Raw genomic sequence first — 56,987 nt, forward strand, 5'->3', positions numbered from 1 at the left:
GAATCCATTAAATGGAATTGAAAGTAGAAACAATAGCAAAAACAATACAAAATATGCAAAATATTTGTTATATCGTTCTGGGAATCCATTAAATGGAATTGAAAGGATAGCTTCAGCAACTGTTTTCAAAATCCTCTCCTCGTCTGTGCATGGAATCCATCAAATGGAATTGAAAGGAACGGTTTCATGAACAAGAAATATGCATCGTGGAGCTGGTAGAATCCATTAAATGGAATTGAAAGTATCTTGTCTCAATGATCAGAGCCTTTGTTTAGGTTGTAAGTGTTTATATTTGCTGTTTTTGTTTTTTGTTTTGTGGTGGTTTTGTTTGGCTGGTGTTTGCTACATATCTCCTGTTGGCACTTCGCTTTTGAGCAACTTTAGCAGGTTGTTTGGGTCTAGGTATTTGTCTAGGTATAGCGATTTTGGGGAGTGGCACAGGTTATCGCCATCTGATGAGAGGAATGTGTTTCCTCATGGCTCTGTCTGTAGCGCTTTGAGTGATGGGGAGTTGGTTAATGATTTGATTGGTTTTGTTGTTGGTCAGAGGGAGAGGAGCTGTGCTGAGGTCAATGGTGTTTTGGGTATTCAGAGGGTTTTTGGCCACAGGTTTGATGATGTTGAAATAGTTTTGCTTTACACAAAAACATGTACAGCTGCTCTTGTTTCAAACGTTCTTGTGAAGGCTTTTCAGGAGCTTGGTTTTCCAAAGCCTGTTGCAATTGAGTTGAGTAGGATTGGCAGTGTTGAGGAGTTTGACAATGGTCTTGTCGAGCTATTGGATAAGATTTCTAGTATTATTCAAGAGAGAAGGTTGAGGGGCATGAGAATATACATAAACGCTACACCTGGATTCAAAGCAGAATCAGCATTTGTTGTTCTAGCATCTATGCTTATGGGCGTTGACGCAGCTATATACATTCATGAGAGCTTTGACTACCCAGTTGTGATACCCTCTCTACCAATAGCTATTAGGAGAGATGAGATAGAGCCGTTGCTAAAGGTTTTTGGAGAGGAAAGCTCTATACACATAAACGCATTTGTTAGTGCACTGGGTTATTCAAAGCTTAGAGAATACATTGACAAAGGCGTTGTTGTTATCAGGGGTGAGGAGGTGGTTCTAAGACCGTGGATAAAACACCTTGTTAAGAAGAGCTAGGTTTGCAAACCAAGAAACATTCTAACAAACATGTTTCTCTCATACTCATGACCAAGCGTTGTGAATGGGCCGTGACCAGGGTAAACAACTGTTTCAGGTGGAAAAAATGTGAATATTCTTTTTATGCTTTGCCTAAGCATCTCCTCGGATCCTCCAAGCAGATCAGTTCTACCAACAGCTTCTCTAAACAGTGTATCACCTGTGAAAAGTGTTTTGATGGATTCTACATACAGAGATGTTGATCCTGGGCTATGACCAGGTGTGTGAACAACACCAATTTTTATAGAGCCAAGCTCAAGAACATCACCACCACAAAGCGTCTTGTCTGGCTTTGGAATACTCCCCACCTCAATGCCCCACCTCCTAGCAAGCTCAGCACTCCAATAAGCAACCCAAACATCATCACTATGCATATAAAACTCAGCACCAAGAGCACTCCTCAGAAAATCAACACCTAGAACATGGTCGAAGTGGCCATGAGTAGCCACAACAGCTCTAACCCTCAAACCCTTGCTAGTCACAAAACTCACAACATCAAATGACTTGTCACCAGGATCAACAATAAAAGCATCTTTGGATAAATCATCGTAAACAACATAGGTACTCGTTTTAAGCACACCCAAAACAAATGCTTTTACAACAATCATTTGAAGCAACCAAAAACAAAGAATGTTGAAAAACTATTAAAGCTTTGGTTAGATGAGTAGATGCGTACCAACAAGCTTAACCCCCTCTCTTGGATCCAACACAATTCCGTATTTGCCCATGGTTCCAGAGCCTATTATAACATCGGGCAACACTATCTTCCTACCCTCAACCTCAATCTCCTCAACAAATTTTTGACACCAAACAAATTCTATTCCAAAACAGGCACATAAAACCTATTCAACAAATCAACATTGCAAAACCAAAATAGCTTAACAAATTCTAAAAGGCTTTTTTACAAACATCATTTTCTAAACCAAGAATCCAATAAATGGAATTGAAAGTTATGTGTGCACATCTTTCAATTGTTTGATGGGCGATGGGTTTTTGAATCCAATAAATGGAATTGAAAGTTGAGATTGCAAAGAAAACTGGTTTCAGCATTTGAGGTGGCAAAATGATTGAAATTGTTATAAGAGCTGAGGACATCATTAGAAGAGCCATTGTCATAGACCTAGACAACAACTTGTTTGTTGATGAGGTTTTTGGAGTTGTCAAGCCATTTAGATGCGTAGAAGAGCTTGCAAACATTTTAATGAGCTATGCATGCAGAGGAGAGTGTGAAAAGCCACATGCAGATCCAGTTATACACGCTGGCAAAGTTGTTTTGGTTTGGAGAGGAAGAGAAGTAACAATTGACGGAGACTTCTTCGTAGGTATAAAGATAAGCAGCATTTTGAGCAATGTAAACATGCTTGTGAGAAACTAGTTCATGTGAAAAACATTTTTCATCTATTGCTCTTTGTCATTGTTTTGATTCGGAAGAATCCAATAAATGGAATTGAAAGTCTACAATCCCAAGAACCCATTTCCTACATGTCTCAGCATTGTGAATCCAATAGATGAAATTGAAAGTGATGGCCGCCAGGTTTATAAACTGGTTGTGCAAGTTTCGTAACTGGAACCCAAAAATGGAATTGAAAGAGGAGCAAACAAACATAAGCAGATTAATGTTTATAGCTAGAAGTTATCTTAACGAGGCCTTTGAGTTGCTTGAAAAGGGTTATGTTCACGACGCGGCTGAGAAGGTTTGGGCTTCTGTTAAGAGTGCTACTGAGGCTCTTGCGCTGAAGTACCACGGTACTACTAGGCCTTCCCACGGCGTTAGCTGGAGGAGGTTTGTTGGAGAGGTGTTTACAAGGGTGGGGCTCAGCGAGAGGGAGGCTGAGGAGCTTGCAGACTACTTCATAGATGTTAGGGATAGGCTCCATGGCGGTGTTTTCTACGGGTTCTTCTATGAGGAGGAGGAGCACAGGCCTCTAATAGAGAAAGCGAGAAGGTATTTAGAGCTGGTAAGCAAGCTTCTGAACACAAACACCTAACACACCTTCTCTAAGCTTCTAAAAGCTTATAGCAGTAGAAACTCACTTCTTTCAATTCTTCGTATTGCACTTCCCATGCTTGATCAAGTTCATTGAGTAAGTGAAGCTTATGCTTCTTTTAGCTAAAGTTCATAAGGGGGTAAGACGGTTCTTGAGAATGTGCCATATTGGGTATGCAGCTTCTCCACACTAACAGTCTCACACTTGGCAATGGCATCGCTTTGGCGGAAATAACAAAGGTTTGGCGAAGCTAGATCCTCTAAGCGTAGCCCAAATAGCTGTAGTGAGAGGTTGTGACAGGACTTAGCACAAGAGCAGTTAATATCATTGGCAGAGAAATTGTGGCGACACTGCTTTGTAATGGTATTGGCATTGGGGATGGGGTGAAGGTTTTAGTGAGTGGTTATAGCCATTCACAATTGCTACACGTTGCTGTATACTTTTCTTCGTATGGAAGCTTCACTCTTCTTATCAAAAGCTTTTCGTCTAGCTCCTTCAAATACTCCAATATGATATCCTTCATTTTTCTAGACATTATGTACACAGGTATTGTTACACCTAGTTGCATCAAAGCTTTTTCAGCTAAAGCCTTTCTAATCATCTCATTTGCACTTGTACAAACATAGTCTGCTTTCTCCATGTGGGTTATGCACTCTTGCTTTGCTAGTGTGTTGCATGTTGAAAACACTGTTACATCTATTCCCAGCTTTTTCTCAGCTTCTCTCACCTCTGAAATCTCCCAGCATCTAGCACCAATAACACTAACAGCAACTTTTCTACATCCAATTTCAGCAGCTTTCGAAACACCTTTCACTTGATCAATTAAAGCATTTTCCTTATCCAAAACAACTCCACCCATATCCTCAACAGTTTTAATCACTTCTGAAATTGGATATGTTTTGAGAAGACCATTCATAACAGCTCCAATACCTTGAACAAGCTCTGATTTCTTGGCAACAACAGTTCCAGCACCATCACAAACAACAACTGCGCAATCGAAAAAACCTTTTTCCATACCCCACGAAACAATTTCTGATGTGCCAAAAGAAACAACTTTGCTTGTAACAAACCCTCTTCTAGATGTGAACAAACCAAACACAACCATTTTAAGCTTCACAACATGTTCAACAACATCTTCACAGCTTTTCCTAACCCCATAAACTCTCAGCATATATGGGCAAAAAAGATTCCTCGGCTTCTCAACAACCTCAACAAAACCATTTTCATAGATTCTAACCACAGAGCCCATGACAAGGGCTTCGTGAAATCTCAACAGCTTTGCACCAAAATCACAAAGAGTTTTGCATCTCAATATATTTCTTAACAGCTTTCACAGCTTCTCTCACTATAGCAGGTATATTGGATTTGTAGAATCTTAGACTTCTCTTAATCTCTATAGCCAAAGCCTCTACCTGTGGTGGTTTACCAAAATATGCTATGAATGCTCCTCCAAAAAATGGATAGTCAAAAGCTGTTTTGAGTTTGTAGCTTCTAAAAACATTTGCAATGATTTCTGCAAGTTGTTTAGAAGCTGATGAGAAGCCTCTTGTCGATATGCATATATCTGGCCACTTAGAAACATTCTTCATTCCATGAATATCCACAACCACTCTAACCCCATATCTTCTCACAACATCTTCTACAAAAAGCCAAAAAGGAGATTTTTCAGCATACCACTTATTGAGATTATAATCAGGCATTGCAAGACCATCAACAAAATCAACCTTACTCAAAGTTGGTAAAACAGCCCATGCATTTTCAGAAACAGCAACCTTGTACGCAATTTCCCATGTAAACAAATCAACTGCAGACCCATATCTAAGAAAATGGCCAAGCTCATTATAAAAACCAAACAGTTTGTCATAGCCCAAACGCCTTAAGCATTTCCTCAAAACCTTTACAACATGTTTATACATATCTGTTCCAAAACCATGCAAAGCTGTGATTAGAAGTGGGTAACTACCCTCAACAACTATGAAACCATCCAAAGAATCGAAACTCAATTTGCTACACCATGAAAACAAAAGTTAAAAGCAAAATTTTAAATCATTTTAATAGCTTTGTCTTCAACTTTCTTTGGAAACACGATGGTTGTGGAAAAGACTGTGGCTATGTGCTTGTAGAGAATCAGTTATCGCTCCCCCAATCACCTTTCATCAAAGACCAATCCACATCATCTAATCTAAAAACATTTTTCTTAAGGGTTAAAAACACTATTTATTCTTGTTTTGATGTTCATATGTTTTTATCATTGGTATTGAGGCTATTGCCATGGATGATATGTAGAATACTGGTTCTGGATTTTTCAAGATATCTGCTAGTGCTCCTCCAATGCTTGTTGCTATTGCTGGGGCAATATTTTGTATTAGATATATTGTGGAGCTGTGCCCTATTCTCTTATCTGAATCCACTTCGGATATTATGTGGCTTAGTAGTGACATCCACACTCCTATTCCCCCAGCACCAGATGCAAAAGCTCTTGCAACTTGAAGCTCAACTGTTTTTAGCTGTGGGAAAATTGCTGTTGATGTAGCTGATAAGGCTATTGATATTCTTGCAAGTGTCAATGGCTTTACCTTTTTAAGTATTTCACTAAATGCAATAGGTGTTGCAATACTTGCAACAAAAGTTGATATGTTCATGGCTGTTATCCAAAGCTCGTCTCCTCCAAGTTTGTAGATTATGTATGGTGCTGTGAGAGATGTTGGTAGGTTGAGTGATAGGAATAGAATTGCTATAGCTATGTAGAATAGTGTTGCTGGTTTAGCATTTGAATACACATTTACAGTATTTGCTTTAACTGCATAGTCTTTCAGCATAATAATTAGTGGTGTGTCAAGTAAAAAGATTGTTGATACCACTAGAAACAGTTTTCCATAGGAGAGCAAGCTCTTTTCAAAAGCAAATATGTATCCAGCTATTGAAGATCCGGCCAAAGCACCTATAGTACCAAGCAAACTATCTAAAGCAACATATCTATGCTTCAAATTATCTGGAATGTTATCAGCTACATAATCAGTCCAAGCAACTCCAGCAATACTTCCAAAACCACTAGCCAATGAGAATATAGCTGATGATACATACAAAAGCTTTAGAGCATCAAAAACATTTATTGTTACCAGAATTGATGAAACAAGGAATAGCATTCTTGAGAAGAGAATTGATAGTTTAAACAAGGCAAGTCTGTAAAGCCTAAAAAACAGCTGTTTCCTCATCGCAACAAGAAAAACAATTGATGATGAGAATAGTGGAAGTGCATAGGAAATAGAAATGTGTATGTAGTCACTAGACAATCTAGATGCAAAAGCAAGTCTATAACTCCACAAACCACCAAACCAAACACCCCAGAGAAAAGAGTCTATAAGTAGAACTATAAGCAAAAACAGTTTTGATTTCTCCAAAGCAAACCACCGCAAAAATCACTACAAACTTCTCACAATGAATTTTGGAGGTTCGATCCACTCACTTTTGCACCTTGGGCATTTAGAAGGCTTCTTAGGTTTTTCAAGATCCTTGAAAACATAGCCACATTTTCTACACCTTGGTGGTGTCATTAAAAGAGCTTTTCTATTACCACTCTCCCTCCTAATGCTTTTAGCAATATGCTCCAAATGAATATAAACATCTTTTACATCTAAATCAAAAACATTTGCTATTTTCTCAGCTGAAACAGGCTCCTCAGAACTCTCTAAAAACTTCGCAATTCTCTCTCTAATACTCTCATAAAGCTCTTCAAACATTTTGAAAACACCAATTCAAGATTTTGTTAAATTGTGTTATTAGCACAGGTTGTGAAACAACACTAATTCGCTGTGTTATAGTGTTAAAAGAAGTTGTTTTTTATACACATATGTTGTTTTGCATATGGTTTCTACCCATGTTTAATTCAATGTTTTTAGCCTTTTTAGTGTGAAAGTAGTTGTGGTGAGCCATGGCCAACAGAGTTTATGTTGTTGAGAAATTTGTTTATAGGGTTTTGCATGAGGGTTTTGAGCCATCTGAGGAGGAGGTGAGGAGTGTTGGTGAGCTACTTGGTCAGCCAACTAAAAAGCTTAGTGTTGTTTTGGATAGGTATAAGCAGGTTTTTGGTAGATATGTTGAGAAGAGATGTGCTGGTTTTGACCATGAAAAGCTTTGTTTGTATACATGGAGTCAGAAAGTTCCTTTCAAAGCTTTTCCACTTTCAATGCATTTAACTGGAACAATAATTCTTTTCAAAGACGATAAACCTGTAGAGGTTGTTGCATACCCAATTCCAAAGGCTCTTAGCTATGCAAAGTCATCTGATGTTAGCGAGGAGAAGTTTGGTTTTGTAACACCTAGAGAGGTTTCTAAAAGAGTTGATGGTTGGCAAATAACAGCATATTACAATCCATTGCTTGGGAAATGGGTTTTTGCAACAAGATATGTTTTACACAACATGTATTTTGATAGAGGAAAGCTTGTTTCTGAACCATTTGAAAGCATAGCTAATCCATATGTTTATGTTGCTCATAGAATAGCTGAGGAAGAGAATCTCTACAGTGTTTTAGACAAGTTCAGGGGTTGGACAATAACATTTGTTTTAGAAGGACCAGAACCAGCTGTGACAAAACCTCCATACCCGCTTGGAGATGACTATAGGAGATACAAGCTATATGCTCTAATGGCTAGAGACCCAAGTGGAAAGCTGTACACGTGGAGAGAAACAGGAGAGCTTCTAAACTATAGAGTTCCAGAATCTGTTGAACCAAAGAAACTATCAGATCTATACAGAGATGTTTCTAGAAAGCTTGATGTAAGATCATATTTCGCATATGTTGACACAGGTGATTTGGAAAACCCATTGATAATAGAGCTAGAGTCTGATGCATATCCAGAAGCAATGAATGTGAAGTATCTCAACAACGCAAAGTCTGCAGCTATACTTGTTGTTGATGGGCTTGGCCATGAGCTTAAAAAGATTGTTGATCAAAGAATTGCTAGTGCAATAGATGGTGTGGAAGCTGCTGTAGAATCTACGAGGAAATTGTTGCAGAATCTACGTGAAGACATGTACTCTTCTGCTGCATGGGAAATAGCGAAAACAGTAACAGAGTTTAGAGAAGATGCAGATATAAAGACTGGTGAACTTGAAAAGGCATTGAAGGAGGGAAATGTGGATAGAGTTGTGAAAAAGGTTTTGGCAATTCTACTAGAAAACAAGTCTCTTACAACCATAGACACACTGGAAATGCTATCACAATTTGTAGATGCTTTGAGGAAAAGAATTGAGAGCTTGACACGAGAAAACATTGAGCAAATCAGGTAATGGCTAAGCGCTTTCCCTAACAATATTTGGAGAATCTAATGAGTGTCTCCACAGCCCCTTCTTAAAGCTTATCACAACAATACCTAGTTCATCTATTGTTGCATCAGTAATAAGCGGTTCTATTAAATGTGGATCAACAGCTATATATGCATAAACTGATGATAGAACTCTTCCCCTTTCATCAAGTAGCTCAACAAGATACTTCTTTCTAGAGATATAATTATGTGTAACCGTAGATGCTAACTCAACCTCAACTATATCCATATCCTCTAAAGACAGTCCAAGCTCCTCAGCAACACTTTTATCAACAACAACCACAGGCTCATCACTTTCAGCACCACCATTAACCAATACCCTCAAAACCTTATTTCTACCTGTATCTCTATCAACAATCCTTATCCACACTCTAACAACCACTAGACACACCCTTAGGCACTAAAACTCTGACAATTCTATACCTTCCATACTTTAACCTCTTATTTCTCAAAATCTTTACCTTGCCACTAACAATAGCATCAAACAACTCCTTATCTATAACAACTTTTAAACCCACCTAAACAACACCTTTGAATTCCGTTTTAAACCCACGTCACTAAGCTAATAAATTTATCCTACTCAATTCTATATTGCTGAATCAAGTACCTACCAAACCTATGTTTTTTGCAATTACCTGCAAAACATTTTTATCCAATGAGTTGAAAAATTGTAGAGTTTCTTTGAATTATTGCTAGATTTTCTTAACCTTTAGAATGTAGTGATATGCTGAATTTGCTGCTATAGCCCCTTCAGCCACTGCAACAACTATTTGTTCAAATCTCACTTTGTGTGGTCTGCCAGCAACATCACCTGCTGCAAAAACTCCTGGCAGGTTTGTGCTCACATCTGGTTTCACAGCTATGTACCCATTTTCATCAAGTTCTAAACCAATTTTCTTTAACAATTCTACAGGTGGTTGAGATTCAATTTCTATGAAAATCCCGTCAACGTTGATAATTCTCTCCTCCCCTGTGTTAACATTTTTAATTTTTATTGCCTCTACCTTGCTGCTTCCAATGATCTTGGTAACAACTGTGTTTAGAATTGGTTCAATTTTTGGATTATTCAAAACCTTCTCTACGTAAATTAGAAATGCTTTAAAACATTTCTTCTGTGAATAACATAGACTTTTCTAGCAAAGGAGGTTAGGTGAAGAGCACTACCCAAAGCTGAGTCTCCTCCACCAACAACTCTATCTCTAAAGAAAGGAGCATCGCAAACAGCACAATAGGAAACACCTCTTCCAATCAACCTATCCTCGCCAGGAACACCAAGCTTCCTCTTCTCACATCCAATAGCAATTACAACAGCATAACCACAAAAAACATCGCCATTAACAGTCTCAACACATCAAAGATCATTGCTTCTCCTTAGATTCTCCATAGGATTGCCAACAACTATTTCAACACCATATTTTCTAACATGTTTTTCAAAGAGATTGACAAGTTCATTACCAGGAACATCAGGAATGCCAGGATGGTCATCAACAAGAGGAGCAACAGCCATTTTACCTCCAAGATCCTTTGTAACAATAATGGTCTTTAAATCAAATCTAGCCAAGTAAATAGCTGCTGTTAAACCAGCGAGGAAAACGCTCTATTTCCTATGCTAGAAGAGAAGGGGGTTCCAAGAGAAGGTGGCCCTATAGGGGTTATGCTTGAAGAACACAACATTGGCAGAGAATATATTAGAGGATTGGAGGAAGGGGTTAAAAGCTTTATATGGGTATTGAAACTGGGCTAAGAGATATTATTGAAAACGGAACTGGCTATATTCAGCTTCTAAGAAATCACATTTGGATAGAAGACAACATTTTATTCCAAATAGCACTGCAGTTTCTAAATGAAGATGATGATGCAAAGCTTGTTGAAGAATTTGAGGAAATAGAGGAAAAGAGAATAGGTCATGGAAAACACGAAGAGCTTGTAAAAAGTATTGAGGATTTGTCTAAAGAGTTCAACTAGTTTTGCCAAAACAAAACACAGTTATGTCAAGAAATTATTTCAAAGCTTTAACCAAAGACCTTGTGCTTAGATATTGAGAAGTAATTGATAAAAAATAAAATTGTTTTTACCTTAACCCAACCCTATTTACTTTTCTTCTTCCCAATCCAGTAAACAAATCCTGCTATTATCCAGCAAATCAATGTGCTTATTGGTGTGAATGTGCAGTGTGAGTAGTATCCAATGAGATTTGGCTTCTTTGCTAGTGCTGGTACTAGAGTTGAAATGCCTAGGGCAATGAATATTGCCGTGACAAGCCAGTAATACCACTTCATGTTTCTCCACCCTAATGAAAATGATATGCCAAGAAAACTTAAAGGTTTATGTTGTTTAAACATTTGTGTTTGTTGAGGTGTTAGTAGTTGGATTCTCGAAGCAATGTTTTAAATAAGATGTATAGTGGTATTGTGAATCTTGAGTCTGTTAAACAATATTGTGAAGAAGCCATTGGGTTTGGTGTAAATATTCAGGATGTTATTGGTGTTGTGACAAAAGCTCTTGAAGTTGTTGGTAAGAAGTATGAGGAGGGTGAGTACTTCTTGTCTGAACTTATAATGGCTGGTGAAATTGTTAAGGAGTGTTTTGAAGTGTTTGAATTGCATATACCTAGTAGCCAACGCCAGTTTATTGGTAGAATTGTTGTTGGAACTGTTGAGGGGGATCTTCATGATATTGGCAAAAATCTTTTCATAATGTTTTCAAAGTCTATGGGTTTTGAGGTTATTGATCTTGGTGTTGATGTACCTCCACAAAAATTTGTTGATGCAATAAAGCAGTACAACCCAGACATAGTTGCAATGTCAGCACTTATAACAACTGCGCTATCATCAATTGAGAAAACTATGAAGGCTCTTAAAGAGCATGGTCTTAGAGACAAGGTTAAGGTGATTATTGGTGGTGCTGCTGTATCGAAAGAGTTTGTAGAAAGTGTTGGTGCTGATGCTGGTGGTGTAGACGCATTTGAAGGTGCTCTCATATGTAGAAAGTGGGTTGAGGAAAAAGCAAAACAGAATAGATGATTAGGTGATGGGCTATGCACAAACCTCTTACACATAGAGAGCGTCTTCTAAGGGTTTTCAGTTTTCAAAGTGTTGATAGAGTACCTAACTACGAGTTTGGGTATTGGAAAGAAACAATAGATAGATGGCATAACGAGGGTCTTCCACAGCACATCAAATCTGATAAGGATGTTGAGAAATACCTTGGTCTAGAAGGTATTGAGAGTTTAGAGAGCATACCTGTAGTAGTTGGCTTGTGGCCTCCGCCAATAGAATTTGTTTTGAGGGAGGAAGACGATAAGGAGGTTGTTGCTGATGGGCTTGGAGGAATCTATGTTAGAAAGAAGTATGTTTCTGCAGTACCACACTACATCAGATTCCCAATTAGAAGTAAAGATGATTGGAAGAAGATTAAAAGGTTTCTCGATTTCGAAACACCTGGTAGAATTTCTCTAAATTGGAGCGATATTGTTGAAAAGTATAGGAATAGGGACTACCCATTGAGAATATTTGTTGGTAGCTTAGTTGGGTGGCTAAGAGATTGGATGGGGATAGAGGGCTTGTCAAAAGCTTTTTACAGAGACCCTGACTGGGTTGAGGAAATGGTTGATACAATAGCTGATCTAGTTGTTAAAATACTAGATGTTGTGTTAAGAGATGTTGTACCTGATATGGCGTGGTTTTGGGAGGATATAGCCTATAACAAAGGCCCTCTAATCTCCCCCAAGCTCTTCGAAAAATATATTGTGCCAAGATACAAGAGAATAACAAAACTTTTAAACGCCTATGGGGTTAAGATAGTTGTTGTTGATTGCGATGGGAATATAGAGCTTCTTGTACCTGGCTGGCTCGATGGCGGGGTAAACTGCATGTTCCCACTTGAGGCAAGGTATGTAGATCCATATAAACTCAGAAGAGAATATGGCGAAAAGATTCTTCTCATGGGTGGTGTAGACAAAATGGCTTTGATAGCAGGTGAAAAAGCTATTGATAAAGAACTTGAGAGACTAACTCCACTGCTTGAGGAAGGTGGATACATACCAACAGTAGATCATAGAGTACCTCCAGAGGTTTCATACAAAAACTACCTGTACTACATAGAGAGAAAAAGAGAGTGGCTGGAAAAGCACCATCCATAAAACCATGACAATGCTACTCAAATTCAAAAACCTGTAGCTGTACTAGTAAATTACTACAACCCCCAAACCCTCCAATTTTTGCAAACAGTGTTCATAGCTTATTAATGCTGCTAATAAGGCTGTTTTCGATTAGCGATAAATTTAAATGCTTTTGATTGCTTCTATTTACTTGATAAGAAATCCTCTGTGATCCGCTATGCGGTGAGAGGGGGTGAGAGAGTAAGAGTTGCAGATGGGAGCCTTGTGGCGTTGGGCTCGACAGGGTCCCATGAGGCTTGGGTGAAGCTGGTGAACCCAAGCCTAGGGCCAACCCCACCCACGGAGTTAAAAGTGATTGAAACCAATTAAAAGTACCGTGAGTGGGGAAACGCTAGTATTAGAATAGCTGGGAATAGCTGGTAGAAGTGTTAAAGCAGAAAAAGCTTTGACTTGAGTGATGCTTTTAATGAGTTTTGATAGGTATAGGGATTGGTTTGAAGAAGCTATTGATGATTTTGAAGCTGCTCAGATACTGCTTGAAATGGGTAAGTGGAGCAAAGCTTGTTTCTTTTCTCATCAAGCTGTTGAAAAAGCTTTGAAGGCCCTTTTAATCAAAAAACTTGGTGTTTATAGACATACCCACAGCGTTGCTGCTCTCATAAACGAAATCTCATCTAGAATAGCTCTGCCCAGCGATCTTGCGAAGTTGGCTAGCAAACTTGATAGATACTACATACCCACGAGATATCCAAGTGCATGGCCATCTCTACCTCCACACAAGCACTATTCAAGAAGTGATGCTGAGGAAGCTGTTAGAATTGCTTATGAGGTGATAAACTTTGTTAAGAGAACCATTGAGACAGATTCTTAGCAAAGAAAATGTTAGAGATTTGACTGAGGAGCTAACCCAGCTACTTGAAAACATTGCAAAAACATATAAACCACTAAAGATAGTAATAACAGGATCTCTAGCTGAGGACAAGTTTGTGAGAGGGTTAAGCGATATAGATGTTCTTGTAGTAGTCAAGGAAATGAGAGAGAATATGGAGAGATTTCTCATGCACTCAATAAAAGATGTTGATGTGGAAATAACAATAGTTTCGGAAAAAGAACTTGAAGAAGCTATTAAGAGAGGCAATGAATTCTATATACAAGCAATTGAAAAAGGCATAGTTGTTTACACCTCCTAATTCCATTTACCGAGATCATATTTTAATCCCTTAACCAAGATTTGTATATACTTCAAACTTCTATTCTTATTCAACTCACTTTCAAAATATTAGAGATATGGCTTTTTGGATTAAGGAGACAACTTTGCAAAACGTTAAATTTTTATCTTTATGAAAAACATAAAGATAATTTAGGTGCTATAGTTGATTCCACGTGAAAGAGTTGTTTTAGCTTTGAAGCATGAGGAGCCTGATAGAGTGCCAATAGACTTTGGTGCTACGCTCACTACCGGTGTTCATGTATGTGTATATAACGAGTTGAGAAAGACTTTGAATTTATTTGTTAAACCTATTAAAGTAATTGATTTTGGTCAACAATTAGCTGAAGTTGAAGCAGAAATTTTGAGGCTTTTCCAAGTTGATGTAATTAATATTAATAGAGTTCTTGATCCTTGTGCCCCTATAGAAATACCTTTTTTCAAGTAGAAGAAGTGGGTTCATAGATGTGGTTTTGAAGTTGAAATACCGGATAAAATAAACATTGTTGAGGAGGAGAATAGGTATGTTGCATACTGGAATGGAAATGTCATAGGGTTTATGCCTAAGAAGGGATATTATTTTGAGGGTTTTAACAGAGTTAAACCCCCGCTTGGCGATATAAATAGTGTTAGCGATGTTAAAAACTATGATTGGAGCAGTGCCAAAATCTCTACAGAGCATCTGGAGTTTCTTAAAAAGCGTGCTGAGTGGCTATACAAAAACACGGATTACGCTCTACTATTCTTCTCAGGATATGCATATTTGGGAGGATGCGCAATGGGTTTTCATGAGTGGGGTCAGGGGCTTAGGGGCTGGGCAAAGTGGTTAGCAGATCTAAGAGTCAGAAAGCCATTAGCCGAGGCAATACTGGATCAAATGATGGAGATTCTCAAATACAATGTAGAGAACATTGTTTCTACACTAAAAGACTATGTTCAAGTTATTGCTTTTGGTGATGATTTTGGTACTGAGGAGGGTCCTCAAATTAGTGTTGAAATTTTTAGAGAGTTTTATAAGCATAGATTTGAAGAGTTGTTTAGTATTGTTAAGAGAAGAAGTAAAATGTTTATATATTTCCATAGCTGCGGCTCTATATACCCAATAATTAAAGAGCTTATTGATGCTGGTATAGATGCTATTAACCCTGTTCAAATATCTGCTAAGGGTATGGACCCTGAGAAGCTTAAGAGGGATTATGGTGAGCAAGTAACATTCTGGGGTGGTGGCGCGGATACCCAACATGTTTTACCATTTGCAAAACCTGATGAGGTTGTTGAGCATGTTAAGAAGTTGATCAAGATATTTGCTCCTGGCGGTGGATTCGTTTTTGCATCAGTACACAATATTCAGCCACCAACACCACCAGAAAACATTGTTGCAATGTTTGAAACAGCTTATAAATATGGTAAATACCCAATAAGAGCTAGCTAAAGGTAATTGAAGATGAGCAACGTTTTGAATTCTATTGTTGATTCCCTAGCCAATTTAGATATGGATAACATTATAAAATTTGTTAAAGAAGCTATTGAAAAATTTGATGTTAGAAGTGTTATAGATGCTCTTGCAGAGGGTATGAGAGTTGTTGGTGAAAAGTATGAAAGGGGTGAGTACTTTGTTTCGGATTTGATAGTATCTGCAGAAATATTTAATGAGGCTATGAATATTGTTAAGCCAAAGATTTTAGAGCTTAGAAAAGAGGTTAAGCCTATTGGAAGAGTTGTTATAGGTACTGTCTATGGAGATATTCACGACATTGGAAAGAATCTTGTGAAAACATTTTTAGAGGCAAACGGTTTTGAGGTTATTGATCTTGAAGTAGATGTTCCAGTTGAGAAATTTGTTGAAGCTGTTAAGCAGTACAACCCAGATATTGTTGGTATGAGTGCTTTACTAACATCAACAATGATTCACATGAAAGATGTTATAGATGCTCTCAAGAAAGAGGGTTTGAGAGACAAGGTGAAGATTATTGTTGGTGGAGCACCAATAACAGAGGAATTTGCAAAATCAATTGGAGCAGATGCATATGGTGAAAACGCATATAAAGCAGTGGAAATATGCAAGAAACTAGTGGAGGAGCTTAGGAAAACATGTAATACCTCGTTATACCCATGCCCTCTTTCAATCCAATAAAAATAAAGCTATAGATCTTGCTAATATAGCGCAATGCTTGTGTTATTTCAATGATTTAACATCATCACTAATGTTTTATGATCATTGCTATTGCCTTGGCCTAACAAGCTAAAAAGTTTCTATACTACTTCAACACAAAAATATATTAAACATTAAAGGAATCCACAAATGGAATTGAAAGATGTTCATTGGGATGAGCGCTGCAAAACCCAAAACCTCTGGAAACACGTAGATAACTCTACCACTGGACATGGCCATGTTCAAAGCCTTGTTAAAAACATCGATATTATTAGCCACAACATCTACTAGCACCATCCCAGAATTCACAGCTGAAGCAACTACAGGTAGTGGTGAAAGCAGTAGTAATATGCATAGAGCTAAACCATAAACTCTCTAAACACCCATTGAAACTACGCCTATACAAAACTTAGAACCACAGCTAATTAAAGCTTTTGAACTATTTACCGCAATGCTGCAACACCTTATTTAAAGACTTTTCTGCATTAACAAATTGTTAATACAGCATGAGGATTGCAAAGAAGTTAATGATACATTTTTAACATTGTGTTGTTGGTGTTTAGGCATTTTGTTTTAATTTTTGGTTAGGTTTATATCTTTCGCTGTGGAAGTGGCTTTCGGTGTGGAAGCATGCTTTTTGATCCAAAGCCTAAGAGGTGTAGAAAAGATTTGTATGATTTTAATGAGGAGTTCAACATGTTGAGTAGGTTTTTGGGTGAGCCTCTTGTTGTTGTTACTGGTTTGAGGAGAACTGGTAAAACATCTCTTATTCTAACTGTTTTAGAGGAGAGTGGAAAGCCATACATATTTGTTGATGCAAGATCTGTTTCAAGGTCTTGGAGAGATTTGTATACTGCGATTTCTACAGGTTTTTCAGATTTCATGGCTAAAGCATCTAGGTTTAGTGGTTTTCGTGATTCTTTGCTAAGGTTTTTGAAGATAATCAAAGGTGTTTCTGTGATGGGTGTTAGCATAGAGTTTAGCTGGGGTAGAGACAGGCCATTGCTAACACAAATATTTACAGCTTTGAATGAAGCTGCTGAGGAGCACAACCTCAAAATAATCATAGTGTTTGACGAGGCCCAGCTGTTTACAGGGGTTTTTGCAAGGGCTTTGCAAAACGCTATTGCTTATTCCTATGACCATTTAAAGAATCTATCTTTTATTGTTAGCGGATCTGAAATGAATGTTCTATACAAGTGGTTTAGAGATCCTGAGGCACCACTATATGGCAGAGCATTTCTAGAGGTGAAGACAAGGAGGCTTAGCAGAGAAGAGTCAATGAATTTTCTTGAGAAAGGCTTTAGCGAACTCGGGTATAGAGTGCCAATGGATGAAATTGAGATGGTTGTAAACAAACTTGATGGTGTGATAGGTTGGCTAACATACTACGGCTATCTAAGGGTATTCCAAAACAGATTAGTTGATGATATATGGAGAGAAGCTGTTGAGTTAGCTAGGAAGGAGCTTGAGAACTTCCTCATGTATAGAGTAAGTAGAGAAAGGTATAGAAAGGTTCTGAGACTTCTAGCCCAGGGAGTTAGGGAGTGGGGAAAACTAAAACAAATGCTAGAAAATGCTGAGGGGAAAACAATTAGCGATAGAGTTTTGCATGAAATACTACACACACTAAGAAACCACACAATAATAGATGATGAAAACAACTTTCTAGATCCAATAACAAGAGAAGCAGCTAAAACACTGTAAAACATATTTTATATTGAGAAAATGTGAAAACCTCCACTAAATGAAATTGAAAGTAGTGAGGTAGTAATGCATTGAAAGAATCTAGTTACACTATTCATATTGAGGAGCTTGATAGGGTTGTGAGTTTTGTTGACGGGGAGAAGGAGTTTTCACAGCTTAGAGAAGTTGTGTTTAGGGGTACTGTATTTCCTTTTGTTATCTACGGTCCAGAGGGATGTGGCAAAACATCTCTTCTTAGGTTTGTGGCTAGGGAGTTGAGAAGCTATGGAGACACAGTTGTTGTTTATGTAGATGCTTTGGAGGGTTTTGATGTTGAAAAAGCCTTGTTTTCATCGCATAGAGAAATAATTGATTTTGTGCAGAATCTAATCTCAGTTCCTTTAGGTGCTTCAATAGCCAGAGCTGTTATGAGGGTTGTTAGCAGGTTTGCTCAGGGTGTTGGTATTGAGAATAGAAATGTTGTTGTTATTCTTGATGATGTTTATAGATATACAAAGTCTTTGTATGAATGGATTGGCTATCTACATGAGAAGTACAGAGTTTCTAACACAGCCATAGTTCTAACAACATCTGAGGGAATTTCAAAGAGGATTCTATCTAAACACACATACGTGTCTATACACATGATGTGGAATCTTCCTAGAAGAGGTTTTGAGGAATTTGTTGAGCAGCTAAACCCGCATATAGATGTTGAAGAAATTTGGATGTGAACAGGGGGAAACCCGCGTGCAGTCATAGATTTAGCAAGACTTGGATGGAGCATCGATAAATGGATTGCGAAAATATATGAGGATAGAATTCGCAGAGCTTTGCATACAATTGGAAAAGACAAGGTTTTGCAGCTTGCAGAAGATCCTGACTCGGATTGGTTATCAGCTGAGAAGCTAGAGGAGATGAATCTTATGATAGAGCTTAGAAGAGGCTCTGCAATTGGCTTGCAGCCAGAGAAAAGCATTGGGCTTGGCATTGGAGAGGAGTGGGCTTGGCAAATACCAGCATACAAACAAGCAGTTAAGCTATTCGCAAAATAGTTTCGAGAGTTGTGTTTAGCTATAGCTACTTCAAACTTTAAAATGTTTGTGCTATAGATAATTGGCTAGGTTATGCACAAAGGTTTTTGCAATGACTGAACATGGCGAGAGGTACAGGGTTAAGTGTCTTAGTTGTGGATATGAAAAACTTGTATCTGATTTGCTTAGCATCTCTCTTTGCCCCAGGTGTGGAAGTGTTTTGGGTGTTAATCACAGTAATAATGTTTTTAGAGTTGATCTGATGGGTAGAGGGGTTTGGAGATACTCATCGCTTTTACCAAGCATACCAGAAAGGATTTCTCTTGGCGAGGGTTTAACACCTATTAGCAAATTTGGTTCTGTGTGGATTAAGAATGAGCGCTTCAACCCAACTGGTTCCTATGCTGATAGAGCATCAGCTGTTATAATATCCTATATCAAGAGCTGTGGATGGAGCTTATTCACAAGCTTGTATGAAAGAGATTTTACAAAGTCTCTTGTTCGCTATGCCCAAAGCCAGAACATGCAATGCAGAGTTGTTGCCTTGGGAATGAATTTTATGGATATTGACGATATTCTCTTTCTAGCTTCTAAAAACATTGAAGTGTCTTTCAATATTGATAATGAGGAAAAGCCTTTTGTGCGCTACGCAAATCCTTTGACTATAGAGGGTTTAAAAACAATTGCATTTGAAATATACGAATCCGGGGTATCTGCTGAGAGAATTGTTGTTCCAAGTGAAACTGGTTTGCTTGCTTTATCAATTTTGAAGGGGTTGAATGAGCTTAGGGAAAGCGGCATAGACATTAACTACGAGATTGTGGCTGTGTCTCTAAAGAACTCTAGCCCCAGTTACCTTGCTGGTGTTAGAGATGTTAAGGTTGTTGAAATTGGGGATGGAGAAGCATATGAAGCTTTGAAGAATGTGATTAGCAAAGGATTTAACACAAAGCCCTTATCTGCTCTAAGCATTTATGTTGCTGAGAATTTTGGGAAGGCTGTAGCTGTTCTAACAATGGGATTCAAAACACTTTCAACTAGAAGTAGCAATGTTAAGAGAATGATCATAGAGGTTCTGCTTCAGGAAAAAAGACCTTTGACAGCCTATGAGATATGGAAAACAAAACCTGTTTACACATTGAGAGCTGTGTACAAAGCTCTTAAAAGCATGGAGCTAGCAAACGAAATATGCTTTGACGTGGTGTCAAAGGGTATGAGAAAAACAAAAGTGTATAAACTTTGCTAGACATGTTCATAGCTATAGCTATGTACCGACCTCCACCCCCTCTTCGCACAGCTTCTTAAGAAGCGTTGCAGCGGATAGTGCTGCTAAGTAGCTTGTTCTTGGGTTTTGTGTATGAGGAACATTCTCAACTCTTATGAAAATCTTTGATGCCTTACCCTCAACAATTATCTCATGAATGTTATGCATAGCCATTGGATCAGCATATATCTCAACATTTGGCTCTACCCCAGATGCTAAAGCAAGTGCTGCAACAACGTTTATGTTTGCTGGAAACAGCTTAACTGCTTCCGATGCCTTGCCAGAGTATATCAGTGTTTTTGTTTTCACATTCTCCACATCTACACCTAGTTTCCTAAGCGTGTTTCTGTCAAATGATCTTATATTCTTTGTTGTTTTCAGAACAACTCTATCGATTCCAGTTAGAGACAAAGCCTTTACAGCATCTAAGCCAGCTATAGCACCAGATGGTATATAGACTCTGGCTTTTGACAAACCCATAACCTTTCTTATTTCACTAATCAGCTTCTCATCAAGCAACGCACCAACACTAAGAACAACAACATCTATCCCCATCTCAAGAACTCTAGGAACATACATTTTCACAGCCTCTTGAGAAGCAGCTTCAACAACTAGAGTTGGTGAGGCTTTTAACAAGCAATCCAAATCACTGCATATAGCAACACCCTCTAGACTATGCATAGATGAGATGCTGCTACACTTCTCAGAAGCAATATCCATTAGAGCAACAAGCTTGCATTTCACAACACCTCTAGCAATAGCTTCGATAAGCACAGATCCTATGGCTCCACAACCAATTATTGCCACTTTCCTCAATTCTTAATCACCTCAACAATATCTAAACTCATGTCAATAGCTTTACTGGATAGCGTTACCCAGCCACAGCTTATCACATCAACATCCAGCTTGGCATACTCATCAATATTTTCATAGGTTATTCCACCAGAAACCTCAATCAAAACCCTGTCTCTCAAACCACGTTTCCTAAGTTCTTCAATAGCTTTCTCAACATCATTGGGACTCATATTATCAAACATTATTATGTCTGCACCTGCTTCAGCAGCCTCAACAGCCTCCTCAACACTTCTCACCTCAACCTCAATCTTGTGAACAAAACTAGCACTGCTTTTAGCAATTTTAACAGCTTTTGCAACACCTTCAACAATCTTAATGTGGTTATCCTTAATCAAAATGGCATCGCTTAGAGAAAACCTGTGGGTATCTCCACCACCTATCTCAACAGCTTTCTTCTCAAAGTATCTAAGCCCAGGCAGAGTCTTTCTCGTTGCAGCTACTCTAACCCTGCTATTAACTTTCCTAACCTTTTCAACAAGGCTTCTAACAGCTGTTGCCACGCCGCTGCAATGCATTAATATGTTTAGTATAATCCTTTCAAGGTAGAGAATTGTTCTAGCCTCACCAACAACCTCGAGAACCACAGAGCCTCTTTCAATGAAACAGCCATCACAAGTAAAAGATTTAACAGTAAGACCAAACCTTTTAAGCACAGCTACAACATCATCTAAACAAGCAACAACACCACTCTCCTTGGCAACAACTTGAGCTTTTACAACAACATTTTTCAGTATCAAAACCTCTGTTGTTATATCCCAAAAAGGTGCATCCTCCTCGAGAAACTGAAGAAACTTTTTAAAAACTATTTCCTCCACGGCCTTGAAACCCCCAGAACATCGAATGTGTTTTCAATAGCTTTTCTAACCTTTTCAGCTACAGCCCTATCAATTTTCATAACATAGGATTTGCTAACAAGGCTTGAGAGAATCTTCTCCAAAGTTATTTTCTTCATATCATCGCATATGGCTTTTGTTGAAGCAGGTATAAACACCTTCTCCCTAGCCTCCTTAGCCATTCTATATATTATCCCAACTTCAGTACCCACAAGAAATGTTCTAGCACTGCTTCTCTTCACAAATTCAATCATTTGACTAGTGCTTCCAACAAAATCAGCCTGGCTTCTAACAGCTCTTGGACACTCTGGATGAGCTATAAACACACAGTTTCTGTAAATGGACTTTAAGCATGTGATTTCCTCTAAGCTAAACTTTACATGAACTGGGCAGTGCCCATGCTCAGGAACAGCAACAACATTCTTACCTGTTTTCTCAGCAACATACTCTGCAAGATGCTTATCAGGCCCAAATATAATTGTCTCAGAGTCAAGTGCCTTCACAAGGTTAACAGCATTAGCACTTGTAACAACGTAGTTGGCCAAGGCCTTGACAGCTGCTGGACTGTTAACATACATAACCACGGGGGCTCCTGGATATTTCCTCACAGCCTTCTCAACATCCTCAACACTAATCATTGAAGCCATGGGGCATTTAGCATCAGGTTCTGGGTGAAGAACAGTAGAGTTCTCATTCAAAACAGCTGCTTGTTCAGCCATGAAATCGACTCCAGCAAAAACAATAACCTTTGCATTGCTTTGCATAGCCTTTATCGAAAGCTCTAAGCTATCACCAACAAAATCAGCAATATCCTGAACTTGTGGAGGTTGATAGTTATGAGCAAGGATAATAGCATTTAATTCTTTTTTGAGTTTCTCAATTCTTGAAACAATTTCCACGTCCACAAATTTTCACCTGTGTTTTACACAAAAGTTCAGAAAATGCCTAACCATATAAGTTTTAAACAACCGTTTAATTACAATTTAACAAAATCGCTAAAGCAAAAGCTAGTGAACGTTCCACAAAGCCTATGTCTCTAAAGCCCTTGTATAGTCTTTGGTGATTCAATGAAACTTGTTGACTCGTATGAATATCTTGAAAAGCTTTACAACTTGATTTACGCGCTTTTGGAGTTGAGGGATCGTGCTAAGGAATCTGGTATGTGGATTGAAACAGCTACTCCACTTGTTAGATATGGCTTTATATCAATGTTTAAAGGTGGTGTTATTATGGATGTTACAAATGCTGAGCAAGCTGAGATTGCTGAGGATGCTGGTGCTGTTGGTGTAATGGTTTTGGATAAGCTTCCCTACGATGTGAGAATGTCTGGTGGTGTTGCAAGAACAGCTGATTTAAAGGTTATTGAAAGTGTTATGAATGCTGTGACAATTCCTGTTTCCGCCAAGTGTAGAATTGGCCATGTTGAGGAAGCGAAGCTTCTTGAGGAAATTGGCGTTGATTTGATAGATGAAAGCGAGGTTCTTACACCAGTTGATGAAAAAGCTCACATAGATAAGTGGTTGTTTAGAACACCATTTGTTAATGGTGCTAGAAACCTTCCAGAGGCTTTGAGAAGAATATATGAGGGTGCATCAATGATTAGAACAAAGGGCGAGGCTGGCACAGGTAATGTTGCTGAAGCTGTTAAGCATATAAAGCTTGTGAATCGCGATATCTCAATGCTTAGAGGATACTATCTTAACGGTGATTACGAAGCTATATGGGTTTACTGCAAAGAGAATAAAGTGCCATATGAACTAGCATTGTTAACAGCTAAGCTTGGTAGACTACCTGTAGTGAACTTTGCTGCTGGAGGTATTGCAACACCTGCTGATGCAGCTCTTATGAGATGGCTTGGAGCAGATGGAGTGTTTGTGGGATCTGGTATTTTCAAAAGCGGTGATCCAGCTGCTAGAGCCAAGGCAATAGTGCTTGCAACAGCATTTTACGATGACCCGGAAACAGTTGTTGAGGCTCAGAAAATGGTTTCTGAAAAGCAAAGCATGATGGGAATAGACATTAGAACACTCAAACCCGAGCAGCTTCTTCAGGTAAGGGGTGAGTAAAGTGGTTTCGGTTGGGATACTTGCTTTGCAAGGGGATTTTCTAGAACATGCAGAGATATTGAAAGAGTTGAACGCAACCCCCGTGTACATTAAAAAACATAGCGACTTAGAAAAAGTTGATGCTCTTATAATACCAGGTGGAGAGTCAACAACAATTGGAAAGCTCATAGAATACAAAAACCTTGGGCCACACATACAAAGATTTGTTGATGAGGGCAAGCCCGTGATGGGTACATGTGCAGGTGCAATAATACTGGCGAAGGAGGTTAGAGATAGGGTTGTTGGCATAACAAATCAGTTCACACTAAAGCTTATGGACATTAGCATACTGAGAAATGCATTTGGAAGACAAAGAGAATCCTTTGAAACAACTCTGTGGATAGATAGCTTAGGAGAGGTTAGAGCAGCATTCATAAGAGCACCAGCAATTTTAAACGCATGGAACAACGCAAAAATCATAGGATATGTAGAGCATCCAGCAATAGGTAAAGCAGGTGCAGCAGCAATTCAAAACAACATGCTTGCACTAACATTCCACCCAGAAATAACTCAAGAGAAAAAGGTTTATAGCTACTTCCTCAACCTAATCAAGAAATAGTTTTTTCTATCCCCCAATTCCCTGCCAAATTCTAAAACATTCACAACACTTTTGCATTAACTAAGGTATTAAAAACCTTGCTTATTAATATCATGCAAAAGGTTAAGATCATTATCCATTAATGAACTATAGCAAATTTAATGTGTGGTTTCCAGGCTTTTTGCAAAACTTGAAAATATTTATAACTTGGCTAGGAAAAGAATTTGAATGTTGTTATTTTGAAAGTGATGTGTCTGAGATAATGCAAAAGCGAATTGTTGAAATATGTATAGTTGTAGCTATTGTCGCTATTTTCATAGCTATTGCATTTCACAACAAAATCCACGACCTGGTTGCTTCCCCACAACCACAGCTAATTCGTGGAGCACCAAATACTTCAATAACAGTTGGTGATTGGGTCATAAACCTGAGAAGCATTACCATAGTTACATATGAAATTTGCAAAGCATGTGTAGTGGAATCTGTTGAAGACATGAACATTGTTATAGCAAAACTTGAAATACACAACAATGATACAATCACGAAGAGCATGTCAGAGATATGGGGATTTGAACTTGTTACTAACACAGAAAAGAAGTATCGATGCACATCAACATCAGCACCACCCACCATAAAACCAAAAGATGTTGCAGAATATTACATAACATTCTCCATACCAGCAAGCGAAAAACCAAGCAAATTAATACTCAAAATAAGCAACAAATTCATAGTTGAAATTATGCTATAAAAACATCTAACCATATCTCATATTCTACATTAATTACGTTATAATGTAGTAAAGACAAGTTTAAAAATTTAAAAATGTTTTTGTTTTATTTTCTTTTTATTGTCCATGCTTATAAACCTATAATATTGAATTACATTAGATTTTATATTATAGTCACTTTTTTGAAAATTCTAATAACCTACCTTACTTTACCCACCTGCTAGATCTTAATACTTTCAACAATATCTACACCAATCACCCTGTTTTCAACTTCCCTTCTCATACTTACCATTTACGGTAAAGACAATGATAATATTTTGAGACTCATTGTATATATCATTAGTCCTCTGACCAACTCTAAGATACTAATGGTTCAACAATTACTGATATTTTAATCTTTTGTTGAATTGAAAGTGATTTCATGTAGTGTGATCAAGGTATTTATACCTCTTCTGGTTTATACTCTTTTTGGTGAAGGGTATATGGCGTGTTTTGAAAAGCCTTTGACTTTTCCAAGTGCTGGCTATGAGCTTTCAGCCTTTGTTCACATACCGTCTATTGGGTCGAGATTTTTTGTTTTGATGCTTCATGGGTTTACGGGTAACAAGGTTGAGGCTAATAGGCTTTTTGTTGATGTTGCAAGGGCTTTGTGTAAAGTTGGTGTTTCTGTTTTTAGATTTGATTATAGGTGTCATGGTGATTCTCCTCTGGATTTTGAGGAGTTTAGGTTTGAGTATGCTTTGGAGGATGCTGAAAATGCTTTAGCCTATGTTGCTAATGGTTATAGGCCGGAGAGAATAATTGTGTTGGGTTTGAGTATGGGTGGGCATATAGCTGCTAGGTTAGCTGCTGCCCATGGAGATAGGCTTGCTGGTGCTATTCTCCTATCCCCAGCAATAAACTTTGCAGAAATTGGAAAGGCTATGGAGAGGTTTGTTGCTGAAGCTGGAGATTATTACATTCTCGGGGTTTTTGGACCTTATAGAATAAGGAAAGAGGGTTTGCTAAGCTTCTCAAAATACAATGCTCTTGAGCTAGTAGATAAAATCACAATACCTGTGCTAATAATACATGCAAAAAACGATGAGGTTGTTCCATATATACAGTCACAGCAATTCTACGAAAAACTTGCTTCAAAAGATAAAAAGCTTGTGCTACTAGATGAGGGAGGTCACGTATTTTCAACATACAAATCAAAAACAACTGTTATTAGCGAAATAGTTACCTGGGTAAAAGAGAAAATGGGTATAGCATAGCACTGCTATGCCAAGACCAATACCAGTTAAAGCCTTTTCATAAACATTGCAGCAGTATTTGACTAAGCCAGGAAATAACAAAGCAGTTGATTCGAGTTTTCATCATGTGTAAGCTTATTACTTTTTTACTACAGTTGTTTGCCTTGGTGTGGTTTTTTGCCTGAGTATGTTGATCCTGTTTGTGGCATGGTTGTCGATCCTAAGAAAACTACTTACAAAACTGTTTACAGGGGTAGGATATACTATTTCTGTAGCAAACACTGTTTAGAGGAGTTTGAGAAGAATCCTGAGTATTATCTTACTCATGGCCCTAGAGGCATGCACTAAGCATAGACTGTTTTTGGTTGTTGCATTTGGTTAGGGAGAAGCTAAAGCTTGTTGGTGTTGATTGCCCCTCTGTGTTTATGCCATTAACAGGGAGTTTGCTAAGCTTGGTTGTGTAGAGGAATTCAAATTTGATTTATCTACTGGCGAGGCTATAATTGTTTACAATGATTCTATTTGCGGTTTAAACGATGTTTATAGAGGGGTTAGAAACGCTGGATACGATGTTGTTAAAGAAGTTGCTGTTTTTGTTGTTGAAGATCTTGACACAGGACTTGCTAGCTATATTGAGAAAAGGCTTTGCAAAACCACTGGAATTTTTGACTGCATATCATCTATATCAACATCAACTGTAAAAGTTGTTTACAACCCATACACACTAAGCTCTTCAGATGTTGAAAAGATTTTTTCTGGTCTTGGAGTTGGGTTTAGAAAGCTATTGGAAGAGTCTATTGCTAGAGGCAAAGCATTTGAGAAAAGCTCTTTGCTGAGAAGAGTTCTATCCTTCTCTATAGGAGTAGCAGTGGTTTCCATAGCAATAGCCTCTATGCTTATGAATATTCACATTAGCTACAACTATGTTTACTACCTTGCAATAGCATCTTCAGTTGTTATTGCCTTGAACTATGATATTTTGCGTAGAGGCTTTGCGGCATTGGCAAGGCTTTCACCAACCATGGACTCTCTAGTTTCTTTATCAACAACAATATCATTTTTATTTGGATTAGCATCTCTACTTGGGGTTGCACCCAAAGGCAGTGGCCTTTCCACAGAATCGTTTTTCGAGGCTTCTGCAGGTGTTTTGGGTTTTGTTGGTTTTGGTCTTTATCTAGAGGAGAGAATTAGGAGAAGCGCTTGGAGTAGTGTTGAGGATCTTGTGAAAAGACTTTATAGCAAAGCAAGAGTTGTTGTTGGTGATAAGGTTGTTGAGGTTGATGCTGAGAAGGTTTCTCCAGAATCCATTGTTGAGATTAGAGCTGGTGAGATTATTCCTGTCGATGGTGTTGTTGTTGATGGTGATGGCTATGTTGATGAATCTAGTTTTACAGGAGAACCACTACCTGTACACAAATCAGCTAAGACCAGAGACCCTGTTTTGGCTGGCACAATACTTGTTTCTGGCTATTTAAGAGTTAGAGCAACTAGGGTTGGTAGAGAAACAATGCTTTATAGAATTATTGAAACAATTAGAGAAGCCCAGTTCTACAAGCCCAAGGCTCTTAGAGTTGCTGACAAGTTTGTTGGTGTTTTCACATGGCTTGTTATCGCTCTTGGCATATCCGTTCTTCTATACTGGGGTATCATTGTAAGTGATTTCGCCAAGGCAATAATGTTTACAGCAACAGTTTTTGCAACTGCATGCCCATGTGCAATAGGAATTGCAGTTCCAATGGCTGTTTCAATTGCTGTTGTTGCTGCATCTAGAAAAGGTGTTGTGATTAGACGTGGAGATGTTTTTGATAGACTACTAGAATCATCTACAATAATCTTTGATAAAACAGGTACTTTAACTATTGGAAAGCCACATGTTGAAAACATTTGGATTGTGAATAACACTGTTGATGAGAAAACCCTGCTTTTCTACATTTGCAGTGTTGAGAGTAGAAGTGAACATCCAATAGCAAAAGCAGTTACAGACTTCTGCAAAGATAAAGGTGTTGAGACTGGAGATGTTGAGGAGTTCAACCATTTTCCAGGTCTTGGAGTTGTTGGCATTATCAACAACTCTACTGTTTCTATTGGGAATATGGAGCTTCTTAAAAGAATGGGTGTTGAGGAGATGGAGAAACTCGAAAAAATTGATGATATTATAAGCAGCAAGGGGTCTACACCAGTGCTAGTAGCTTTAAACAATTCCCTGGTTGCAGTCATAGAAGTATCTGACAGGCTGAGGCCAGAGGCGGAGAAGGTGGTTAGATATTTGAAGAGCCTTGGCTATAGAATTGGAATTGCCAGTGGAGATGTTAAGGGCTCTGTGGAGAGATATGCCAAGGCTCTTCAACTAGATTTTTACCGCTATGAGCTGAAGCCACTTGAGAAAACGGAGCTTGTTAAAGAGATTCAATCAAAAGGTGAGAAGATTCTTTATGTTGGTGATGGAGTAAACGATGCAGCAACAATATCTGTGGCTCATGTTGGTGTTGCTATGGGTGGTGGAGCAGATGTTTCTAAGGAAGCAGGAGATGTTGTATTGACAAGCAATAAATTATCTGATCTAGTTTTCATTATAGAGCTTAGCAAAAAAGTTAGGAGAAAATTCTTAGAAAATATTGCATGGGCATTTATATACAACATAGCATTACTGCCAATAGCAGCAGGAGTTTTTTACAGCCATGGAGTGTTCATGAGACCAGAAATGGGTGCAGCAGCAATGATTTTAAGTGATGTGAGTGTTGTGCTAAATTCGCTAAGATTATTGAAACAAAGCACTTCTAGCTCCATTTGATTTATTTTATAGAAAACAATATTAAAACTCACAAACCTTTTATAGTTGAAAATAAACTCTGTTGATTGTGATTTAAATGAGTTCAAAGTCTTACAATGTTTTTAGAGATATTGTTGTGAAGCTTATTGATAGAATTGTTGCTGAGGAGAGAAATAGAATAGAGGAAGCTTCTGAGCTCATAGTGGAAGCACTTAGTAAGGAAGGCTTTGTATATGTGTTTGGCACGGGGCACTCCATGATTACAGCTCTTGAGATGTTCTATAGAGCTGGAGGACTTGTTAGAATATATCCAATTTTAGATCCATCGCTATTAATGTTAAACGGTGCTTTGAAAAGCACTATGTTGGAGAGGTTGCCAGGATATGGAGAGGCTATTTTGAACTCAATTCCAATTAAGGAAAACTCTGTCATAATAATAGTGTCTAGTTCTGGTAAAAACGCTGTTCCAGTGGAGGTAGCTATCAAATCTAGGGAGAAGGGCCTTAAAACAATATGCATAACCTCATTAGAGTATTCAATGAGGCTAAGCCCAAGTAATCCATATGGAAAGAGATTGTTTGAGGTTTGTGATGTGAGTATAGATAATAAGGTTCCTGAGGGAGATGCTGCTTACGAAGTTAAGGGCTTTGCTCAGAAAATAGCCCCTGTTTCCACAATTCTAAACTCGTTTATAGTACAACTGCTTGTCATAAGAGTTGTTGAGAAAATGATTGAAAGAGGATTAGATGTTGAAGTTTGGATGAGCTCCAACATACCTGGAGGCATCGAGAAAAACAAGGAGTACCTAGACAGGTATATTCAAATTGTAAAGCCTTTATGAAGCAGTAACAGCATTGACATAATCTTTTGTGATATCACCATTTTAATACAATATTGCACTAAACTTGCTAAAGCTATTAACCTTGTTTCGATTTCCTCACTATCTAAGCTAAGATCTGGCATAAAACAATAAGCATTTTAAACAGCTAACCTCATGTAGGGTATGTGAGGTTTTTATGTCGGCAAATAGTAGTGGAATTCCAAAGGGATTAGTTGAGAATCTTGATGAGGGGGAGACAGTTCTATATGCTGTGAAGAAGAGATTTTCAATTGAGAAGCCTAAGTGGCTTGTTATAACAAATCGAAGGGTTATCTACTTTGATGAAAAGATTTTTGGTCGCTATGAAATGGTTTCTATTCCTTATGAAAAGCTTGAGAAGATGTATTGTCGCATAGGTTTGCTTGCAACAAGATTTGTTTTAAGTATTGAGGATGGGGGTAAGCTGGAGCTTTCGTGGATGGATAGAGAAAGTTCTAGAAAAGCTGTTTCAGCTATGTATAGCGCTATAAAAAGTATTGCTGTTGAGCCTCCGACAATGGTTAGAAGAAAAAGCTTGTTTAGTGAGGAAATAACTTTGGTTAAGCCAAAAGAGTTTGTGATGCGTGGCATGGTGGCGCAGGCAATTCAAGTTCCACAGGTTTCTAGAGATTTTGGAAAGGCTGGTGAGAAAGATATTGTGGCTTTGCTTAACATGTTGAAGGAGCTAAGAGATGCTGGAGTACTTACAGAGGAAGAGTATAATGAGAAAAAGAAAAAGATTTTGGAAAAGCTTTAGAGAGTTATTGCTATAGAGAATATTCATTTATGCTTATCATGGAACGGTATTTGTCTATGAGAGTCTCTAGCTCACTTCTTTTTGGTACATCATGCGAGAGAATTCTTGTAGCCTTTACCCCAGCTGCTATAGATGCGTAGAGCATTGCCTTCTCAATGTTTCTAGACTCCATGTATAAAGTAGCAAAAACCCCTGTAAATATATCGCCGCAACCAGCTGTTGAATAAACCTTTAGCCCAAGTTTTTTCAAAGGCATTGCACCCACATCCAATGCTCTTCCCCTTCTATAGTCATATAGCGTAGCCCCTTTCTCACCTTTTTTAACAACAATCACACAGTTTTTGTAGGCATGTAGATCACTCTTCGAGTTGTTTAAGTATTGTGAAAACTCGTATTCATTTGGCAGTATAAAGCATTCACATTGGGTTTTAGAAACCAACTCAAGAGGATTCCAACTGTTTCCAGGATCCATAAACATTAACTGCCCTTTGAATTTCTCTACAATTGCTGTTGCAACATCCCTTGGAATATTTGCTACAACAATCGCTGAAGAATCTAGAATGTCTTTGGGTATGTGAGAAGCGCTAAGCATGTTGTTTACACCTGGTATTGTTATTATTGTTGACTCTCCCTCATCATCAATTATTATATATGCTCTACCAGTTTCACCATCAAAAACAATAACATGCTCTATACCAACACCCTCACTTTGCAAATAGGTTTTAACTGTGTTTTCCAAGTCCTTGCCAACAGCACCAAAAAGCTTAACATTTCTAGCCCCTGCCCTGACCATTGAAATAGCTATGTTTGCACCTGTTCCACCAACACCCTCAGTAACAAGATTTCCAACAAATTTTCTTCCTCTTTGAAAAAACCCTTTAACAAATAGAATAGTGTCATAGTTTATTCTACCAGCAACAAAAACACTCAAATATAATCACCTACTGTAGAACCCAATCAAATATCCATATGCAATAACATGGCCCTTGACTTTCTCTAAAACATCCTCTGGATGTAGGCCAGATCCCCAGTTAGACTCTATGTCAAGAGCCAAGGCCACAAATACATACCTATGTGGTTTATCGCCTTTTGGTGGGCATGGACCTCCATAACCAATAAAACCAAAGTCGTTTAACCCCTGCAAAAGTTTGCCTCTCTGCGACTCCCCCTCATCAAGATTTATGACTAAACCACTTAAGTTGTAAACAATCCAGTGATAGAATATTCCACCTGGTGCATCTGGATCGTAAACAATTAGAACAACGCTTTTGGCCTGTGGAGGAACATTAGATATTGTTATTTGAGGTGATGTGTTATCCCCATCGCATGTGTATTTAGCTGGTATTGTCGAGCCGTTGCTAAAGGATTTGCTTGAAACATAGATGGTTTTCTTCGCATTTCCAATAACGCTTTCCAGCCCAGGTGCCGTAAGCTCTACCTGAACTTGTTTAAAGAAATTGAGGTAGATGGTTACCGAAATGAGAATAGCTATTATGAGCAAGGCTATTGCTAAGTAAAAAACTTTTTTCATAAAACCACAAATCTCTACACACTTTGCAAAAATATAAGTTTAGCAACTCAATGCTTTTGAATTACCTTGAAATAGCTTTTTTAGCTTCTTCAAGAATCTTCTTAGCCAAGTCATTTTCACTAGCATTGCTATAGCTAATTGGTTGAGTGAATTGTCTTGGCTTTTTCCTCGCCATGCCAAGAACAATGTTTAGTGAGTAAAGAGCTGTTGATGCCCATGCTCCATAGCCTATAGACTCTATGGCCATGTTCCCAAGTAGAGCAAGCGCTGTTGCTGATGAGATGAATGAAAGTGTTATTGCAAATCCTATTGCAGAAGTTGATAGAAACACCTCCTTCCCACTTTCAATATCTGCAAGCCACAGAGCTGCTCCAAAAGCTGCGAATATGGATGTTAGTAGCAAAGACTTTGAGAACACATCACCAGCTATTCCAACAACTCTATAAGATTCGTTAAGTGTGTATGCATAACTTTTTAGCACAATCCATGGAGCTGCAAAAACAAGCACAAATACTATAAGCGATGCAATTGCTCCAACACCTGGCACCACCCCATGCCAGTATCTCCTGTTTCTTACATTGATAGCTACTAGCGATAGTATTGGTATTGAGCCGAGAGCCGCTATAAAGTAAACTATTTCAAGCACCAGGTAACACCACATCAATTATCACGAGGAGAAAATATTTAAGATTGTAACCACGTTAAGTAATGGGATGAAACTTGATTTCCTATGTTGTAAAGTTTGTTTCTTTTGAGAGAAGAAGTGGGAAAACAGACATAGCCTCTAAAATTGTTTCAAATCTCAAGGCAAAAGGCTACATAGTTGGTGTTGTTAAGCATTCCCATGGGGAAATAGATGTTGCTGAAAAAGATAGTTTCATCTATGCAAATGCAGGAGCCGATATAGTTGTGGTTTCATCTACAAACAAAGGAGCTATTTTCTACAGCAAATGGGTTGATGACTTACCAACAATTCTGAAATACTTGGATACACCAATAATAGTTGTTGAGGGCTTCAAAGAGTCAGAGGTGGGAGACACAATAGCAGTAATAAACAAAATTGAGGAATTTGAATTAGCAAAAAAGCTTAAGAATCTAATAGCAATTGTTGCTGAAAACACCATTGCAGATACTCTAAAGAAAAACAGTGAAGTACCCATATACACAAAAAGCGATGTAGACAAAATCGCAGAACTCATAGAAAATAAAATGCTTATCCACATAGAATCCAAAACACCACAGCTAAACTGTGGTTACTGTGGCTATGAAACATGCAAAGCATTTGCAAAAGCATATGCAATGGGAAAAACAAGCTGGTGTCCAGTGAAACTAGATGTAAAACTAATGGTAAACAACAAGCCAATACCACTCAACCCATTCGTCAAAAATGCACTAAAATCAACAATAGAAGGATTCATATCATCACTAAAAGGAGTAGAGGAAAAGAAAGAAAAAATACTAATCGAAATAAACTACACACAAACCTAATTCATTTTCAACTTTATTTATTTGTTCCCCACATTGCATGTATGGAATAATGAAAGAGTTGAACAATTTAAAACTCTATTGTTTTATGTGAGATTTTAAAAACACTATCAAAAATAATAAGCTTATAAACCTGGAAATTCAGCAAATGGGATTGAAAAATTGTTTTGGGTTTATGGATTTGGAGTGGTGTTTTCTTTGAGGATTTCGATTGATGATATTGTTAATATTGATTATGGTTTTGTTGAAAGTTATTTGTCTAGGTTTTTGAGGAGTAGCTTGGCTGCATCTGGTATGAAAGGTTTTGTTGTTGGGGTTAGTGGTGGTGTTGATTCTGCTGTTGCCTATGCTTTGGCTGTTAGAAGTGTTGGTGTTGATAGAGTTTTCGCTGTTGTTATGCCTGATAAGAATGTTACTCCTGATGATGATGTGAAAGATGCTGTGAATCTTGTTGAGGGTTTTGGTGGCAGATATGATGTTGTTGAGATTTCTGATATTGTTGATGCCTATGTTAAGAAAATTCCAGTGGCTTCTCATGGCGATGTTCTTGCTGTTGGGAATCTAAGGGCAAGAATAAGAATGTGCATACTCTACTACTACGCAAACAAGTTCAACTATCTTGTTTTAGGTACTAGTGATAGAAGTGAGTATTTGCTTGGCTACTTCACAAAATATGGTGATGGAGCTTCCGACATAGCACCACTAATAGTTTTGTTCAAAACCCAGGTGAGAAGATTCGGAGAGTTTCTTGGTGTTCCACAAAAAATTGTTAAAAAGCCTAGTTCCCCAAGGCTTTGGCCAGATCACTTAGCTGAGAAAGAACTTGGTTTAAGATATGAGGATATAGATCTTGTTTTCTTCGCATTTTTCGATCTTGGTCTACCCGTAAATGAAATTCCTAGTGTTACTGGCGTTAGTGATGATGTTGTTAAAAAGGTTTTGCATAGATATTCAACAACAATTCACAAAAGATCTGGTGTTTTAATGCCAGATCCAAAACCTGTTGTAGAACAAATTGTTTCATCTGTTTACCAAAAAATTAGAAGAGGCTAAACAATGTAATTGGTTCTCATGCTGTAAAAGAAGCTATTCGCATTGTTGCATCCCCGTTCTTATATAGTTTCACTCTTTTCTATGCTAATAAAATGTGATGCAAAAATGAAGCCTCTTATGGCATATGTTTACAGACCTGATGATGAACAAGATAAAATAGTTGATTTTGTTTCAAATTCCCAGCTTCCAGACTCAATAAAAATTGTTTTGCTATATACATATTTTGAGAAAATTGCTGCTGATGTAATCATAGCTTCTGGTGAGAGAAAGTTAAAAAGGGTTTTGTGCAAAATATCCTCGAAGAAGAGAATAAACAGAGCATTGGCTATACTTAGAAAAGAGGGTTTTCTTAACGAAGAAGAGTATAGAAGTATTAGAAGAACAGCTAGAGTTCTTCGATGCTTAAGAAACTCTTTTCTTCACAGAGTATGTGAATCCTCGTGTCCATCGATAAACATTGAAAATGCAATTGAAGTATCAAAGATTTTTGCTTTAAAAGCTAGAGGATATGTTGGGAAAATACTTAGCAGTTGGAGTGTTGAAGATTAGAAATTCAATAACAAAACATTTAATAACTGCTTGAAAACTGTGTATCCATTGATGGTTGAAACAAAGATTAAGTGCTCTTTTTGCAACGAAAATGCTGTTACAAGAATTGGCTATGCGAAGCTGTGGCTATGCAAAGAACACTTCATACAGTTTATAGAGAAGAAGGTTTTCAACACATTTAAAAGATATGGGTTAGGAGGCAAAAACTGGAGGATATTAGCTGCTGTATCAGGTGGTAAGGATAGTGTTTCAATGCTTTACATTCTACACAAGCTTTCAAAGGATATAGGGTTTGAGTTAATTGCTTTGCATATTGATTTGGGTATAGGTGAATATTCCAAGATTTCTCGAGAAGTTGTTGAAAATCTTTGCAAATCTCTTGGAATTCCACTAATAGTTTTAGATCTCAAGGAGCTTACAGGTTTTAATCTTCCAGAAATGGTTTCAAAAACTAAAAGACCTCCATGCAGTTTGTGTGGCCTCATAAAGAGATACTTAATCAATGTTGCTGCGCAAGAGCTTAAGGCAAATGCTGTTGCTCTTGGTCATCACCTAGACGATTTGATTCCTTATATAATCAAAAACTTTGTGCTTCAAAACCTATTCGAAATATCTAAGCTAGGTCCAAAAACAGATACCTTAAATGGATTGGTTGGTAGAATAAGACCTTTGTACGAGGTTTCAGAAGATGAGATAATGCTATATGCATACTTAGCTAAACTACCTTTTGTACAGAATGAGTGCCCATATTCAGCAAGAAAAGGTTTGGAGAAAACAATTAGAGAATTTATTAACAATGCTGAGAAGAGGCATCCAGGATTCAAAATAGCTTTTGCAAGATCCATAGCAAAAAACATTGAGATATACAAAAACATTGGGAAAGAAGAGCCATTGAAACAATGCAAAATTTGTCAATCACCATCAAATAGCGAGATATGTTCATTTTGCAAAATAACAGCTAAGGTAGCTGGCAAACCCCTAGGTTCTGAAGTGAAAACAAAAATTGCCCAACTTCATTTGCTAAACCTTAATCACACTTCTACAACTTAAAGACTTCGGTTTTGCATATCCTATGGACTTAACAAGCTAAAAGTTTGTGGTTTATTAAATCATAGTGAATGGTTTAGAGTTTGCAATGGAAAATTTTTGTTCAGAAAAGTCATGAATTGAAATGTGAAGATAGAATTGAAACTATACATGATGAATGCGGTCGTATCTGATGATGTGATGAGTGGTGGGCTTTACTGAAATAATTAAACACAGTTTTGCGTAGAAACAACAGTTTTTAACTTTTCTAAAAGATGTGACCTTTTGCCGAGGTGTTTTGCTTTGTCACTGTATGAAAAAGTTGTTGGGTGTGTGGAGAAGGTTAGAGCATATTTAAACTCATCCATGGTTTCATTCGATGTTGTTGGTTCTAATCCTTTTGGCGATGTTTCAAAGAAATTTGATGTTGATGCAGAGAATATTTTGAGGAAGTGTATTGTTGATTCTCTTGGCGATGTTGTTTTTATTGGTGAGGAAGAGGGTTTGAATGTTTTTGGAGTTCCAAAATGGATTGTTGTTGCTGATCCTGTTGATGGAAGCACAAACTTTTCTTTTGATATTCCATGGGCTTCTATATCAGTTGCTGTTGCTCCCTATAGAAAAGGTGCTACGCTAGAGGATATACTGTTTGCTGTTGTTGCAGAGATTTTTAGAAGTAGAACATATGTTTATGACAATGGCTCTGTTAAGATATTTGGTGGTTCTGGAAGAAGAGATTCTCCAGCACCAATAGTTCTTGGATACTTCGAGTCTCTAGAGGCCTACACACCACTACTAAACTATTTGCTTCTAAGCCAAAGAAAATTGACTATTAGATCTCTTGGAAGTGCAGCTTTAGACATTGTTTATGTTGGTCTTGGAAATGCTGAAGCATTTATAGATGCCAGGGCAAAGCTTAGAAATGTTGATGTTGCATCAGCAATAAGAATAGCTACTGCACTTGGTGCAAAAGCTGTTGAGTGTTCAAATGGTTTTGCTAACGCAATGAGGATACCGATAGATTCTGCAGAAAGGGTTAAGTGCGTTGCTGTTGCCTATAACAATGAAATTCTCAATAGACTTGCAAAAGCACTGCAAAAAAGGTTTTAGCAGCAAATCTATGTTATGATGTTTGCTAATTTGCTTTGGAAGTTCTTTAAAATTCTAGTCAACGCCTTTCTTCTCAAAATCTTCTTATCAACAATGAACCCGCCATCAACATAGTTGCTAGAGTAGTAGGCTAGAACATAAACAGGTTTGGCATCTATTTCAGGTGTTGTCACAACATTTTTTCTTATGAAGCATAGATTCTCCATAAGCTTTCTAGTCATTTTACATGTTATTCTAATTGTTGATTGCCTAACCTTCTCAGCTGGTATCACATATTTTCTTGTTCTCAGAAAAACCCTGTAGGGAATTTCAACATCTGAAAACTCTGACAAGGAATCTATGAGCTGTTGAAGCATGAAATAATTTTCTGAAGCAACATCATGTGCAATTTTTTGAAGATTTTGAAAAGCCTTCAAAGAACTACACTCTCTCACCAATATCTTCTTAGCTTCAACAGGCATTTCATCAACTAGCTTAGCCTTTTTCGACACCTTCTCCAAAAGAATAACAACTGTGTATGGATTTTCACAAACATCGCTAAATAAACAGTCAATTAGATAAAGATCTTTTGGTTTACAGTTTGGGAAATGAGCTAAAATCATTGGAATCCACAAAAAGTTGTACACATTGCTTGGAAATTTCTTCACAACATTTTTATCCACATAGAGATATTGATACATTTAAACACCTCTACAGCGTTCCCTCAACATCAAGCTTCTTCAACAACTCAATGTTTCTAGCCTCACTCTCATCAATTTTTGTTGTGCTTATCCAAGCATCTAAAATCTCCCTTGCAACATATTCGGTCACAAGCCTACCACTCATAGCCAAAACATTTGCATCATTCCAAAGCCTAGCACCTCTAGCAGTTTCAGCATCATTGCAAAGAGCTGCTCTAACACCCTTAACCTTGTTAGCAGCAATAGAAACACCAGTACCAGTATAGCAAATCACAACACCCCAATCAGCAACACCACTAGCAACAAGCTTCCCAACCTCAAAACCAACCAATGGCCACGGCTCAGGCTTACCAGTTTTCACAGAGCCAACAGGTATAACCTCAAAACCCTTCTCAGTAAGATACTTCACAACAGCATTAACAGCTGGGTAAAGATCATCGGATCCAACAGCAACTCTCCTACTCCTCTCAACAGTCTGGGATTTCACCTCTTTTGCACTACTGACCTCCATACAACTCCCCTATTTGAGAATTTCAGCTTTGCACTACTGAAATACTAATCATATCTTCTTTAAAAGCTGTTGTAAAAACCAAAAACATTTGAAAAGCAAATCAAATGTTTTCAAATATTGATTTATGGAGAAAGCTGGCCAAGTTTCATAGCAGTGTTTTTCCATGAGAGCTGGGATCTATATGTTGAATGTGGTTTAAACACAGTTTTAATACTTTCTATGCTTTCTCCAACAACTCTAATCTTGCTTATATCTATTTCCCCATAGCCCCATTTCCATAGGAAGTAGAGATAGCCTATATCCATGGGGTTAAACCCCATTGCATATGCCACTACAGCATCTAGATTCACAGGATTTGTTGAAGCGAATACAACTCCCCACTTTTTTGATGTTCCGGAAATTGGGCCGTTGCCCTCCATAGCCTCAACACCATCAACTATGCCTATATCTGGCATTAGATGTGTTGCAAGTTTTGCTATGTTGTAGTTTATTGAGTAGTAGCCTTTGTGCATTTCATGTTTCCACCCTCTTTTTATCGCCCCCATAACAATGTTTTTTATTGAGAGAGTAACAATTACTGTGTCATGTGTTTTTGCTCTACATGGAGATACAACAACATAGCTTTTATCAAGCAAAAGCTTTGAAACATAAACCTCAAACTCTCTATTACTTTCATCAACTAAAACAAATCTTTGATGCTCATACTCATCAAGATCAATAAACTCAACATTTTTAAACAAGTCTCTAAGTTTGTAATAGCCAAAGTTTTTCAAACCATCTCTAAAACTTCCAATAGCAGGTGACTCAGCAACCAATATCTCCGATGGGCTGAATCTTGAGGAGATAAATGCTATAGTTGCCTCAACAGCTTCAACAGGTGTAGCAGCAAGACTTGTTCTTGTTGAGACGAAGTTTGGTTTTATCAAAAACTTTTTCCTGTTTCCAATGGAAGCAACAATTTCGTTTTCTATAAGCTCAAGAGCTTTGGAAACCCCATTGCGATGATCAAATGTTTTAACTATCGAAACAGACATTGATCTTCTAACCCTCTCCAATCTCGTTTAAGGATCTTAGAACAGCATTTGCAACACTTCTATATGCTTTGTTCAAATCCTTGGCAATTTTCTTAACAGACTCGTACTCTGGCTTAGTATTAACAATGTTTCCATTAAAATCCTTGCTTATCTTCACATCAACTAAATGCTTAGAACCATCAATATCAACAGCAATTCTCCTAATCTCTCTATAGGGAACCTTAAACCTGTTAACAACATACATTCTAACCCCTAGAGTTCCAAGCTCTCTAACCAATGTTTTAACAATATCTGAATAGCTCATCTCATCAGTCAATACCCTAATGCTGTAACCAGGTCTATTCTTCTTCATGTATATAGGCACTATCGACACATCTTTTGCTCCAACCTCAAACAACCTCTCCACTGTATACCCAACAACCTCACCAGAAACATCATCAACATCTGTTTCAACAACAACAATTCTTTCATGTTCAAGACCATCAACATTGCTATTATCAATATTGTTTCCAACCAATACCCTAACAACATTTGGTTTATTCCCAAAATCCTTTTTACCAGCACCATAACCAATCTGAGTTAGCTTCATAACAGGTATTGAATCCACAAACGATTTGGCAAGTGAGCAAATAATTGCAGCTCCAGTTGGTGTTGTTAACTCCCCCTCAGCATGTCCAGTAAAGAATATTGCTTCCCCTCTTCTCAAAATCTCTAGAGTTGCTGGTGCTGGCACTGAGTACAAGCCATGATCTGTTTTCACATAGCCTTTTCCAACAGCAACTGGAAGAGAATAGAATGTTGCATCAACAAGACCAAGAAACTCTAGAGCCATTGCAACACCAACTATATCAACAATTGTATCTGCTGATCCAAGCTCGTGGAGATGAGTATCCTCAGCTGTTTTCCCATGAACCTTGGACTCAGCATCAACAAGAATTTTCATTGTATCAACAACAAATTTCTTCATTTTACTGCTAAGATTAACCTCGTCAGCCACAGCCTCAGCATATCTAATCATTTCCAAACCACTTCTCTCATCAAATCTCTCAGAAATTTTCACATCAACTGCCTTAGCCCTGATGCCACTTCTAACAACATCTTCTACAACAATTTCAATGTTTTCAACACCATCAACATTTCTTATAATAGCCTTTCTCAAAGACTCAAAAAGCTTTGCATCAACACCTAAATCAATTAGTGAAGCAAGCATCATATCCCCTGAGACACCGGAAATCGAGGGATCTATAACAACAACTTTGCTAGTCACATCAACACACCAAAGCAATACGAATGCTGTATAGCAGAATTAAAAATGTTTTTGATTTGACAAAAACAGAAATAATTTTATCTATGTTCTCTCAACAGATACACACTTTTGTTTGTAAAGCGATATTCTTCTCCCAATTAAACCTGCTACAACACCTGCATTAACACCATTATCAATATTTACAACAGCTAGTCCAAGTGGGCATGCCTGTAGCATTGAGTATAGAGCTGCCAACCCCTCTCCACCAGCCCCATAGCCAACAGATGTTGGAACACCTATAACAGGAACATCTATTAGCGATGCCACTACAGATGGTAGTGCACCCTCCATGCCAGCAACAACTATTGCAACATCAACATCTCTCTCCTTCAAAATCTTCAAAGCCTCTAAAACTCTGTGAAAACCAGCTACACCAACATCATAAATAGATACTGTTTCACAGCCCATTTGCTCAACAACAACCTTAGCCTCTTCAGCAACACCAATATCAGCTGTGCCAGCAGCTACAACACCTACTCTGCAATCATATTTTGGAATATCGAAATCCTTTTTCTTAACAACAGCTATCCTACCCCTTTTATTAATGAAAATTTCAAAATCCTCAAACTTTGCATTCTCCAAATAAGCTATTTGCTCATTGGTAAGACGAGAAACAATGACTCTACCACTTCTAGGAACAACACTTACCAAAATCTTTTCGAGATTCTCAACAGATTTACCTTCACCAAAAACAATTTCGGGAACATCTCTTCTAAGCTCTCTACCAACATCAAATCTTATAACATTCTCTATGTACTCAATTGAGAACAGTCTTATCCTTCTCAAAGCCTCTTCAACAGATATTTTACCAGAGGCTAGATCCTCTAAAACCTTTCTCAAGTCCATGCCAAAAACCCGTGCTACTTGCTGAAATATTGAAGAAGCTCTATAATAGCTCCAAGACCATTAACAGTATTCACATAAATATACTTTCCATTTCTAAAGAACCCTTCCTGCTCCTTAAAACCACCAAAGCCCTCCAAATACTTAGCACATTCATCAGCATTTTCAACAACAAATGCTATGTGGTGAATGCCCTGACCATGCTTCTCAAGAAAATCTCTCCATGTGCTAGGACCATCGATTGGCTCTATAAGCTCTATAACAATATTCTCCATGTTTATAAATGCAAGTTTTGCTCTTCCTCTCGAAGGCTCTCCTCTAAACATCATCTTTGTCTTTTCCCACTCCTCAGTTACAATAACTTTTGGCTTTTCAATTCCAAGAAGCTTAGACCAGTTCTCCAAAGCCTCATCAATGTTCCTCACAACAATAGCTATTTGAACAACTTTTCCAAGACCTTTGCAACTCATTTTAATCACAAAATTTGTTATTGGACTTTACCTCATTTTAAACTTATATTTTCAGAGCTCTGGCAATGACCTTAGCTAGCGGCATGCCCATCTTGCCATTTCTTTTAGCTTCATAAAGTTCTTGGGTAAAGTATATTGTGACTCTCTTTATTGCAGCAACTGTTTGGCTTTGTATGCAAAGAGCCCACATAGCATTTAGCATTGCTCCATGGGCTCCGAGAGCAGCTGATATGATTCCAGCTAGTGTTCCAACATCTATTTCACCTTTTCTAGCCTTCTCTATTGACATGTAGGATATTGCTGCTGCTGATGAGAATTGTGTGAATAATCCAAAACCCCAGTATATTCTGTCAAACCATATGAGGTTTGTAATTGCTTTTCTCCACCAAGAAAACACGTTGTTAAGCAAATCACCATTTCTACGCTCATATAAAGCATCCCTTATGTATGCAATGCTTGCGCTATAAGCTCTTCTCTCCTCCAATCTAGCAACCTCTGCTTTTCTGCTATAGTATTCAGCAAGAAGCATATATGGTGCTGATGATGCAAGCATTGCTAAACCTATTGATGTGTTGAAACTAAATATTGTTATTGTTGATGCCACAGCTGTAAACACATTTGGAAGTAGTGTTGTTAAAACAGCGTTTATATTCCAAATAACAAAGTCTATATCGCTACTGACTCTCCCAATAACATCATCCAAAGGCTCGTTATTTCCATTCTCATTGATTTTTAGCAAGCATAGCCTTCTTCAAACTCACAATACTATCAGCAAGCTTTGTGAAGTACCTCATCAAGGCAAACTCTGTTGCAATAAAAACTATGGCTGCAGCACCAAAAAGACCAACACCTGTTACAAATCTTTTGAAAAACAATTCTTCCTCACTTCTTCTAACAGCATTAACAACATTTGCAATAGCTTGTGGAATAAAGTAGCCTCCAACAACAGATCTAACCACGAAAACTGTGATCATTACAAAAAGAGCAAGGGAAAAACCAGGAGAATGTGGAATAATAATATTTTGTATGAACCTAGCCATGGTTGTAACATCATCAATAACTTTGCTTCTAATTCTTGAAACAATGTTCAAAGCGTTAAACCCTTAATCAAATTTTCAGAAGTGTTACTTGCTTCAGTAACTGCTTTTAAGCTGTTTAGCAAATTGATAAAGATAACCAACTTAATTAAAACATTAATACTTGGTGTTAAGCAACCAAACCCAGTTTTCTACCATACTCAACTAGTCCAAGATCCTCCAAAACCTCTTTCCTCGGCTTTCCATTCTCATCCCATCCCATAAACTCGTAAAACTCTGTTAGCATTTGATCTAGCTCAACCACCTGCCCCTTGGCCCCTCCCTCATTCATTGGTTCTCTCAAAAACCTTTTCTGAAGAATGTCATCCTTTCTGGACATTCCACAAGCTATGTTGAACATTCTTTTCAATGTGAATATCCTCTTACCCACTTTCAGCAAATCCTGAACATTCTTCTTAAAACCTGTAACATATGTGTAAAGCCCTGCTATATGAGCTGGTGGAATATCAACAAATTTGCAAATACCCATAGACTCCTGAATTTCGCTCCAAATCATCATTGTTGCCACCATCCACCCCTTGCCTTTATATGCAAACCTGTCAACTCTTTCATAAATCTTTAAATCATGTGCTCTTTGACCCTGTTCTATCCTAAAGAAAAGACCATAGAGATGATCCGCACCTCTATTGGATGTCGCGTACTGAAGCCCCATTCCCTTAAATGCTCTTGGATCATGCATAGGCATTTCAGTGCCTTTAACATGCATACAGAGCTCCTCAGAACCTTTTCCAATAATGCTAGATGCTTTTCTACATCCCTCAGCCAGTATGTTTCCAAAACCTTCTCTTTTGCCAATCATTTCAATAAGCTTTAAAACAGCTTCTTTATTACCCCATTTAAGCTCCAAGCCACCAGTATCACTAGCTGATATAATTCCTTTCTCAAAGCATTCAAAAGCCCATGCAATTGTTACACCAGTAGATATTGTGTCCAAGCCATATTTGTTACAAAGATAGTTTGCCTGCGCCAAATAGAATGGGTCGTCAATCATTAGAAGTGTTCCAAGAGAAGCAATGGTTTCATACTCCGGTGCTCTTGTCCTAATATCACCAACTTGCATAACCTTCCAACACTTTACTGGACACGCCCAACAGCCATAGACATCAACAACAATTTTCCTTTCCCTAAAGCTTTGACCAGTGAGATTCTTATACCCATCGAATTCGCCAAGGGTAAAGTTTTTAATGGGCATATCACCATATTCATAGAACTCCTCAACCTCTCCAGCAGTTCCATAAACAGCAAGTATTTGTGCCGTTGGAGAAGACATTATGAGTGGAAGCAGTCGTGATAATATGCTAGATACTCTACTGGGTTCTTTAACACTTATCTTCCCACTTCCTTTAACAGCTATTGCCTTTAGATTCTTAGACCCCATAACAGCCCCCATACCAGTTCTACCAGCAATTCTAGGTCCATTGGGCTGAATATCAGCAGCTATTGTAGCAAACCTAACAAGATTTTCACCAGCTAAACCAATTGCAGCAACTCTAATGTTTTGATCTCCAAGCTCCTTCTTTATCTCCTTATCAGTTTCATATGTATCCAAACCCCAGAGCTTTGAAGCATCTCTAAACTCTATAACTCCATCATGGATATATAGATACGTTGGCGAAGCTGCTCTACCCTTTATCACAAGACCATCAAAACCAGCTTTCTTAAGCTCAACACCCCAGTAACCAGCTACATGGCCCTCGCCCCATCCCATTGTTAGTGGCGACTTGGCTGCAACAACCCATCTGCTACTACCATATACTGGTGTTCCAGTTAGTGCACCAGTCATGAAAACCAATGGGTTTTGGGGGCTAAACGGATCTATTCTCGGATCCTCTATCTCCTCAACCACAATTTTTGTTGCTAAGCCTATGCCACCAACAAACAACTCTATGTCTTGTTTGCTAAGATTCTTAATCTCTACCTTCTCCCTGGACAAGTCAATATATGCAATTTTTCCAGCATAGCCGTAGAGCTCCTGAGACAGTTTATAATCACCCAAGTCTGTAGAGCTTGTAATATAGCTCAACTTCTCTTTCGGGTATAACAGGAGGCTCTTTTCCAAGGGCCATAGCAACAAATTGTGCTGTTGCAACTTCTTCAAGGGTTTCAGCAACTGCTTCAGCATCATATAAGTTAGAGCCTAGAGCCACAATGCCATGGTTTTGAAGAATAAGAGCTCTAGCACCTGTTGAGGCTTTTTCAGCAACAAGCTTAGCTAATTGATCTGTTCCTGGAAAGGCGAAGGGAACAACCTCAACTTTTCTAAGAACCATAACAGCCTCAACAGTAATTGGCTTTAATCCAACACCAGCTAGTGCAAGACCCAATGTGAATGGGTTGTGTGCATGGACAATGGCATTGACATCGGGTCTAACTCTATAGATTGCAGCGTGAAGAGGTGTTTCAATTGATGGTCTGCCAAAACCCTCAATAATGTTGCCATCCAAATCAACTTTTATCAAATCATCTGGTGTTAGCTCACCTTTGAAAATACCACTTGGAGTAATCCAAAACTCGTTAGAACCAGGAAGCCTAGCACTAACATTACCACCCAAAGCAGATACAAGACCTCTTTCAAATAAGTGTCTCATAACCTTGCAAATATCGTTTTTCAATTGCTCCTCAGACAACTCAATACCTTCACTCATACTTTCAACACCTAGTAAACACTTTTATCGCTGAGCTTATAAACCTAGGTTCAGAGAATTAGATAATGTGGTGAAGAACTGTGTTAAGGTTGAAGGTTAAGCTTCTACCACCATTCACATACGACATGAACACACATGAGCTTATTCTAGAGGTTTCTGAATCAACAACAATACTAGATATTCTGAAAAATGTTTCTTCAAAAGGTGTTATAGCACTAGATAAAGTTCTTGACTATTCGGAAAACAGTGCAACGCTTAAGGAAAATGTTGTTATACTTGCTGATGGCAATGTTGTAGATGATTTAAGTAAAAAGGTTGGGGGAATACAAAAAATTGTTTTAATGCCTCTTGCTCCAGGTGGATAAGGCTAGAGGTTTTCAGGAAATAGTGGTTTAGCACCCTTTTCCCTAAACACTTCAACAACCTTACTCTGCTCCTCTAAAGACAATTTCTTAAACCTTTTTCCAGCACTTAAAATCATTGGCCACAACCTTATGTCTCCAGCCATGGCATATGTTGCCACAGGTTCTTGTGATAATGTGTACCAAACAGCCATATCTATATCCTCTTGAGTGTCGAAAGGCTCATACCATGTAGTGTATCTCTTCTCACCTACATATCTTCTCTTAGCAATAGATTTTATGGCTATAACACCAATATCTCTATCCATAGCAACCTTCAGAACTGGTCTAAAATCATTCTCAGGTCTTGGCATAGTCATTGCAGCTGCGTATACAGGTATTAGAATAGTGTCAAAATCAAACATTTCCAAAGCTTTTAAAGCAACTCTCATATCGGCATGAACAGTTATTCCAATAAACTTTATCAACCCCTGGTCACGAGCCTCAAGAAAAGCCTTTGCAGCACCTTTTTCACTAAAGATTTTGTTTAGCTCCTCCAAAGAGCCAACAGCGTGAAATTGGTAAATATCTAAAGAGTTGACACCAAATCTTGAAAGAGTTGTTTTAAGTTCTCTCCAAGCACCTTCATATGTTCTCTCAAGAGTTTTTTCAGCAACAACAAGTCTATCTCTATACTTTTTTATTAGTGGGCCCAGCCTTATCTCAGCTTCTGCATAGCTAGGAGCTATATCAATCATGTTGAGTCCTTCACTAATAGCATTCTCAACAGCTTTAATAGCAGCTTGAGCATCTGGATAGACACCAGGACCAAAACCACCTATGGTAAGTATTGATACCTTGTAATTTGTTCTACCCAGTCTCCTATACTCCAAAAACATCACCACAAAGTGTTTCTCTCCAAAAATTAAATATTTTGCTCATGTGAATATATAAATGTTTTTGTAGTGAAAATGATGAAGTCTAAGACTACATCGTCTAGGTGTTGCCCATGGATAATCTTAGGGAGATGCTGCTAAGCATTGTAAATAACATGGCGAAAGAGACTTATAGAAGCATTGTTCTAGATATTCTCAACAACCCTACACTAACATTTACAAGCACAAAACCTTTGATACAGTTAGGGGAATCACCTGCTGCTCCAAGAAAACACCACTTCTTTTCTGGTGGGCTGCTTCTACACACACTATCAGTTGCTTTAATAGCTAGAAGCATAGCAAAAATTTTTGAGAATCTATATGGAGTTGATGTTGATGAGGATTTGGTTGTTTCTGCTGCTATTCTGCACGATATTTTCAAGTACTATCAGTATGCAGTAGACGATGCTAGTGGTGGTTATAAGCCAAGGGATGACTGGTACCTAAGTCACGACTATGCAATTGTTGCTGAGTTGTCAAGAAGAAACGCGCCAGATGCTCTTATAAGAGTTGTTTCAGAAGCTCATGGAATTGCCCCATTCTCAACAATAGAGGGTTTGATAGTGCACTTAGCAGATTCTATAGATGCTAGATTTGGTGAGTACCTACAAAACATTTTGCTTTCAAAGCTTAAGGAAATTGAGAAAGAGGGTTGCAACATTTACAAAATTTTGAATGAGCTTATTAAGAGAGATGGCCTTAGAAATGTTGTTCAAGAAGCTCAAAAAAGTGGTTTAACCCAAAAAGCTATTGCAGTATGTAAGGAGGGTGCTGATAAATAACCCTTCACTACCTCCTTACTAATAGAATTACTAGTATCGCAACCACGACTAATACTATAATGATAATCAATATTGTTGACATTGATACTGGTTGTGCTGGGGTAGCTGAAGAGGTTCCTAAGCTGCTTGTACCAATGGCGCTGGTATAACTACTATATGTTGTGTATGTTGTAACAGTGGTAGCAATGCTTGTTGCACTAGTATAACTGGTATAGCTTGGTGATATTATGGTGCTGCTGGTAGTTGTAGATTGATATGTTTGTGGTGTACTGGTTTTAGCCAAGGTTGTTGCTGAAGTTGATGTAGTGGGTAGAGAGGTTGTAAGTACTGATGTTGTAGTTGGAAGTGGAGTAGGTGTTGGTGTAGGTGTTGGAGGTATAGCAGTTATTGCTGTTGTTGTGGTTTGTGTGGTAGGAACTGCTATTGTGTATTGTATTGTTGCAGGGCCTTTGAAAACAATAACTGTCTCGTTAGCTGTTGATTCATAAAATAATGTTTCGTTGGGTATTGATAGAAGAATTATGTTTGGGGATATCACAAGTCTTACCACAACTGGTTTAGTTATATTGAGTTGAAGCAGGCCATTCACGATTGTAACATTTGCTATGTAGCTTATTGTAGCTGTTGCGTTTGCTGATGAAGCTATGTAGAGTGTATCTCCCATTAAAACCCATTCAGTAGCTGTACTTGCTGTAACCTCTATAGAGGATTCAATTGGTTTAACAGGTAAATCAACACCTGTTACACCAATACTGATTTGCGTAGTTATATAAACTGTTGCAACACCATCTCCATTTATTTTAATTGTTATATTTGGATTCTCTGCTTGGCCGGCAATGGTATTGAGAATTAGTATTGTGAATATGGAAATTGAGATTAGTGTTAAGTAGAGTTTGTTCTTTTCTATCATGAACTTGTTCGCCTGATAAGCTCCAACTCTAATGAACTCAGCTTTAAATTTTTATATGCCAAAAACTGTAGAAGTCTTTTTCTGCTTTCGAAATTCTCTTCAAAATACTTAACAACATCTTTAACACATTTCCTACTAATCCTACTCTTCACTAAGCACTGCAATTTTTTACTGCAGATAGCATCCTCTAAACACATTTTCCTCAAAACATCTACAGTATCGCTGAATAGTTTCGATTCTGAGTAAGGGTAAAGTCTTTTCTCCTCATGTACGAAACCCCTAAACCTGGCTACAACATATGCTAGTGCTGCAATTAGTGGTGCTAAAACTATTTGAGCACCAATTTGATTTGATACATTATTGAATATTATATGCAAATACCTTGCAGGGTTAATGAGTATTGCAATTGCTTTTGGAACTCCATAAACGTTTACCAGCTCACTTAGTGAAAGCAGTCTTTCACCGTATTTAGAGGCATCGACAAAGAATGTTTTTGGTGATTTGTTTTCGCAAATGCTGTCTATGATAGAGTTGAATAGGGATACATAAACATTTTGCTGTTGTTGAAAACCAAAAACAGTATTTGTAGCTATTGATCCATCGCCAATGACAACAGCCTTTAAACCGTTTTTGTAACACTCAACACCAACAGTATTGTTGTACACAAATGCTATTGGGTGACAAGACGCTTTATCTAAGATGGTTACTGGTGATACATATGCAAATGCTATGTAAAACATCTTCTTGTTTACATTTACATAGCCATAGACTATTCCAGAGTAGTTTGCTGAAAGAATGTACTTGAATGCCTCAATTCTAGCTGGAATTCCAAGTTTCTCAAGAACTTGATTCCCATAGCCGTCCTCATCAAGAACAATAACACTAGCTTTAGATTTTGAAACAAGATTTGCTATTGATAAAAGCTCCGAGTTTTCAAAGCTTTTCTCTGGTGAGATAAAAACAAGTGTTGTACAGCCACCGAAGTTACTGTATCTAACACTGGACCAGTCTTTAACAATGTGAACAACTCCTCTAGATGCTAGAAACTCTATGAATTTTGATGAGCCATCCCAAAAACTGTTTAGAGGCGATGCACCAGATGTTGAAATTCCAGCAATGTTTTTCTCAAATGATGCAAACAGTGTTAATGCTATTAGAAGTGTGAAAAGAAATAGAATTGTGTTTATGGTTTTGCTAGCTTTTCTCATGGCATGACCCACTAGAATAGGAAAGTATTACTACACCTGCTAATAGTGAAATAAATGAGGCTACATATCTTTGCAAAATAGCCAAGACAATTGCAGATATGAAAACAGCTAAAGCTGTGTAAACTAGAAGAGTTTGCTGTTTTTCACTTTGCCTCATTGAAGCATTGCCTCAAAAAACTTTATCCAATCATCCAAGTAAAATGCTTTATCGCTAATAAAACCAGCAACATAAAAAGCTATTGCAATTAACACAATCGCTATTGGTAATACCTTAATTTGTAGTGTTCTTCCCCAGTATTTGCTTAGAAAATATGTTGCTGTAATCGAGGCCAAAGCTGATAATGTTGATGAATACCAAATATTTTTTATGAAAACAACTGTAAAGGCTCCAAAAATCATTGTAAGTACTGAAAACAAAAGAACTCTATGAATTTGTTTGAAAAGTGGCCTAATATCTATTAGCATGAAGGGAATTTTGAAGCTTATTGATATGCATTTACCTGATTTTATTGCTATTGCTGTTTTCATTATGAAGTATAGTGATAGTGCATATATTGTGTATATTGCTACAAAATCTGTGTAGCTATAGGGGCCAAGGTATAGTAGAGAGCTTAGCGCTAAGGCAATAACAAACAAAGCAAATACAAATACATAAATGCTTTTAACCATTTTTATCCAAGCCCATAATCCTTTTCCAACAAATTCAAGAAATTGCTAAGTTCCTTCAAATCTTTTCCACTCCACATATTTGAATATCTCAAAACCTCATACTTTGTTACAGCTGTTTTAATTAATTGAATATTTCTGGGATTTGCCTTCACTAGTTTTGATAAGACATCTCTATGAGTATCGGAATTGTTTATAGTAACACCATGTTTTCCAGACACAAAGTGTAACACTTTCCAAAACCTGTGTAACAAAATAGTCTTCTCATCCTCTTTACCCAAAGCACTTTTCGTATCTGCAAAAACCCTTGCTCTATTTACTACAAAAAGCTTCTTCATAGCTAAAAGAATATTATGTTTCGAAAACACAATTACCACAAAAACTATAAATGTTAAAAGCGTTGATGTTGAAACAAACAATATGAACATTTGGTTGCCATACTGAAACTGCTTCTTAGCACCACTATCAACTATAACAACATCTTTAATGCTTTGACTGCTTAACCTATTCGATTCTAGAATTGTTTCAGCAAATGAAATTGCATTAGATTTTGCAACAACTTCCTCCAAAGCTTTATAATCCTTAAAATTGAGACTTAGAATTCTTGATTTTCGCACTGAAGACGAGGTTGCACCACTATCTACTCTGCTTCTACTTATATAAGATTCCTCAGCTATTCCATTGTTTCCCATACCCATGTAAGATTCCATTAACTGTTGAGATGGGGATATCATATATGGTGAAGAACCGTTTCTAAAAAATTGATTGGGTATAGAGCTAGCTCCTTTACTGCTTTCAACAATATATTGATTTGGCGATGCAATAACCTCTATGCTACTAATACTAATATTATTTGAAAGCAACACTTGCAGTGTTTGCCCAATATTAGTGCTTATACCAAGAAAAATCATGGATATGAATTCACTTGTTTTGATAGATATCTTCTCACTCTCAATCAATTCTATGAGCTTGTAAATAGCTTTCTCAAAAGTGTTTACATCTATTACATTAGAAGTTTCATTGCTTTTAGTGATGTATTGTATGTTTGAGTAACTTATTCTATAATCGAAATTGATTGGGTGATAACTCACAAAGTTTTTTATAAACATTGCCAAAACTATTGAGTCGTAAACAAGCATATCATTTAATAAATCATCAAATGTTTTTCTACTCATAGATACAGCTCCTTTGTAAAGCATTAGAATTAGTAGAAGTTTTGATGATATTCGTGCTGTGGTGTTTGCTGAAACTCCTTTTCCAGTTTCTATAACATAATCTATTAAATTAGCAATGTCAGTGTAGTTGTAGCTGCAAAACTCATATCCGTTGTAGAGATTTAGAATAAGCTTTGACAATGGCTTGTCACATCCCAAATCATTCTCCAGACTTTTCTCAGCAAATAATATTAGCAGCTTTGAAATGTCCTCTCTAGTTATGTAGAATCCTTCACCAGAAAACATTTTCAAAGCTCTAAGCTGAGCAGCTCCAATGAACAATGCTAATCTGGTATCGTTATACACCATCTGCAGTAGCTTCTTAGCAAGTGCGGCATTTACCTCGCTTGTATTGGTTAATGTTGCATTTACATTTCTAATCCATTGCTTAAGAATTTCAGAACCATACACTATTGTCGATGCTGCTTTTCCTAACTCAATGGAGTGTCTATCAATGGCCAAGACATTTAAAAAGCTAAGTGGGTAAAACACAATGAGTGTTATGATAATGCTAATGAAAATGTTTTTAGCAGGTAGACTATTCATGTAATCACATTATAGCATATTTTGCTAAAAACTAAAAATATTTTGTTGTGGTAAACAATGACGGTGTTTAGCAGAGTTGTTCAAAGAGTTGTTGAAGAGTCTTCGAAGGTGCTTGTTGATAGAGTTTCTTATGTAGAGCTAATAACGTTTTCCATTATATTTGAGGGACATGTTTTGATAGAGGGTATACCAGGTATCGCAAAAACGTTAACAGCTAAAACAATATCAAAGCTTCTAAACCTTTCCTTCTCCAGAATTCAGTGTACTGTCGATATATTGCCATCAGATATTATAGGAACTAGAGTATATAATCAGAAAACAGGTGAGTTTGAGCTTAGGCTAGGACCTATATACTCAAATGTTGTTTTAGTTGATGAGATTAACAGAGCTTCTCCAAGAGCACAATCAGCTTTGCTTGAGGCTATGCAGGAAAGGCAGATTACAATAGATGGTGAAACGGTTAAGTTGCCAAGACCATTCACAGTAATAGCAACTCAAAACCCTATAGAGTTGGAGGGCACATTTCCACTGCCAGAAGCTCAGCTTGATAGATTCTACATAAAAATTGATATGAAGAGTCTTGAAAGAGAGTCTTTGATTAAGCTTCTTAAAAAGGATTTGAGAATGATTGAAAGAGAGTTTGAGAATTTGAAGCCTATTGTTAACTCTACAGATATTGCCGAGGCTTCTAAAGAGATAGAGAGTGTTTATGTTGATGACTCAATATATGACTATATTGTGAAAATAGTTGAGTATAGCAATAAACATCCTGCTGTAAGACTTGGTGTTACACCAAGAGGTGCTCTAATGCTTCTTAACCTCACAAAGGAGTTTGCTCTTTATGATGAGAGAAAATATGTTATACCAGATGATGTTAAAAAAGCTTCTATACCAGCTTTATCACATAGAATTTTGCTAAAGCCTGAGTACATTGCCGAGGGATATAGCGCCCAGAGTGTTATACGGGAGATTTTAACTAGAGTTGAGGTGCCAAGGCCATAGACAGCAACGTTGTTGAGATTTTTCAAAAACCAACAAAATACTTCTACTTGCTTATTCTAGCAACTTTAATAGCTTTTGTTGGGTTTGGCAATCAAATACCAAGTTTCTTAGCATTGTTCATTGCATCAACAACACTAACAGTTGTTGTTGCATCACTTTCCATAGCAACTTCAGTAAAAAGTATTGTAACCAACGTTAAGATTTTGAAGCATGAGGTTAGTGGTGTTGAGAATGAGGAAATTGGTGTAGAGGTGGCTATAGAGGTTTTGTTTCCCAAAGTTTTATCCGTAGCTGGGGTAGGTCTTGAAAGCGATGCTGGTATTTCATATGTTAAACACAATGTGGTTGTTAATGATAATATGTATAAGCTTAAGGTTTTTGTGAAGGGTTATGTTGGTTTTCACAAAGTGAAAATGCTTACAATAACTTTTCGCGATATTTTCAAACTGTTTAGAGTTGTTGCAAGGATAAGATTGAGCAATCCAGTAACTGTGCAAATAGTTCCAATGAAAAAGCCTAGCAGATTCAAAATGGATATTGTAATGCCATCGGAAATTGTTTACGAGGCTTTCACATCTAGAAGAAGAGGTATGGGAATCAATATTCTTGGTGTTAGAGAGTATGTTGCTGGTGATGATTTTAGAAGAATAGCTTGGAAGGCAACAGCCAAGGCAAGACGTTTAATGGTTAAAGAGTTTGAGGGCATGTCTTTTAAAAACATAGTTATTGTTGCGTCTATCCATTATGGGCATTTCATCGGCGATCCACCGCCTGTTAGCTACATAGCAAGTGCAATACTAAGCATTGTTTCAGTTGCTTGTGAGAGAAATATGGGTGTTAGACTTGGTGTTGCAACAGAGGATAGCATTAAGATTAGTGATTTTGTTGTGAGAAAAGGTGCTGAAAACATATACTCGCTTTTCTCCTTGATTGAGTGGCCAGAGACTTTGGCTGAGCCTAGAGGCTATTCTAGCAGCAATAGAATTGTGAGATGGTTTGTTAAGCAAATAGTTTTTGATACTTGTAGAGAGCCATGTATTGTAGCATTGTTTATTGATCCAATGGATGATCTAGATGTTGAGAATATTGTAAAACTACACGAGGAGTTGAGGATTTATGGACACGAGCTAAAGGTTTTCTTAACACCTTCAACACTACTAAGATTTCTATTCAACAAAAGATTATCTACTCAGGAACTAAACAATGTTATGAGAGAGGTTACAAGAAGTGGTTTCATAGCTAGAAAAATTCATAGAGTTTTAGGTGTTTATGCACCAAGTGAATATGTTGTTTAATGAGTAATTCACTATTTATTTAAATCCTGGTGGTCTTACCCTCAAAACCTCTCTATTGACTAGTGTTGGCGGCTCTCTCCCTTCGTAGAACGCTATTAGGTTTTCCGCAACTAGTTCAGCCATTGCATGTCTAGCTTCATATGTTGCAGAACCTATGTGTGGTACTAGCACAACGTTTTTGAATGATGTTAGTGGGTGGTTTGGTGGAAGAGGCTCTTGCTCAAAAACATCTAGACCTGCACCAGCAATCCAACCCTCAGTCAATGCCTTGACCAATGCATTTGTATCTATTATAGCACCCCTCGCTGTGTTTACCAATATTGCTGTTTTCTTCATTTTCTTTAGCCTTTCCTCATTGATCATGTGATGTGTTTCCTTTGTTAATGGAACATGTATTGAAACAACATCAGCTTCTTGAAGAAGTGTGTCAAGATCTCTGTACTCTGCCCCAAGAGCCTTCTCCAAATCAACATTTCTTTTCACATCATAGTAAATAATTTTCATGCCAAAAGCCTTTCCAATTTCAGCAACTCTAGACCCTATTCTCCCAAGCCCAACAACTCCAAGTGTTTTACCCTTCAACTCTGCACCAAGCATCATATGTGGATGCCAACCTGTTCTAGTTCTCCACCACTCACCCCACCTAACAAAAACATCAGACTCAACAATTCTTCTAGCAACAGCCAATATCAAAGCCCATGTAAGCTCAGCAGTAGCCTCAGTCAAAACACCAGGAGTATTAGTAACATATATACCCAGATTAGTAGCACACTCAACATCTATATTATCATAGCCAACAGCATACTGAGCAACAATTCTCAACCTCTTAGCCTGCTTAAGAAGATTACAATCAATTCTATCACTCAACAAAGACACTAAAGCATCAACCTCCCTAGCCTTCTCCAAAAGCACATCATATGGCGGTGGCTGATACCTATCCCAAACCTCAACATCATAATACCTCCCAAGCTTTTCTATCACATCAGGAAACAGTTCCCTTGTAACAAAAACTCTTGGCTTCATATATCACAACCTCTTTCAACATACTACAATTTGCTACAATTCGGTGCTCTTTAAAAGCTTTAATTAGCAACAAAAACTGGAATTGCATATAACTAAATCTTTGGGCTGTGGTACTTGGATTATAGAAATGATCATTTGATTAATTATTTTAAATTACAGTTCGTTTAAAGTTTTTATTTGTATCTATAGCTGTTCTTGATTGTATTTATGAATGAGCTCTATGGCCATAAGTAAAGACTTTCTACTCCCTTTTGGGAGTTTCTGTTGTTTGGGAGGGGAAGCCCTGTGACTACATCAAAATAGTCTTTCTACTCCCTTTTGGGAGTTTCTTGCATTTGTTTACTCATGTATGATGTTATGTTTTGAATCTATTAACTTTCTACTCCCTTTTGGGAGTTTCTGGTGAGAGAGTTGCAACAATTCGCCATCCTGAATAGGGTAGTGATAACTTTCTACTCCCTTTTGGGAGTTTCAAGTAAGTGAATGCAAGCAAATAGCTGATGCAATATTGGATGACTATGAATCCTTTCTACTCCCTTTTGGGAGTTTCGGGAAGAGGTTTGTTGATGAAAACACAGGTTTTGTTGCTGTTGATGGGACTGCTTTCTACTCCCTTTTGGGAGTTTCTATGCAAGCAACAACAATGCAATGCCCCAAGCCCAAGACCCATCTTTCTACTCCCTTTTGGGAGTTTCTTGTCGATTATCTATCTGATGATGTTGCCATCCTCAAAGCTCTCGAAGCTCTTTCTACTCCCTTTTGGGAGTTTCTGTGTTTGTGCGTGAGGAGCGTGAGAAAAGTATATAAACCCAAACCTTTCTACTCCCTTTTGGGAGTTTCTTGCTTCTGCTCAATGAGCTTGCTGAGAAATGGTTTGGCTATGCAGTAGATCTTTCTACTCCCTTTTGGGAGTTTCACGCTCTATGGATTCCATGTTTTTACCCCGCATACTTTTTTCTCTCTAGCCTTTCTACTCCCTTTTGGGAGTTTCTGCAATTCCTCCAATGATTGCTCCAAGTGTCAATAAAACATTTCCATCCTTTCTACTCCCTTTTGGGAGTTTCAAAAGAATTAG

General features: G+C 37.8%; 69 protein-coding genes, 1 pseudogene and 1 CRISPR repeat array (1 of these 71 running past the window's edge). Of the genes and pseudogenes, 35 read left to right on the top strand and 35 right to left on the bottom strand.

Going from position 1 to position 56,987, the window contains the following annotated elements:
• The coding region (locus QPL79_RS08150) for a hypothetical protein (protein ID WP_285274319.1) at window positions 1–190 on the top strand (190 nt) is incomplete at its 5' end.
• A gap of 138 nt (window positions 191–328) precedes the next feature.
• Window positions 329–1,159, top strand: a complete 831-nt coding sequence (locus tag QPL79_RS08155; protein ID WP_285274320.1) for a putative CRISPR-associated protein — start codon at window positions 329–331, stop codon at window positions 1,157–1,159.
• Here the strand turns inward: QPL79_RS08155 and QPL79_RS08160 are convergent.
• The gene (locus QPL79_RS08160) at window positions 1,156–1,806 is read right to left on the bottom strand and encodes an MBL fold metallo-hydrolase (protein ID WP_285274321.1); all 651 of its coding nucleotides are present in this window, start codon (window positions 1,804–1,806) and stop codon (window positions 1,156–1,158) included. The two genes, QPL79_RS08155 and QPL79_RS08160, sit on opposite strands and share 4 nt — an antisense overlap.
• A gap of 455 nt (window positions 1,807–2,261) precedes the next feature.
• Here QPL79_RS08160 and QPL79_RS08165 point away from each other — a divergent pair, with 455 nt between their 5' ends.
• The gene (locus tag QPL79_RS08165) at window positions 2,262–2,573 is read left to right on the top strand and encodes a hypothetical protein (protein ID WP_285274322.1); all 312 of its coding nucleotides are present in this window, start codon (window positions 2,262–2,264) and stop codon (window positions 2,571–2,573) included.
• Between the two features lie 133 nt (window positions 2,574–2,706).
• Window positions 2,707–3,186, top strand: coding sequence for a PaREP1 family protein (locus tag QPL79_RS08170; protein WP_285274323.1), 480 nt, complete (start codon window positions 2,707–2,709; stop codon window positions 3,184–3,186).
• Window positions 3,187–3,589: 403 nt separating this feature from the next.
• On the opposite strand, the gene QPL79_RS08175 is transcribed toward QPL79_RS08170, so the two are convergent.
• The 4 genes from QPL79_RS08175 to QPL79_RS08190 all read right to left on the bottom strand — a co-directional run bounded on the left by QPL79_RS08175 (window position 3,590) and on the right by QPL79_RS08190 (window position 6,926).
• Window positions 3,590–4,459 carry a DUF2099 family protein gene (locus QPL79_RS08175; protein WP_285274324.1) on the bottom strand — a complete coding sequence of 290 codons (870 nt, stop codon included), beginning with the start codon at window positions 4,457–4,459 and terminating at the stop codon, window positions 3,590–3,592.
• Between the two features lie 16 nt (window positions 4,460–4,475).
• Entirely contained in the window at window positions 4,476–5,189 is a 714-nt protein-coding gene (locus tag QPL79_RS08180) for an N-formylglutamate amidohydrolase (protein WP_285274325.1), read from the bottom strand.
• A 210-nt stretch (window positions 5,190–5,399) separates the two neighbouring features.
• On the bottom strand, window positions 5,400–6,587 hold the full coding sequence (locus QPL79_RS08185) for an MFS transporter (RefSeq protein ID WP_285274326.1): 1,188 nt from the start codon (window positions 6,585–6,587) through the stop codon (window positions 5,400–5,402).
• Between the two features lie 21 nt (window positions 6,588–6,608).
• On the bottom strand, window positions 6,609–6,926 hold the full coding sequence (locus QPL79_RS08190; protein WP_285274327.1) for a transcriptional regulator: 318 nt from the start codon (window positions 6,924–6,926) through the stop codon (window positions 6,609–6,611).
• Window positions 6,927–7,117: 191 nt separating this feature from the next.
• On the opposite strand from QPL79_RS08190, the gene QPL79_RS08195 reads away from it, so the two are divergent.
• Window positions 7,118–8,476 carry a hypothetical protein gene (locus QPL79_RS08195; protein ID WP_285274328.1) on the top strand — a complete coding sequence of 453 codons (1,359 nt, stop codon included), beginning with the start codon at window positions 7,118–7,120 and terminating at the stop codon, window positions 8,474–8,476.
• A gap of 3 nt (window positions 8,477–8,479) precedes the next feature.
• Here QPL79_RS08195 and QPL79_RS08200 read toward each other — a convergent pair whose 3' ends face one another.
• From QPL79_RS08200 to QPL79_RS08220, 5 genes are all read right to left on the bottom strand, one after another.
• The gene (locus tag QPL79_RS08200) at window positions 8,480–8,893 is read right to left on the bottom strand and encodes a hypothetical protein (protein WP_285274329.1); all 414 of its coding nucleotides are present in this window, start codon (window positions 8,891–8,893) and stop codon (window positions 8,480–8,482) included.
• Complete coding sequence (locus QPL79_RS08205; RefSeq protein ID WP_285274330.1) at window positions 8,883–9,029, bottom strand: hypothetical protein; 147 nt, start codon at window positions 9,027–9,029, stop codon at window positions 8,883–8,885. Before QPL79_RS08205 ends, QPL79_RS08200 begins: the two co-directional genes overlap by 11 nt.
• A gap of 174 nt (window positions 9,030–9,203) precedes the next feature.
• Entirely contained in the window at window positions 9,204–9,581 is a 378-nt protein-coding gene (locus tag QPL79_RS08210) for an NAD(P)/FAD-dependent oxidoreductase (RefSeq protein WP_285274331.1), read from the bottom strand.
• A gap of 17 nt (window positions 9,582–9,598) precedes the next feature.
• Window positions 9,599–9,814, bottom strand: coding sequence for an FAD-dependent oxidoreductase (locus QPL79_RS08215; protein WP_350309103.1), 216 nt, complete (start codon window positions 9,812–9,814; stop codon window positions 9,599–9,601).
• A gap of 48 nt (window positions 9,815–9,862) precedes the next feature.
• Window positions 9,863–10,072: a hypothetical protein gene (locus QPL79_RS08220; protein ID WP_285274333.1), complete on the bottom strand. Its 210-nt coding sequence runs from the start codon at window positions 10,070–10,072 to the stop codon at window positions 9,863–9,865.
• 36 nt (window positions 10,073–10,108) lie between these two features.
• Between QPL79_RS08220 and QPL79_RS08225 the strand changes: the two are divergent.
• Together QPL79_RS08225 and QPL79_RS08230 are read left to right on the top strand one after the other, a co-directional pair.
• A pseudogene (locus QPL79_RS08225) lies at window positions 10,109–10,255 on the top strand (hypothetical protein); the annotation flags it as partial.
• The gene (locus QPL79_RS08230; RefSeq protein ID WP_285274334.1) at window positions 10,234–10,476 is read left to right on the top strand and encodes a hypothetical protein; all 243 of its coding nucleotides are present in this window, start codon (window positions 10,234–10,236) and stop codon (window positions 10,474–10,476) included. The pseudogene QPL79_RS08225 and the gene QPL79_RS08230, both read left to right, overlap by 22 nt.
• 122 nt (window positions 10,477–10,598) lie before the next feature.
• Here the strand turns inward: QPL79_RS08230 and QPL79_RS08235 are convergent, their stop codons facing one another.
• Complete coding sequence (locus tag QPL79_RS08235) at window positions 10,599–10,790, bottom strand: hypothetical protein (protein WP_285274335.1); 192 nt, start codon at window positions 10,788–10,790, stop codon at window positions 10,599–10,601.
• 87 nt (window positions 10,791–10,877) lie between these two features.
• Between QPL79_RS08235 and QPL79_RS08240 the strand changes: the two genes are divergently transcribed.
• The 7 genes from QPL79_RS08240 (at window position 10,878) to QPL79_RS08270 (ending at window position 15,972) form a co-directional block, all read left to right on the top strand.
• Window positions 10,878–11,534, top strand: a complete 657-nt coding sequence (locus QPL79_RS08240; protein ID WP_285274336.1) for a cobalamin B12-binding domain-containing protein — start codon at window positions 10,878–10,880, stop codon at window positions 11,532–11,534.
• 14 nt (window positions 11,535–11,548) lie between these two features.
• Entirely contained in the window at window positions 11,549–12,652 is a 1,104-nt protein-coding gene (locus tag QPL79_RS08245; RefSeq protein WP_285274337.1) for a uroporphyrinogen decarboxylase family protein, read from the top strand.
• Window positions 12,653–13,097: 445 nt separating this feature from the next.
• Entirely contained in the window at window positions 13,098–13,502 is a 405-nt protein-coding gene (locus QPL79_RS08250) for a HEPN domain-containing protein (RefSeq protein ID WP_285274338.1), read from the top strand.
• Window positions 13,471–13,821, top strand: a complete 351-nt coding sequence (locus tag QPL79_RS08255) for a nucleotidyltransferase domain-containing protein (RefSeq protein ID WP_285274339.1) — start codon at window positions 13,471–13,473, stop codon at window positions 13,819–13,821. The genes QPL79_RS08250 and QPL79_RS08255 overlap by 32 nt, the downstream gene beginning before the upstream one ends.
• Window positions 13,822–14,004: 183 nt before the next feature.
• Window positions 14,005–14,286 carry a hypothetical protein gene (locus QPL79_RS08260; RefSeq protein WP_285274340.1) on the top strand — a complete coding sequence of 94 codons (282 nt, stop codon included), beginning with the start codon at window positions 14,005–14,007 and terminating at the stop codon, window positions 14,284–14,286.
• A gap of 111 nt (window positions 14,287–14,397) precedes the next feature.
• Window positions 14,398–15,270: a uroporphyrinogen decarboxylase family protein gene (locus tag QPL79_RS08265; protein WP_285274341.1), complete on the top strand. Its 873-nt coding sequence runs from the start codon at window positions 14,398–14,400 to the stop codon at window positions 15,268–15,270.
• A gap of 12 nt (window positions 15,271–15,282) precedes the next feature.
• Entirely contained in the window at window positions 15,283–15,972 is a 690-nt protein-coding gene (locus QPL79_RS08270) for a cobalamin B12-binding domain-containing protein (RefSeq protein WP_285274342.1), read from the top strand.
• Between the two features lie 129 nt (window positions 15,973–16,101).
• Here the strand turns inward: QPL79_RS08270 and QPL79_RS08275 are convergent, their stop codons facing one another.
• Window positions 16,102–16,287 carry a hypothetical protein gene (locus QPL79_RS08275; RefSeq protein ID WP_285274343.1) on the bottom strand — a complete coding sequence of 62 codons (186 nt, stop codon included), beginning with the start codon at window positions 16,285–16,287 and terminating at the stop codon, window positions 16,102–16,104.
• Between the two features lie 333 nt (window positions 16,288–16,620).
• On the opposite strand from QPL79_RS08275, the gene QPL79_RS08280 reads away from it, so the two are divergent.
• The 4 genes from QPL79_RS08280 to QPL79_RS08295 all read left to right on the top strand — a co-directional run bounded on the left by QPL79_RS08280 (window position 16,621) and on the right by QPL79_RS08295 (window position 19,953).
• Window positions 16,621–17,697, top strand: a complete 1,077-nt coding sequence (locus QPL79_RS08280) for an AAA family ATPase (protein WP_285274344.1) — start codon at window positions 16,621–16,623, stop codon at window positions 17,695–17,697.
• 71 nt (window positions 17,698–17,768) lie between these two features.
• The gene (locus QPL79_RS08285) at window positions 17,769–18,407 is read left to right on the top strand and encodes an ATP-binding protein (RefSeq protein ID WP_285274345.1); all 639 of its coding nucleotides are present in this window, start codon (window positions 17,769–17,771) and stop codon (window positions 18,405–18,407) included.
• 99 nt (window positions 18,408–18,506) lie between these two features.
• Window positions 18,507–18,728, top strand: a complete 222-nt coding sequence (locus tag QPL79_RS08290) for a hypothetical protein (protein ID WP_285274346.1) — start codon at window positions 18,507–18,509, stop codon at window positions 18,726–18,728.
• Window positions 18,729–18,789: 61 nt separating this feature from the next.
• Window positions 18,790–19,953 carry a pyridoxal-phosphate dependent enzyme gene (locus QPL79_RS08295; RefSeq protein ID WP_285274347.1) on the top strand — a complete coding sequence of 388 codons (1,164 nt, stop codon included), beginning with the start codon at window positions 18,790–18,792 and terminating at the stop codon, window positions 19,951–19,953.
• Between the two features lie 18 nt (window positions 19,954–19,971).
• Here the strand turns inward: QPL79_RS08295 and QPL79_RS08300 are convergent, their stop codons facing one another.
• The 3 genes from QPL79_RS08300 to nadA are packed head-to-tail and all read right to left on the bottom strand — an operon-like array spanning window position 19,972 to window position 22,558.
• A complete protein-coding gene (locus QPL79_RS08300; RefSeq protein ID WP_285274386.1) occupies window positions 19,972–20,778 on the bottom strand; it encodes an aspartate dehydrogenase in 807 nt (268 codons plus the stop codon).
• A 5-nt stretch (window positions 20,779–20,783) separates the two neighbouring features.
• The gene (gene nadC / locus QPL79_RS08305; protein ID WP_285274348.1) at window positions 20,784–21,641 is read right to left on the bottom strand and encodes a carboxylating nicotinate-nucleotide diphosphorylase; all 858 of its coding nucleotides are present in this window, start codon (window positions 21,639–21,641) and stop codon (window positions 20,784–20,786) included.
• Window positions 21,629–22,558, bottom strand: coding sequence for a quinolinate synthase NadA (gene nadA / locus QPL79_RS08310; protein ID WP_350309104.1), 930 nt, complete (start codon window positions 22,556–22,558; stop codon window positions 21,629–21,631). Before nadA ends, nadC begins: the two co-directional genes overlap by 13 nt.
• A 168-nt stretch (window positions 22,559–22,726) precedes the next feature.
• Here nadA and pdxS point away from each other — a divergent pair, with 168 nt between their 5' ends.
• The 8 genes from pdxS (at window position 22,727) to QPL79_RS08350 (ending at window position 30,650) form a co-directional block, all read left to right on the top strand.
• Window positions 22,727–23,725 (top strand): pyridoxal 5'-phosphate synthase lyase subunit PdxS, encoded by a 999-nt coding sequence (gene pdxS / locus QPL79_RS08315; protein WP_285274350.1) that lies wholly within the window; start codon window positions 22,727–22,729, stop codon window positions 23,723–23,725.
• 1 nt (window position 23,726) lies between these two features.
• Window positions 23,727–24,323 (top strand): pyridoxal 5'-phosphate synthase glutaminase subunit PdxT, encoded by a 597-nt coding sequence (pdxT, locus tag QPL79_RS08320; protein ID WP_285274351.1) that lies wholly within the window; start codon window positions 23,727–23,729, stop codon window positions 24,321–24,323.
• A gap of 241 nt (window positions 24,324–24,564) precedes the next feature.
• Window positions 24,565–25,050, top strand: coding sequence for a hypothetical protein (locus QPL79_RS08325; RefSeq protein ID WP_285274352.1), 486 nt, complete (start codon window positions 24,565–24,567; stop codon window positions 25,048–25,050).
• Window positions 25,051–25,511: 461 nt separating this feature from the next.
• The gene (locus QPL79_RS08330) at window positions 25,512–26,285 is read left to right on the top strand and encodes an alpha/beta hydrolase (RefSeq protein WP_285274353.1); all 774 of its coding nucleotides are present in this window, start codon (window positions 25,512–25,514) and stop codon (window positions 26,283–26,285) included.
• Between the two features lie 156 nt (window positions 26,286–26,441).
• Window positions 26,442–26,612, top strand: a complete 171-nt coding sequence (locus QPL79_RS08335; RefSeq protein ID WP_285274354.1) for a YHS domain-containing protein — start codon at window positions 26,442–26,444, stop codon at window positions 26,610–26,612.
• Between the two features lie 61 nt (window positions 26,613–26,673).
• Window positions 26,674–29,055, top strand: a complete 2,382-nt coding sequence (locus QPL79_RS08340; protein ID WP_285274355.1) for a heavy metal translocating P-type ATPase — start codon at window positions 26,674–26,676, stop codon at window positions 29,053–29,055.
• A 76-nt stretch (window positions 29,056–29,131) separates the two neighbouring features.
• A complete protein-coding gene (locus QPL79_RS08345) occupies window positions 29,132–29,875 on the top strand; it encodes an SIS domain-containing protein (protein ID WP_285274356.1) in 744 nt (247 codons plus the stop codon).
• A gap of 175 nt (window positions 29,876–30,050) precedes the next feature.
• Complete coding sequence (locus tag QPL79_RS08350; protein WP_285274357.1) at window positions 30,051–30,650, top strand: PH domain-containing protein; 600 nt, start codon at window positions 30,051–30,053, stop codon at window positions 30,648–30,650.
• Window positions 30,651–30,660: 10 nt separating this feature from the next.
• On the opposite strand, the gene QPL79_RS08355 is transcribed toward QPL79_RS08350, so the two are convergent.
• From QPL79_RS08355 to QPL79_RS08365, 3 genes are all read right to left on the bottom strand, one after another.
• Window positions 30,661–31,581, bottom strand: a complete 921-nt coding sequence (locus tag QPL79_RS08355; RefSeq protein WP_285274358.1) for a carbohydrate kinase family protein — start codon at window positions 31,579–31,581, stop codon at window positions 30,661–30,663.
• Window positions 31,582–31,587: 6 nt separating this feature from the next.
• The gene (locus QPL79_RS08360; protein WP_285274359.1) at window positions 31,588–32,181 is read right to left on the bottom strand and encodes a YbhB/YbcL family Raf kinase inhibitor-like protein; all 594 of its coding nucleotides are present in this window, start codon (window positions 32,179–32,181) and stop codon (window positions 31,588–31,590) included.
• A gap of 61 nt (window positions 32,182–32,242) precedes the next feature.
• Window positions 32,243–32,827 carry a hypothetical protein gene (locus QPL79_RS08365; RefSeq protein ID WP_285274360.1) on the bottom strand — a complete coding sequence of 195 codons (585 nt, stop codon included), beginning with the start codon at window positions 32,825–32,827 and terminating at the stop codon, window positions 32,243–32,245.
• 74 nt (window positions 32,828–32,901) lie between these two features.
• Between QPL79_RS08365 and mobB the strand changes: the two genes are divergently transcribed.
• From mobB to QPL79_RS08390, 5 genes are all read left to right on the top strand, one after another.
• Window positions 32,902–33,669, top strand: a complete 768-nt coding sequence (gene mobB, locus QPL79_RS08370) for a molybdopterin-guanine dinucleotide biosynthesis protein B (protein ID WP_285274361.1) — start codon at window positions 32,902–32,904, stop codon at window positions 33,667–33,669.
• Between the two features lie 186 nt (window positions 33,670–33,855).
• Window positions 33,856–34,719: an NAD+ synthase gene (locus QPL79_RS08375; protein ID WP_285274387.1), complete on the top strand. Its 864-nt coding sequence runs from the start codon at window positions 33,856–33,858 to the stop codon at window positions 34,717–34,719.
• A gap of 105 nt (window positions 34,720–34,824) precedes the next feature.
• Complete coding sequence (locus QPL79_RS08380; RefSeq protein WP_285274362.1) at window positions 34,825–35,268, top strand: hypothetical protein; 444 nt, start codon at window positions 34,825–34,827, stop codon at window positions 35,266–35,268.
• Between the two features lie 51 nt (window positions 35,269–35,319).
• Complete coding sequence (locus QPL79_RS08385) at window positions 35,320–36,318, top strand: TIGR00269 family protein (protein WP_285274363.1); 999 nt, start codon at window positions 35,320–35,322, stop codon at window positions 36,316–36,318.
• Window positions 36,319–36,597: 279 nt separating this feature from the next.
• Window positions 36,598–37,404 (top strand): inositol monophosphatase family protein, encoded by an 807-nt coding sequence (locus QPL79_RS08390; RefSeq protein ID WP_285274364.1) that lies wholly within the window; start codon window positions 36,598–36,600, stop codon window positions 37,402–37,404.
• An 8-nt stretch (window positions 37,405–37,412) separates the two neighbouring features.
• Here QPL79_RS08390 and QPL79_RS08395 read toward each other — a convergent pair whose 3' ends face one another.
• From QPL79_RS08395 to QPL79_RS08440, 10 genes are all read right to left on the bottom strand, one after another.
• The gene (locus tag QPL79_RS08395; protein ID WP_285274365.1) at window positions 37,413–38,084 is read right to left on the bottom strand and encodes a hypothetical protein; all 672 of its coding nucleotides are present in this window, start codon (window positions 38,082–38,084) and stop codon (window positions 37,413–37,415) included.
• Window positions 38,085–38,094: 10 nt separating this feature from the next.
• A complete protein-coding gene (locus tag QPL79_RS08400) occupies window positions 38,095–38,595 on the bottom strand; it encodes an RpiB/LacA/LacB family sugar-phosphate isomerase (protein ID WP_285274366.1) in 501 nt (166 codons plus the stop codon).
• 122 nt (window positions 38,596–38,717) lie between these two features.
• Window positions 38,718–39,629: a DUF362 domain-containing protein gene (locus QPL79_RS08405; protein WP_285274367.1), complete on the bottom strand. Its 912-nt coding sequence runs from the start codon at window positions 39,627–39,629 to the stop codon at window positions 38,718–38,720.
• Window positions 39,630–39,636: 7 nt separating this feature from the next.
• Window positions 39,637–40,896, bottom strand: coding sequence for a nickel pincer cofactor biosynthesis protein LarC (gene larC / locus QPL79_RS08410; protein ID WP_285274368.1), 1,260 nt, complete (start codon window positions 40,894–40,896; stop codon window positions 39,637–39,639).
• A gap of 81 nt (window positions 40,897–40,977) precedes the next feature.
• Window positions 40,978–41,781: a nickel pincer cofactor biosynthesis protein LarB gene (gene larB / locus QPL79_RS08415; protein WP_285274369.1), complete on the bottom strand. Its 804-nt coding sequence runs from the start codon at window positions 41,779–41,781 to the stop codon at window positions 40,978–40,980.
• A gap of 14 nt (window positions 41,782–41,795) precedes the next feature.
• Window positions 41,796–42,248, bottom strand: a complete 453-nt coding sequence (locus QPL79_RS08420) for a VOC family protein (RefSeq protein ID WP_285274370.1) — start codon at window positions 42,246–42,248, stop codon at window positions 41,796–41,798.
• 43 nt (window positions 42,249–42,291) lie between these two features.
• Complete coding sequence (locus QPL79_RS08425) at window positions 42,292–42,987, bottom strand: ABC transporter transmembrane domain-containing protein (protein ID WP_285274371.1); 696 nt, start codon at window positions 42,985–42,987, stop codon at window positions 42,292–42,294.
• A complete protein-coding gene (locus QPL79_RS08430) occupies window positions 42,971–43,339 on the bottom strand; it encodes a hypothetical protein (protein ID WP_285274372.1) in 369 nt (122 codons plus the stop codon). The genes QPL79_RS08425 and QPL79_RS08430 overlap by 17 nt, the downstream gene beginning before the upstream one ends.
• A gap of 115 nt (window positions 43,340–43,454) precedes the next feature.
• Window positions 43,455–45,341 carry an aldehyde ferredoxin oxidoreductase family protein gene (locus tag QPL79_RS08435; RefSeq protein WP_285274373.1) on the bottom strand — a complete coding sequence of 629 codons (1,887 nt, stop codon included), beginning with the start codon at window positions 45,339–45,341 and terminating at the stop codon, window positions 43,455–43,457.
• Entirely contained in the window at window positions 45,334–45,990 is a 657-nt protein-coding gene (locus QPL79_RS08440) for a class II aldolase/adducin family protein (protein WP_285274374.1), read from the bottom strand. The genes QPL79_RS08435 and QPL79_RS08440 overlap by 8 nt, the downstream gene beginning before the upstream one ends.
• 80 nt (window positions 45,991–46,070) lie before the next feature.
• On the opposite strand from QPL79_RS08440, the gene QPL79_RS08445 reads away from it, so the two are divergent.
• Window positions 46,071–46,355: a hypothetical protein gene (locus QPL79_RS08445; protein ID WP_285274375.1), complete on the top strand. Its 285-nt coding sequence runs from the start codon at window positions 46,071–46,073 to the stop codon at window positions 46,353–46,355.
• Between the two features lie 2 nt (window positions 46,356–46,357).
• On the opposite strand, the gene QPL79_RS08450 is transcribed toward QPL79_RS08445, so the two are convergent.
• Window positions 46,358–47,224, bottom strand: a complete 867-nt coding sequence (locus tag QPL79_RS08450) for an aldo/keto reductase (protein WP_285274376.1) — start codon at window positions 47,222–47,224, stop codon at window positions 46,358–46,360.
• Window positions 47,225–47,340: 116 nt separating this feature from the next.
• On the opposite strand from QPL79_RS08450, the gene QPL79_RS08455 reads away from it, so the two are divergent.
• Window positions 47,341–48,048, top strand: a complete 708-nt coding sequence (locus QPL79_RS08455) for an HD domain-containing protein (protein ID WP_285274377.1) — start codon at window positions 47,341–47,343, stop codon at window positions 48,046–48,048.
• Window positions 48,049–48,055: 7 nt separating this feature from the next.
• On the opposite strand, the gene QPL79_RS08460 is transcribed toward QPL79_RS08455, so the two are convergent.
• Genes QPL79_RS08460 through QPL79_RS08480 form a run of 5 tightly spaced genes read right to left on the bottom strand, consistent with a single transcriptional unit; the run spans window position 48,056 to window position 52,592 of the window.
• Window positions 48,056–48,958 (bottom strand): hypothetical protein, encoded by a 903-nt coding sequence (locus QPL79_RS08460; protein WP_285274378.1) that lies wholly within the window; start codon window positions 48,956–48,958, stop codon window positions 48,056–48,058.
• Window positions 48,955–50,166, bottom strand: coding sequence for a DUF4350 domain-containing protein (locus tag QPL79_RS08465; RefSeq protein WP_285274379.1), 1,212 nt, complete (start codon window positions 50,164–50,166; stop codon window positions 48,955–48,957). The genes QPL79_RS08460 and QPL79_RS08465 overlap by 4 nt, the downstream gene beginning before the upstream one ends.
• Window positions 50,153–50,323, bottom strand: coding sequence for a hypothetical protein (locus QPL79_RS08470; RefSeq protein ID WP_285274380.1), 171 nt, complete (start codon window positions 50,321–50,323; stop codon window positions 50,153–50,155). The genes QPL79_RS08465 and QPL79_RS08470 overlap by 14 nt, the downstream gene beginning before the upstream one ends.
• Window positions 50,320–50,835: a hypothetical protein gene (locus tag QPL79_RS08475; protein WP_285274381.1), complete on the bottom strand. Its 516-nt coding sequence runs from the start codon at window positions 50,833–50,835 to the stop codon at window positions 50,320–50,322. The genes QPL79_RS08470 and QPL79_RS08475 overlap by 4 nt, the downstream gene beginning before the upstream one ends.
• A 2-nt stretch (window positions 50,836–50,837) precedes the next feature.
• Window positions 50,838–52,592 carry a hypothetical protein gene (locus QPL79_RS08480; RefSeq protein WP_285274382.1) on the bottom strand — a complete coding sequence of 585 codons (1,755 nt, stop codon included), beginning with the start codon at window positions 52,590–52,592 and terminating at the stop codon, window positions 50,838–50,840.
• Between the two features lie 57 nt (window positions 52,593–52,649).
• On the opposite strand from QPL79_RS08480, the gene QPL79_RS08485 reads away from it, so the two are divergent.
• Window positions 52,650–53,594, top strand: coding sequence for an AAA family ATPase (locus tag QPL79_RS08485; protein WP_285274383.1), 945 nt, complete (start codon window positions 52,650–52,652; stop codon window positions 53,592–53,594).
• Window positions 53,595–53,641: 47 nt separating this feature from the next.
• Window positions 53,642–54,889 (top strand): DUF58 domain-containing protein, encoded by a 1,248-nt coding sequence (locus QPL79_RS08490; protein WP_285274384.1) that lies wholly within the window; start codon window positions 53,642–53,644, stop codon window positions 54,887–54,889.
• Between the two features lie 15 nt (window positions 54,890–54,904).
• On the opposite strand, the gene gyaR is transcribed toward QPL79_RS08490, so the two are convergent.
• Window positions 54,905–55,912 (bottom strand): glyoxylate reductase, encoded by a 1,008-nt coding sequence (gyaR, locus tag QPL79_RS08495; RefSeq protein WP_285274385.1) that lies wholly within the window; start codon window positions 55,910–55,912, stop codon window positions 54,905–54,907.
• Window positions 55,913–56,149: 237 nt separating this feature from the next.
• A CRISPR array of direct repeats spans window positions 56,150–56,987; the repeat unit is 25 nt; unit sequence CTTTCTACTCCCTTTTGGGAGTTTC; it runs 489 nt beyond the window's last position.

The sequence above is a fragment of the Ignisphaera cupida genome (assembly GCF_030186535.1).
Classification (GTDB): Archaea; Thermoproteota; Thermoprotei_A; order Sulfolobales; family Ignisphaeraceae; genus Ignisphaera; species Ignisphaera cupida.

What these genes read in the sequence shown, in the direction of transcription:
- QPL79_RS08160 (WP_285274321.1), bottom strand. Translation starts at nt 1,806, where the DNA reads ATGATTGTTGTAAAAGCATTTGTTTTGGGTGTGCTTAAAACGAGTACC.
- QPL79_RS08165 (WP_285274322.1), top strand. Translation starts at nt 2,262, where the DNA reads ATGATTGAAATTGTTATAAGAGCTGAGGACATCATTAGAAGAGCCATT.
- QPL79_RS08170 (WP_285274323.1), top strand. Translation starts at nt 2,707, where the DNA reads ATGAAATTGAAAGTGATGGCCGCCAGGTTTATAAACTGGTTGTGCAAG.
- QPL79_RS08190 (WP_285274327.1), bottom strand. Translation starts at nt 6,926, where the DNA reads ATGTTTGAAGAGCTTTATGAGAGTATTAGAGAGAGAATTGCGAAGTTT.
- QPL79_RS08195 (WP_285274328.1), top strand. Translation starts at nt 7,118, where the DNA reads ATGGCCAACAGAGTTTATGTTGTTGAGAAATTTGTTTATAGGGTTTTG.
- QPL79_RS08230 (WP_285274334.1), top strand. Translation starts at nt 10,234, where the DNA reads ATGGGTATTGAAACTGGGCTAAGAGATATTATTGAAAACGGAACTGGC.
- QPL79_RS08235 (WP_285274335.1), bottom strand. Translation starts at nt 10,790, where the DNA reads ATGAAGTGGTATTACTGGCTTGTCACGGCAATATTCATTGCCCTAGGC.
- QPL79_RS08245 (WP_285274337.1), top strand. Translation starts at nt 11,549, where the DNA reads ATGCACAAACCTCTTACACATAGAGAGCGTCTTCTAAGGGTTTTCAGT.
- QPL79_RS08250 (WP_285274338.1), top strand. Translation starts at nt 13,098, where the DNA reads ATGAGTTTTGATAGGTATAGGGATTGGTTTGAAGAAGCTATTGATGAT.
- QPL79_RS08265 (WP_285274341.1), top strand. Translation starts at nt 14,398, where the DNA reads ATGCCTAAGAAGGGATATTATTTTGAGGGTTTTAACAGAGTTAAACCC.
- QPL79_RS08270 (WP_285274342.1), top strand. Translation starts at nt 15,283, where the DNA reads ATGAGCAACGTTTTGAATTCTATTGTTGATTCCCTAGCCAATTTAGAT.
- QPL79_RS08275 (WP_285274343.1), bottom strand. Translation starts at nt 16,287, where the DNA reads ATGGTGCTAGTAGATGTTGTGGCTAATAATATCGATGTTTTTAACAAG.
- QPL79_RS08280 (WP_285274344.1), top strand. Translation starts at nt 16,621, where the DNA reads ATGCTTTTTGATCCAAAGCCTAAGAGGTGTAGAAAAGATTTGTATGAT.
- pdxS (WP_285274350.1), top strand. Translation starts at nt 22,727, where the DNA reads ATGAAACTTGTTGACTCGTATGAATATCTTGAAAAGCTTTACAACTTG.
- QPL79_RS08325 (WP_285274352.1), top strand. Translation starts at nt 24,565, where the DNA reads ATGCAAAAGCGAATTGTTGAAATATGTATAGTTGTAGCTATTGTCGCT.
- QPL79_RS08330 (WP_285274353.1), top strand. Translation starts at nt 25,512, where the DNA reads ATGGCGTGTTTTGAAAAGCCTTTGACTTTTCCAAGTGCTGGCTATGAG.
- QPL79_RS08345 (WP_285274356.1), top strand. Translation starts at nt 29,132, where the DNA reads ATGAGTTCAAAGTCTTACAATGTTTTTAGAGATATTGTTGTGAAGCTT.
- QPL79_RS08350 (WP_285274357.1), top strand. Translation starts at nt 30,051, where the DNA reads ATGTCGGCAAATAGTAGTGGAATTCCAAAGGGATTAGTTGAGAATCTT.
- QPL79_RS08360 (WP_285274359.1), bottom strand. Translation starts at nt 32,181, where the DNA reads ATGAAAAAAGTTTTTTACTTAGCAATAGCCTTGCTCATAATAGCTATT.
- QPL79_RS08380 (WP_285274362.1), top strand. Translation starts at nt 34,825, where the DNA reads ATGAAGCCTCTTATGGCATATGTTTACAGACCTGATGATGAACAAGAT.
- QPL79_RS08385 (WP_285274363.1), top strand. Translation starts at nt 35,320, where the DNA reads ATGGTTGAAACAAAGATTAAGTGCTCTTTTTGCAACGAAAATGCTGTT.
- QPL79_RS08395 (WP_285274365.1), bottom strand. Translation starts at nt 38,084, where the DNA reads ATGTATCAATATCTCTATGTGGATAAAAATGTTGTGAAGAAATTTCCA.
- QPL79_RS08400 (WP_285274366.1), bottom strand. Translation starts at nt 38,595, where the DNA reads ATGGAGGTCAGTAGTGCAAAAGAGGTGAAATCCCAGACTGTTGAGAGG.
- QPL79_RS08405 (WP_285274367.1), bottom strand. Translation starts at nt 39,629, where the DNA reads ATGTCTGTTTCGATAGTTAAAACATTTGATCATCGCAATGGGGTTTCC.
- larB (WP_285274369.1), bottom strand. Translation starts at nt 41,781, where the DNA reads ATGGACTTGAGAAAGGTTTTAGAGGATCTAGCCTCTGGTAAAATATCT.
- QPL79_RS08420 (WP_285274370.1), bottom strand. Translation starts at nt 42,248, where the DNA reads ATGAGTTGCAAAGGTCTTGGAAAAGTTGTTCAAATAGCTATTGTTGTG.
- QPL79_RS08440 (WP_285274374.1), bottom strand. Translation starts at nt 45,990, where the DNA reads ATGAGTGAAGGTATTGAGTTGTCTGAGGAGCAATTGAAAAACGATATT.
- QPL79_RS08455 (WP_285274377.1), top strand. Translation starts at nt 47,341, where the DNA reads ATGGATAATCTTAGGGAGATGCTGCTAAGCATTGTAAATAACATGGCG.
- QPL79_RS08460 (WP_285274378.1), bottom strand. Translation starts at nt 48,958, where the DNA reads ATGATAGAAAAGAACAAACTCTACTTAACACTAATCTCAATTTCCATA.
- QPL79_RS08465 (WP_285274379.1), bottom strand. Translation starts at nt 50,166, where the DNA reads ATGAGAAAAGCTAGCAAAACCATAAACACAATTCTATTTCTTTTCACA.
- QPL79_RS08470 (WP_285274380.1), bottom strand. Translation starts at nt 50,323, where the DNA reads ATGAGGCAAAGTGAAAAACAGCAAACTCTTCTAGTTTACACAGCTTTA.
- QPL79_RS08475 (WP_285274381.1), bottom strand. Translation starts at nt 50,835, where the DNA reads ATGGTTAAAAGCATTTATGTATTTGTATTTGCTTTGTTTGTTATTGCC.
- QPL79_RS08480 (WP_285274382.1), bottom strand. Translation starts at nt 52,592, where the DNA reads ATGAATAGTCTACCTGCTAAAAACATTTTCATTAGCATTATCATAACA.
- QPL79_RS08485 (WP_285274383.1), top strand. Translation starts at nt 52,650, where the DNA reads ATGACGGTGTTTAGCAGAGTTGTTCAAAGAGTTGTTGAAGAGTCTTCG.
- gyaR (WP_285274385.1), bottom strand. Translation starts at nt 55,912, where the DNA reads ATGAAGCCAAGAGTTTTTGTTACAAGGGAACTGTTTCCTGATGTGATA.